Origin of the sequence: Pseudomonas sp. SbOxS1 (assembly GCF_013416725.1) — a bacterium.
Classification (GTDB): Bacteria; Pseudomonadota; Gammaproteobacteria; order Pseudomonadales; family Pseudomonadaceae; genus Aquipseudomonas.
In genome coordinates, this window is record NZ_JAAVXC010000039.1 from 1 (window position 1) to 57,020 (window position 57,020).

The 57,020-nt window shown below is 62.1% G+C and carries 53 protein-coding genes (1 of these 53 running past the window's edge); 8 read left to right on the plus strand and 45 right to left on the minus strand.

The window, feature by feature from the left end:
• Positions 1-304 precede the first annotated feature (304 nt).
• The gene (locus HFK74_RS28175) at positions 305-739 is read left to right on the plus strand and encodes a hypothetical protein (protein ID WP_180206370.1); all 435 of its coding nucleotides are present in this window, start codon (positions 305-307) and stop codon (positions 737-739) included.
• A gap of 110 nt (positions 740-849) precedes the next feature.
• Here the strand turns inward: HFK74_RS28175 and HFK74_RS28180 are convergent, their stop codons facing one another.
• The 4 genes from HFK74_RS28180 to HFK74_RS28195 form a co-directional block, all read right to left on the minus strand.
• Entirely contained in the window at positions 850-1,476 is a 627-nt protein-coding gene (locus HFK74_RS28180) for a hypothetical protein (RefSeq protein WP_180206371.1), read from the minus strand.
• Entirely contained in the window at positions 1,473-2,426 is a 954-nt protein-coding gene (locus tag HFK74_RS28185) for an MvdC/MvdD family ATP grasp protein (RefSeq protein ID WP_180206372.1), read from the minus strand. The genes HFK74_RS28180 and HFK74_RS28185 overlap by 4 nt, the downstream gene beginning before the upstream one ends.
• A complete protein-coding gene (locus HFK74_RS28190; protein WP_180206373.1) occupies positions 2,426-2,842 on the minus strand; it encodes a hypothetical protein in 417 nt (138 codons plus the stop codon). Before HFK74_RS28190 ends, HFK74_RS28185 begins: the two co-directional genes overlap by 1 nt.
• A 95-nt stretch (positions 2,843-2,937) precedes the next feature.
• Positions 2,938-3,894, minus strand: coding sequence for a threonine dehydratase (locus HFK74_RS28195; RefSeq protein WP_180206374.1), 957 nt, complete (start codon positions 3,892-3,894; stop codon positions 2,938-2,940).
• A gap of 96 nt (positions 3,895-3,990) precedes the next feature.
• Here HFK74_RS28195 and HFK74_RS28200 point away from each other — a divergent pair, with 96 nt between their 5' ends.
• Positions 3,991-4,800: a helix-turn-helix transcriptional regulator gene (locus HFK74_RS28200; RefSeq protein ID WP_180206418.1), complete on the plus strand. Its 810-nt coding sequence runs from the start codon at positions 3,991-3,993 to the stop codon at positions 4,798-4,800.
• A 12-nt stretch (positions 4,801-4,812) separates the two neighbouring features.
• Here the strand turns inward: HFK74_RS28200 and HFK74_RS28205 are convergent, their stop codons facing one another.
• On the minus strand, positions 4,813-5,508 hold the full coding sequence (locus tag HFK74_RS28205) for a tRNA (adenine(22)-N(1))-methyltransferase TrmK (RefSeq protein ID WP_306669927.1): 696 nt from the start codon (positions 5,506-5,508) through the stop codon (positions 4,813-4,815).
• A gap of 203 nt (positions 5,509-5,711) precedes the next feature.
• On the opposite strand from HFK74_RS28205, the gene HFK74_RS33320 reads away from it, so the two are divergent.
• Positions 5,712-6,008 carry a hypothetical protein gene (locus HFK74_RS33320; RefSeq protein ID WP_257230450.1) on the plus strand — a complete coding sequence of 99 codons (297 nt, stop codon included), beginning with the start codon at positions 5,712-5,714 and terminating at the stop codon, positions 6,006-6,008.
• Between the two features lie 652 nt (positions 6,009-6,660).
• Here the strand turns inward: HFK74_RS33320 and HFK74_RS28210 are convergent.
• The 8 genes from HFK74_RS28210 to HFK74_RS33460 all read right to left on the minus strand — a co-directional run bounded on the left by HFK74_RS28210 (position 6,661) and on the right by HFK74_RS33460 (position 15,886).
• Positions 6,661-8,211 (minus strand): sensor domain-containing diguanylate cyclase, encoded by a 1,551-nt coding sequence (locus HFK74_RS28210; protein ID WP_180206420.1) that lies wholly within the window; start codon positions 8,209-8,211, stop codon positions 6,661-6,663.
• A gap of 6 nt (positions 8,212-8,217) precedes the next feature.
• Positions 8,218-9,837 carry a mechanosensitive ion channel family protein gene (locus tag HFK74_RS28215; protein WP_180206375.1) on the minus strand — a complete coding sequence of 540 codons (1,620 nt, stop codon included), beginning with the start codon at positions 9,835-9,837 and terminating at the stop codon, positions 8,218-8,220.
• A gap of 111 nt (positions 9,838-9,948) precedes the next feature.
• A complete protein-coding gene (locus HFK74_RS28220) occupies positions 9,949-10,965 on the minus strand; it encodes a succinylglutamate desuccinylase/aspartoacylase family protein (RefSeq protein ID WP_180206376.1) in 1,017 nt (338 codons plus the stop codon).
• A gap of 15 nt (positions 10,966-10,980) precedes the next feature.
• Positions 10,981-11,955: a DMT family transporter gene (locus HFK74_RS28225; protein WP_180206377.1), complete on the minus strand. Its 975-nt coding sequence runs from the start codon at positions 11,953-11,955 to the stop codon at positions 10,981-10,983.
• The gene (locus tag HFK74_RS28230) at positions 11,952-12,650 is read right to left on the minus strand and encodes an ABC transporter permease (protein WP_180206378.1); all 699 of its coding nucleotides are present in this window, start codon (positions 12,648-12,650) and stop codon (positions 11,952-11,954) included. Before HFK74_RS28230 ends, HFK74_RS28225 begins: the two co-directional genes overlap by 4 nt.
• A gap of 18 nt (positions 12,651-12,668) precedes the next feature.
• Entirely contained in the window at positions 12,669-13,382 is a 714-nt protein-coding gene (locus tag HFK74_RS28235; protein WP_180206379.1) for an ABC transporter permease, read from the minus strand.
• A 141-nt stretch (positions 13,383-13,523) separates the two neighbouring features.
• Positions 13,524-14,312, minus strand: a complete 789-nt coding sequence (locus HFK74_RS28240) for a transporter substrate-binding domain-containing protein (protein ID WP_008065666.1) — start codon at positions 14,310-14,312, stop codon at positions 13,524-13,526.
• 26 nt (positions 14,313-14,338) lie between these two features.
• The gene (locus tag HFK74_RS33460) at positions 14,339-15,886 is read right to left on the minus strand and encodes an aminotransferase class I/II-fold pyridoxal phosphate-dependent enzyme (protein WP_306669928.1); all 1,548 of its coding nucleotides are present in this window, start codon (positions 15,884-15,886) and stop codon (positions 14,339-14,341) included.
• 238 nt (positions 15,887-16,124) lie between these two features.
• On the opposite strand from HFK74_RS33460, the gene HFK74_RS28250 reads away from it, so the two are divergent.
• Genes HFK74_RS28250 through HFK74_RS28260 form a run of 3 tightly spaced genes read left to right on the plus strand, consistent with a single transcriptional unit; the run spans position 16,125 to position 19,808 of the window.
• Positions 16,125-17,678 carry an efflux transporter outer membrane subunit gene (locus HFK74_RS28250; protein ID WP_180206381.1) on the plus strand — a complete coding sequence of 518 codons (1,554 nt, stop codon included), beginning with the start codon at positions 16,125-16,127 and terminating at the stop codon, positions 17,676-17,678.
• A complete protein-coding gene (locus HFK74_RS28255; RefSeq protein WP_180206382.1) occupies positions 17,675-18,796 on the plus strand; it encodes an HlyD family secretion protein in 1,122 nt (373 codons plus the stop codon). The genes HFK74_RS28250 and HFK74_RS28255 overlap by 4 nt, the downstream gene beginning before the upstream one ends.
• A complete protein-coding gene (locus HFK74_RS28260; protein ID WP_180206383.1) occupies positions 18,786-19,808 on the plus strand; it encodes a DUF2955 domain-containing protein in 1,023 nt (340 codons plus the stop codon). Before HFK74_RS28255 ends, HFK74_RS28260 begins: the two co-directional genes overlap by 11 nt.
• A 113-nt stretch (positions 19,809-19,921) precedes the next feature.
• Here HFK74_RS28260 and HFK74_RS28265 read toward each other — a convergent pair whose 3' ends face one another.
• Positions 19,922-20,374, minus strand: a complete 453-nt coding sequence (locus tag HFK74_RS28265) for a YMGG-like glycine zipper-containing protein (protein ID WP_020799502.1) — start codon at positions 20,372-20,374, stop codon at positions 19,922-19,924.
• Positions 20,375-20,678: 304 nt separating this feature from the next.
• On the opposite strand from HFK74_RS28265, the gene HFK74_RS28270 reads away from it, so the two are divergent.
• A complete protein-coding gene (locus HFK74_RS28270; RefSeq protein ID WP_180206384.1) occupies positions 20,679-21,743 on the plus strand; it encodes an RHS repeat-associated core domain-containing protein in 1,065 nt (354 codons plus the stop codon).
• 120 nt (positions 21,744-21,863) lie between these two features.
• Here HFK74_RS28270 and HFK74_RS28275 read toward each other — a convergent pair whose 3' ends face one another.
• The 31 genes from HFK74_RS28275 to HFK74_RS28425 form a co-directional block, all read right to left on the minus strand.
• Positions 21,864-22,007, minus strand: coding sequence for a hypothetical protein (locus HFK74_RS28275; protein WP_180206369.1), 144 nt, complete (start codon positions 22,005-22,007; stop codon positions 21,864-21,866).
• 43 nt (positions 22,008-22,050) lie between these two features.
• Positions 22,051-22,398: a Rieske 2Fe-2S domain-containing protein gene (locus HFK74_RS28280; protein ID WP_180206385.1), complete on the minus strand. Its 348-nt coding sequence runs from the start codon at positions 22,396-22,398 to the stop codon at positions 22,051-22,053.
• 2 nt (positions 22,399-22,400) lie between these two features.
• Positions 22,401-22,712, minus strand: a complete 312-nt coding sequence (locus tag HFK74_RS28285; protein ID WP_180206386.1) for a YciI family protein — start codon at positions 22,710-22,712, stop codon at positions 22,401-22,403.
• 3 nt (positions 22,713-22,715) lie between these two features.
• Entirely contained in the window at positions 22,716-23,588 is an 873-nt protein-coding gene (locus HFK74_RS28290; RefSeq protein WP_180206387.1) for a dioxygenase, read from the minus strand.
• A gap of 37 nt (positions 23,589-23,625) precedes the next feature.
• Positions 23,626-24,693 carry a maleylacetate reductase gene (locus tag HFK74_RS28295; protein WP_180206388.1) on the minus strand — a complete coding sequence of 356 codons (1,068 nt, stop codon included), beginning with the start codon at positions 24,691-24,693 and terminating at the stop codon, positions 23,626-23,628.
• An 8-nt stretch (positions 24,694-24,701) separates the two neighbouring features.
• Positions 24,702-26,165 (minus strand): aldehyde dehydrogenase family protein, encoded by a 1,464-nt coding sequence (locus tag HFK74_RS28300; RefSeq protein ID WP_180206389.1) that lies wholly within the window; start codon positions 26,163-26,165, stop codon positions 24,702-24,704.
• A gap of 90 nt (positions 26,166-26,255) precedes the next feature.
• Positions 26,256-27,275, minus strand: coding sequence for a hydroxyquinol 1,2-dioxygenase (locus tag HFK74_RS28305; protein WP_180206390.1), 1,020 nt, complete (start codon positions 27,273-27,275; stop codon positions 26,256-26,258).
• A 45-nt stretch (positions 27,276-27,320) separates the two neighbouring features.
• Positions 27,321-27,815 (minus strand): hydroxyquinol 1,2-dioxygenase, encoded by a 495-nt coding sequence (locus HFK74_RS28310; protein ID WP_180206391.1) that lies wholly within the window; start codon positions 27,813-27,815, stop codon positions 27,321-27,323.
• A gap of 232 nt (positions 27,816-28,047) precedes the next feature.
• Positions 28,048-28,977: a LysR family transcriptional regulator gene (locus tag HFK74_RS28315; RefSeq protein ID WP_180206392.1), complete on the minus strand. Its 930-nt coding sequence runs from the start codon at positions 28,975-28,977 to the stop codon at positions 28,048-28,050.
• A 232-nt stretch (positions 28,978-29,209) separates the two neighbouring features.
• Positions 29,210-29,671 carry a nuclear transport factor 2 family protein gene (locus tag HFK74_RS28320; protein WP_180206393.1) on the minus strand — a complete coding sequence of 154 codons (462 nt, stop codon included), beginning with the start codon at positions 29,669-29,671 and terminating at the stop codon, positions 29,210-29,212.
• A gap of 165 nt (positions 29,672-29,836) precedes the next feature.
• Positions 29,837-30,232, minus strand: a complete 396-nt coding sequence (locus HFK74_RS28325) for a c-type cytochrome (RefSeq protein ID WP_180206394.1) — start codon at positions 30,230-30,232, stop codon at positions 29,837-29,839.
• Positions 30,233-30,264: 32 nt separating this feature from the next.
• On the minus strand, positions 30,265-31,992 hold the full coding sequence (locus HFK74_RS28330; protein WP_180206395.1) for an FAD-dependent oxidoreductase: 1,728 nt from the start codon (positions 31,990-31,992) through the stop codon (positions 30,265-30,267).
• A gap of 49 nt (positions 31,993-32,041) precedes the next feature.
• On the minus strand, positions 32,042-32,953 hold the full coding sequence (locus tag HFK74_RS28335; RefSeq protein ID WP_180206396.1) for a transporter: 912 nt from the start codon (positions 32,951-32,953) through the stop codon (positions 32,042-32,044).
• A 641-nt stretch (positions 32,954-33,594) separates the two neighbouring features.
• A complete protein-coding gene (locus HFK74_RS28340; protein WP_180206397.1) occupies positions 33,595-34,317 on the minus strand; it encodes an NAD(P)H-dependent oxidoreductase in 723 nt (240 codons plus the stop codon).
• Between the two features lie 9 nt (positions 34,318-34,326).
• Positions 34,327-35,973 carry an ABC transporter ATP-binding protein gene (locus tag HFK74_RS28345; RefSeq protein WP_180206398.1) on the minus strand — a complete coding sequence of 549 codons (1,647 nt, stop codon included), beginning with the start codon at positions 35,971-35,973 and terminating at the stop codon, positions 34,327-34,329.
• 2 nt (positions 35,974-35,975) lie between these two features.
• A complete protein-coding gene (locus HFK74_RS28350) occupies positions 35,976-36,803 on the minus strand; it encodes an ABC transporter permease (RefSeq protein WP_008063712.1) in 828 nt (275 codons plus the stop codon).
• 3 nt (positions 36,804-36,806) lie between these two features.
• Positions 36,807-37,766 (minus strand): ABC transporter permease, encoded by a 960-nt coding sequence (locus HFK74_RS28355; protein ID WP_180206399.1) that lies wholly within the window; start codon positions 37,764-37,766, stop codon positions 36,807-36,809.
• 157 nt (positions 37,767-37,923) lie between these two features.
• Positions 37,924-39,525: an ABC transporter substrate-binding protein gene (locus HFK74_RS28360; protein ID WP_180206400.1), complete on the minus strand. Its 1,602-nt coding sequence runs from the start codon at positions 39,523-39,525 to the stop codon at positions 37,924-37,926.
• A 98-nt stretch (positions 39,526-39,623) separates the two neighbouring features.
• Positions 39,624-41,039 (minus strand): aldehyde dehydrogenase family protein, encoded by a 1,416-nt coding sequence (locus tag HFK74_RS28365; RefSeq protein ID WP_180206401.1) that lies wholly within the window; start codon positions 41,037-41,039, stop codon positions 39,624-39,626.
• The gene (locus HFK74_RS28370; protein WP_180206402.1) at positions 41,032-42,222 is read right to left on the minus strand and encodes a pyridoxal phosphate-dependent aminotransferase; all 1,191 of its coding nucleotides are present in this window, start codon (positions 42,220-42,222) and stop codon (positions 41,032-41,034) included. The genes HFK74_RS28365 and HFK74_RS28370 overlap by 8 nt, the downstream gene beginning before the upstream one ends.
• Positions 42,223-42,246: 24 nt before the next feature.
• Entirely contained in the window at positions 42,247-43,854 is a 1,608-nt protein-coding gene (locus HFK74_RS28375) for a 5-guanidino-2-oxopentanoate decarboxylase (RefSeq protein WP_180206403.1), read from the minus strand.
• 10 nt (positions 43,855-43,864) lie between these two features.
• Positions 43,865-45,964: an acetate--CoA ligase family protein gene (locus HFK74_RS28380; RefSeq protein WP_180206404.1), complete on the minus strand. Its 2,100-nt coding sequence runs from the start codon at positions 45,962-45,964 to the stop codon at positions 43,865-43,867.
• 17 nt (positions 45,965-45,981) lie between these two features.
• A complete protein-coding gene (locus HFK74_RS28385; RefSeq protein ID WP_180206405.1) occupies positions 45,982-47,142 on the minus strand; it encodes an acyl-CoA dehydrogenase family protein in 1,161 nt (386 codons plus the stop codon).
• A gap of 43 nt (positions 47,143-47,185) precedes the next feature.
• Complete coding sequence (locus tag HFK74_RS28390; RefSeq protein WP_180206406.1) at positions 47,186-47,977, minus strand: enoyl-CoA hydratase/isomerase family protein; 792 nt, start codon at positions 47,975-47,977, stop codon at positions 47,186-47,188.
• Between the two features lie 331 nt (positions 47,978-48,308).
• Positions 48,309-49,721 (minus strand): amino acid permease, encoded by a 1,413-nt coding sequence (locus tag HFK74_RS28395; RefSeq protein ID WP_180206407.1) that lies wholly within the window; start codon positions 49,719-49,721, stop codon positions 48,309-48,311.
• Positions 49,722-49,925: 204 nt separating this feature from the next.
• Positions 49,926-52,187 carry an ATP-binding protein gene (locus HFK74_RS28400; protein ID WP_180206408.1) on the minus strand — a complete coding sequence of 754 codons (2,262 nt, stop codon included), beginning with the start codon at positions 52,185-52,187 and terminating at the stop codon, positions 49,926-49,928.
• On the minus strand, positions 52,184-52,957 hold the full coding sequence (locus tag HFK74_RS28405) for a transporter substrate-binding domain-containing protein (RefSeq protein WP_180206409.1): 774 nt from the start codon (positions 52,955-52,957) through the stop codon (positions 52,184-52,186). Before HFK74_RS28405 ends, HFK74_RS28400 begins: the two co-directional genes overlap by 4 nt.
• A gap of 5 nt (positions 52,958-52,962) precedes the next feature.
• Positions 52,963-53,679, minus strand: coding sequence for a response regulator (locus HFK74_RS28410; RefSeq protein WP_180206410.1), 717 nt, complete (start codon positions 53,677-53,679; stop codon positions 52,963-52,965).
• A gap of 74 nt (positions 53,680-53,753) precedes the next feature.
• Positions 53,754-54,401: a TetR family transcriptional regulator C-terminal domain-containing protein gene (locus tag HFK74_RS28415; RefSeq protein WP_008059671.1), complete on the minus strand. Its 648-nt coding sequence runs from the start codon at positions 54,399-54,401 to the stop codon at positions 53,754-53,756.
• Positions 54,402-54,671: 270 nt separating this feature from the next.
• A complete protein-coding gene (locus tag HFK74_RS28420) occupies positions 54,672-55,463 on the minus strand; it encodes a class II aldolase/adducin family protein (protein WP_180206411.1) in 792 nt (263 codons plus the stop codon).
• Positions 55,464-55,540: 77 nt separating this feature from the next.
• Entirely contained in the window at positions 55,541-56,590 is a 1,050-nt protein-coding gene (locus tag HFK74_RS28425; RefSeq protein WP_180206412.1) for an ABC transporter substrate-binding protein, read from the minus strand.
• Positions 56,591-56,807: 217 nt separating this feature from the next.
• Here HFK74_RS28425 and HFK74_RS28430 point away from each other — a divergent pair, with 217 nt between their 5' ends.
• Positions 56,808-57,020: the 5' portion of an FAD-dependent oxidoreductase gene (locus HFK74_RS28430; RefSeq protein WP_180206413.1), read on the plus strand. 1,749 nt of this gene lie beyond the right edge of the window; the window shows 213 of its 1,962 coding nt (coding positions 1-213); it begins with the start codon at positions 56,808-56,810; its stop codon lies off the right edge, out of view.

The window sequence follows — 57,020 nt, forward strand, 5'->3', positions numbered from 1 at the left end:
AGTGGTGGGGCAAAGCCTTTTGCTTCCTTTTTGGCGTTTGAAAAAGGGAGTCGCTGTAACAGCGAAACCATAAGTGGCCGTTACCGCAGCAATGGATATCCCCCCAATCCAATTCTTAAATACAACCCCACGCTGCCCTCTCACCACCCTTAGGGTCCATCCGAAATATGGCAACACCAAGACCGATGAAACCCGGGATTCGTCGAGTCAAGAACACATCCCCTGTGGTTTTTTCTTCATGAAATCTATTGATTTCCAAGGATGAGCTACCATAGCTAAACCGTTTTTTTATCCGGAGAAGATTATGCATCGATTGGTTAAGCCGTCGGATTATGTTCTTCAGACTGCGCTGGACAAAATGGTCTACATGCTTCCCTGGGAACGACGACATTGCCCGGGAAACCCCACCGAAGAGCCCGAGCAAGGCGCCCTGCTCTATAACCAATACATCCTGAATTTCCTGCACGGTGTGGCACCGCGAACACCAAGTGAACGAATCGTTGAAATCGCCCAATGGTGCCTGGCGCTAGCCGGAGAGCCTGCGCGGGCGTTAGCCGATGATTTGTCTGCGGCTTACCTCAGCCGGTACAGCTTCGTGCTCGCTGACATTTCAAAATTCGACGACGAGTCGAGAGAATTTCGCGGGCACCTGGCGCTCTGGCCTGAAGAAATCAAAAAAATGCCAGCGAATCTGGTGATGGCTTTACGCGCCCGGGCTGCAGGCCTCATGTCGCGCTGACGTCCCGAATAGCCAAAAATCGGGGGCAGGCCTGTAAATGGCAAGGCGTTGGCCTGCTCCCTTCGCAAACGAGCGAAATGCGTCAGCGCTGAGCCACTTCACCCGTTTATCTACCAGGTACAACGAATCGTAGTGATCACCAGCGCTACCAACTGACAAACAGGTGTCCAGGCGACCTGGACATTCAACAAAAGGATAAAGGCCAGAAACGCCCTGAGCAGAAAGGCGTGAGTCATCTTTATGCAGGACACCTTGCGATTGGTCCCGGTGTGGTTGTACCTCACGGCAAGCAACAGCTTCTCCACCAGCTCGGGCTTGGGATCGGTCTTGCACCACGTGCTCGCCAGGTCGCTGGCGTCGACCCGACTTGAGGTTGAGACCTTGAGCGTTTCGAATGCCCAGAGGCCCGCCCGGAACAGATACAAGGTGGCCAGAAAGAAGATGGCCAGCGAGACGATGCTGTAGCTGATCGTCGATTTGTCGCTCCAGATGCCCGGAAGCAAAGAGGCTAAAACTGGTGCAAGCGCCGTGACGGCTGCCAGATAGATGCTGGCCTTGCCGTCTGCGGTTTTTCGGCGATCCGACTCGGCATCATCGAGGCGTCGCGCTTCTTCAAGCGCCGCATCGGTGTCAACGTCCCAGTTGGCCGCCCGGATACTCGTGTTGTCTTGCTGATGCCCGGCCTCTTGCTGGGTGAGCGTTTGCAACTCGGGCCAGATCAACTCTAAAAGGTTCATGGGCGGCCAATGCCTTGCAGTTCATCGACAATGGCGCTGGCAATTGGCGCGCCGGCGACGTTTTCCAGCCACGCCCACTGCCCATTGGGATTGATTTCCAGGAACCAGTACCTGTCGTCGTGATCACAGACCAGGTCGATAGCGCCAAACCGCAAACCCAATGACTGCGTCAGCTCGATGCATTGTTCCTCCAGACGTGCGGGCAGCTGGATCAGTTCATGCTTGAGGTCGGTATGAGCCCCCCGACGCCAATCCACCTGGGTCTGTGAATGCACCTGGGACCAGATCGCAACGGCAAATACACGCTGCCCCACCACCGTCACCCGCACGTCATACTTCTTGGCGATCTCCTGCTGGACGATAATCGGGGCAAGGGCTATCGCGCCTGCGTCAGTCGACGCGAGATCATTGAGCCTGGTGGTAAATATGATGCTCTCGTTCTCCCCGGTCAGCAGTGCTTCACGCAGTGGTTTGACAATGCAGGCGTGGTTGTCCGTGATCTGCCGTACCGATTGCAGGTCGTTGGTGATGCGGGCCGCAGGCACATCGAATCCCAGGCGGTGGGCGTGCAGCAGCTGCCGCGGTTTGTCCTCCGCCAGGACAATCTGGGTCGGTGAATTCAGCCAGCGTCCTTCAAGGCGCATGTACAGGCTCTTGAGCAAGCTCGCCCACTCGGACTCTGCATAACGGCGGGCCGCCTCATCGGTGATGTCGGGGCTAACCTGTGGCTTGCCGGGTCGCCTGAAATAGGCGCCCGTCACCTGCGAGCCATGGACGGTCCTGGTACCGGATACGAGCGTCCAGTCGTCGCGCACCCGGTCCGAAAACGTACACAGCATTGAAGGCAGCAGCTCGGTGTTCAGGCGGAAAAAATCGACACCGCGGCGCCGCATTTCGAGTACGACGAAATCCATGGTGATATCCCGCTGATGGGTCACCAAAAGCAGCATCAGCGCTGTCTCTGCCAGGCCATGACGTCGACGCTTTCATAGTCCAGGTTAAAATCCGTCGTATCGTCCTTTTCCGAATACGCGTGGGTTTTGGTGATCAACTCGAGTAGCGATGGGTCGTCATCGTCACGTTCAGGCGACAGGCTGGTTTTGGTTTCCAGCTCAAGGGGGTATCGGAACAGGATTTCCTTGTCGTCGTCCTCATCATCGGCCTCTTCCACCCGGGCGTGGGTCTTGGTCAAGGTTTCGGCCATCTGCCGACACTCAATGATCGGTACGACGCCTTGCTCTGTTTCGACGACCCAAACGTCCAGCTCAGCGGAGTAAGACCCGCCAATAGTGGCTTCACCGCTACGTTGAACCGCGCGTGGAACGAGAAAAGGCGTGGCATCGGAGGACGAATTCAACCTGGACATGGCTGCAGTACCGGTCAGTGTGCATAGGCCTTATTGTTCGCGGGACACCCTCAATAATAGTCGAGCACGCAGATTTCTCACCGAGATCAAACCCTTCACCCAATCACGCGCGCATACACCGATCTGTCGACATTGCCACCGGACAGAATCACCCCCACTTTTTTGCCCCGCATTGCTTCACGCTCCTGGATGAGCGCTGCCAGGGCGGCCGCGCCTGCCCCTTCGGAGAGGTTGTGGGTATCGGTGTAATACACGCACATGGCCTCGGCAATCTGCGCCTCACTGACCGACACGATCCGCTCGGCACCCGCCGCGTAGACAGCAAAGGCCTCGGCAATCGGCTTGCGCACGGCCAGGCCGTCGGCAAAGGTATTGGCCGAGGGGGTCTCACATATAACACCCACTTCAAAGGATAATTTCGCCGCTGCAGCCTCAGTGGATACCACGCCCACCACTTGGGTTTTCAGGCCCAGCGCGTCGCGGGCGGCGATCACTGCGCAAATCCCCGAGCCACAGCCAATCGGCACGTAGACGGTATCCAGGTCCGGCGCCGCCTTGAACAGTTCGAGGGCATAGGTGGCCACGCCCTTGACCAGTTCGGTGTGGAACGGCGGAACCAGATAGAGGTCGTGGGCCTGCGCCAGGCGTGCGGCCTCCTCGCGGGCCTCATCGAAATCCCGGCCATGTTCGACCACTTCGCCGCCAAAGCCGCGCATGGCGTTGTTCTTTTCCAGCGAGTTGCCCTGCGGTACGACAATCAGCGACTTCAAGCCCAGCGCGCTGGCCGCCAGCGCCAGGCTCTGACCGTGGTTGCCGCGGGTGGCGGTGACGATGCCCCGCACGCCTGGATGCGTGCGCTTGAGCCAGTGCATGAAGGTAATGCCGCCACGTACCTTGAATGCGCCTGTGGGTGTGTGGTTTTCGTGCTTGACCCACACCGTGCAACCCAGGCGCTCGGCCAGCAAGGGCCAAGGGTACTGCGCGGTGGCAGGCATCACCTGGTAAACCAGGCGAGCGGCTTGTTCGATATCGTCGCGAGTCAGTGTGTACATGAGGAGGCTCCCAAGGGTTTGGCCCAGTCTAGACACGCACGCCATTGGCCGGCTTTCAAAAAACCGACCTGACTTTTGCGCCCCTCCTTGACTACTATGGTGCCCATGAACCGTCCCAACCGCCTGCAACCGCCATTCCCGCCTGAACCGGTGCGCCGTGTCGAGGCCGGGCCGTGGGCGATCGAACTGCTACCCGGCAGCGCCTACGCGACCCGATATGTCGCAAGCCAGGCGGCGATTGGCTTTGCCTTCGACAGCCAGCGCGGCCTGCACGCCATTGGCAGCGATCGGGTGCAACCCTTCATTGCCGTGCCCAACGGCCTGGCGTTCGTCCCCGCCGGGTGTGACGTATTGTCCGAATCGCCCAAGGGCGGTGAATACCTGCGGTTGATGCGCACCGACGGTTTGGCGCTGCCGGGGGATCGGGCCTTCAACAACCGCATCGATCCCCAGGCGACTGCCCTCGCCCTGCGAATGCGCGGCGCGCTGTTGCAGGCCAGCGTGACGGATGATTGGGAGGCCTGGGCTCTCGCGTTGGCCGAACGGGCCGAGGGTAATGACGCAGTGTCGGCACCGCTGCAAGGCTCGATAACCGCCAACCGCATGCGCTTGCTCGATGAGTTCATCGACGCCGGCCTCGGCGGCCCGCTGGGCGTGCAGGCGATGGCGCAGTTGCTCGGGTTGTCCGAAGGTTATTTCCTGCGTGCATTCAAGCACGCGACCGGGCAAAGCCCGCACAGCTATCTGATCGACCGCCGCCTCGCCAAGGCGCGTGCCCTGATGCGCGATTCGACAGCGAGGCTGGCGGACATCGCCCACGCCTGCGGTTTCAACTCCCAGGCGCACATGACGACCACGTTCAAGCAGCGTCTTGGCGTGAGTCCGGCGCAGTTGCGTGGTGGCTAGCGGCCGGCGGGGTTAAGCCAGCAACTCGGTGATCCAGCGGACCTGGCGGGCGATATCCTGCACCTTCTCTTCGGGTACGGCCTGCCGCGCCCGGGCGAAATGGCTCAGGGTCTTGTGCTTGAGGCGCAGCATTCGCTGCCACTTGGCCAGGAACACCGGGCTGCGGGCTTGCATCTGCAGTGGGCCGAAGTACAGCTGCTGGGCGCAATACTGCGTAGGCCCGACGCGCTCGGCGACGATGATTTCGTAATAGAAGCGATTTTCCTGCAGCACTTCCTCGCAGAGGATGCGGTAGCCATTGTCCATCAGCCATTGGCGCAGGGGCTGTTCGCCGCCGTTGGGCTGCAGGATCAGGCGTTCCTGGCCGCTCAGGCGTGCCTTGCCGCTGTCGAGGATGTCGCGAATGGTCTCGCCACCCATGCCGCAGAGGCTGATCGCGGTGATCCGGTCTGCCGGCTCGATCGCGGCCAGGCCATTGGCCAGGCGTACCGTGATCGCCTGGTCTTGGCCGCTCTCGCGCACGGTGCGTTCAGCCGCGCGAAACGGCGTCAGCGCCACCTCGCCGGCCACCGCTGCGCTGATCGCGCCACGGCGCATCAACGCCACCGGCAGGTAGCCGTGATCCGAGCCGATATCGGCCAGGCGCGCACCCGCTGGCACATGCGCCGCCACGCGCTCCAGGCGCATGGACAATGTCTGTTCGTTCAACTGCAACCCCTTTTCACCCCGAACCTGAGGCACCTTTGGCCCAATCGAGGGGGGCGATTCTGTCGAGTAACGCCGTGCATTTCAAATTTATGCGACAAGGGCGCCATGACGGTTGATCGGCAGCACGCTCACCCAGGCCCCAGGCCGACTAGACTGAACAGGCACACCATCGGTTGCCAACCGCTTGAGCCAGGGGAAACGGGATGACCGCAATCACAGTGCGCCACTGCTCGTCATGGGTCCTGCCCTCTCTACTCGCCATCAACCTGATGCTGACAGCGGGCTGTGCAGGCAAGACCGCCACGGCTCGCAACCCGGGCTCCAGCACAGGCTCAAGCTGCTATGCCAAAGCGCTGCCCACCGCTGGCGAAGGGGGCCTCGCGTTTGGCTCCACCTTGAGCATTGCGCGGCAGAAATCGCTGAATAACTGCATACGATATGCCGGTCGCTCGGGGGGGACGCCGGGTACCTGCCAAGTGGTGTTGTCGGAGTGCAGGTGATCGGGCTGCAGCGGGGTGGGTCAGGTTTCCCGCGTTATCGTTGACGTCCATCGCGGGCAAGCCTCGCTCCTACAGGGAAATGCGCACACCCCCCGATCAGGTCGGCCGGTAGGCCGCCTCGCGTGCTTTTGATCTGGCTTTGGCTTTTGATTTTCTTGCCCCATCGGGAGGCCGAGTGGAGGTTCTGCGCAGTGGGTAAACCGGCAGGGATGCCGGTTTAGCAGCGCTGGGCCAAGGATGGCCCATCGCGGCGGGCCCACGGAGCAGGACCGGAGCGAGGGTATGCCGAGCATTAGCGAGGCACCGAACGCCAGGGGCAAGAGCCCTTGGTTACTTGGGGCTTTTCCAAGTGACTCGCCGTAAGGGCGAAACCCTAGGTGGCCGTTGCCGCAGGAATGGATATGTACACCTGAAAGACAATCATCGTCTGTCAGGACGCCTTCGCCGGCAAGCCTGGCTCCTACAGGCTCTTCCAAGTGACTCGCCGTAAGGGCGAAACCCGCCGTTGCCGCAGGAATGGATAGGTACACCTGAAGGACTACCATCGAATGTCAGGACGCCTTCGCCGGCAAGCCTGGCTCCTACAGTGGGTCGGGTACAGCCATGAGAGATGGATCGGCTGTCAGGCCGCCTTCGCCGGCAAGCCGGGCTCCTACATGGCCTTGGTCATGGCAATACCCTTTCGCCCCAGCTGCTTGACCCCATACATGGCCTGGTCAGCAGACCTGAGCAAGGTATCGAGCGTCTGCCCATGCAACGGACACAGGGCGATGCCAATACTGCACGAAAGTGAAATTTCCCCCGCGCTGGTCACGATTGACTGGCCAATCGCCTCCAGCATCTTCGAAGCCTTGAGCTGGGCGTTATCAGGATCGGCCAGGTCAGTCACCAGCACCACGAACTCATCACCCCCATAACGGGCAACGGTGTCCTCCCCACGCGTGGCGCCCAGCATGCGACTGGCCAGCGCCCGCAGGACCTGGTCGCCGACCTCGTGGCCGTAATGGTCGTTGATGTCCTTGAAATGATCCAGGTCGATCAACAGCACGGCAAACGGCACCCGCTCGAGCTGCCAATGGGACAGTGCCTGTTCGAAGCGATCGGCAAACAGGTAACGGTTGGGCAGATCGGTGAGCACATCGTGGGTGGCAAGGTAGGTAGAACGCTGGTGCTGGACTTCGGCCCGCTCCAGTGCCTTGAAGTGCCGGACCAGCAACAACGGAATCAGCACGAACGCCGCACCCAACAGCACCAGGAGCAGCAAGGTCTGCCCGCTGAGGACGTCGGCAAAACGCAACTGCCGTTCAAACAGCAACGTCATCGGCTGGGACGCACTGCGAATCTCGACCCGCTCTTCGAGCAGCGGCAGGAAAAATCGATCGACGAAACCGGTCTTCCCGGACCCCGTCGCAAACACATGGCTTTCAGTCCCGGCAGCGGTCTGCAGCACAGCGCGGATGTGCACCCGCGGGTCCAGGTTCGCATGCATCACCGCATCGAGCAGCGACCCGGTCCTGACCAACAGCAAGGCAACCATGGTGCTGCCGAAGAAATTCGGCCGGGAGCTCTCGCGCATCCGTTCAGGCCGGCTGACCGATTGCATCAGAATGAACGCCTCGCCGCCCTCGTACATGGTGAACACCGGCGATACCACAGGCTTTGGATTGTTGTAGGTGCGGGCCAGCGCATGGGACAGATAGCCGACGGTTTCCAGCCTGACGCCGTAGATCGCATTGGCCTCAGTGAGCACCGGATACATGAACAGCACCGGCCAGGTCTCGCGCAGAAAGGCCTGGTGCCGGGCCGGTTGCTGGGTAAGGGTGGGGAAATCCTTGAGCGTGAAGTCCGGTCGCCAGGTACGGCGCAACAGTGCTTCGAAGGCGGACTGCTCGGCCACGGGCACCGCGCGTGCAGCTTCGAGCATGTACAGATGCGGGTAAGCCGCCATCACCGCGGCGGCATAGCGCGCCGCCGCTTCGGTGTCGCTCTGGTCGACCGCCTGGAGAAAGGCCGAGAACCCGGCCAGCACCGCTTCGTTGGTATCGAGCTGATTGCGCACGATGCCGGAAATATTCTGCACGTATTCGGAAAAGCGCGTTTCCCGACGCTGGGTTTCGGACTTGAGCAGCAAAAGCGCAGACATGCCCATCAGGCCCAAGGCCAGGAGAATGAAGCCGGCAAAAGCACGGTGGCGTTTAGTCAGTTTCACTCAGGTCTGCTCGGTTTTCTGCGCCGGTGATGCATACCACTTGTCCCTGGGCACCCGCTTCTCGTGCTCAGGATCGCCCAGATAGTGCGGCGACATGATCTGCACCTCGTACTCGTTGAACACATCCTGGATGTTCGCGTGCAGCATGCTCAACAACAGCGCGCGCGGGCGTGGCTGACTGGGGATGGCCTGGGCCACCAGGCGATACTCGGGATAGAAATCCGACAGGGCTGTCTGGAACACCTGCGCCGGCGGCTCATCGAGCACCCCGGGGGTGCGCCGGGCGGCTTCCAGCAGCATGGCTTCGACCTGGCGCCACGGCGTGTCGTAGCCGATGGTCACCACGGTGTCGACCACATAACCCGGGCCTTGCACGGTGCGCGAATAGTTCTTGGTGACGGTGGCGGTGATCATCGAATTGGGCAGCGTCAGCACTTCCCCAAGGCCCGTGCGAATGCGCGTGGTGAACATGCCCAGCTCAGTCACCGTGCCTTCGTATTCGCCAATGCGCACGAACTCGCCGGGGCGCAAGGTGCGCGTGTAGGTGAGGATCAACCCGGATGCGGCCTGCCCGACCACGCTGGTGGCGCCCAGGGAGATCATCAGGCCGATCAGCACCGACAAACCCTTGAAGGCATCGGTGCCGGCACCCGGCAAGTAGGGATAGGCCATCGCCAGGGCGAACAGCCAGATGGCCAGGGACGTCAGGCGTTGGGTCGGTTGCAGGGTTTCCTGATTCAACCAGCTGAAGGTGCCGGGCGTGGCCATGCGCCGCAGGATCCGCCGGGCAAAGACTGTGATACCCCGGGCAATGAAGAAAATCGCCAAGGCCACGCCCAGACCGGGTATGGCGCCGACGATGCCCTGGAACAGATGACCGGCGACTTCCAACAGGTAGTTGTTGAGGCTTTCGCCCCAAGGCCGGGTGTAGGGAAACCGCGACAGGACAAAACCCAGCCATTCGTAGGTCAGCAACAGCACAACCAGCCAGCGTAGTATCCCCAGCAGGCGGCTGACAAGCGGATACAGGTAGTTGGCATCGATCACCTGCACCTGTCCGACTTTCAACGCCTGGGTGTGCCGCTGCATCAGGTCCGGCAGCTTTTTCAGCAGGCGACGGCGCAGGTACGCCATGCCCCAGAGCAACGCAAGATAGATACCGGTGGCCAGCGCTGCGACCACCAGTGACCTGAGAATCAGCCGCAGGTTGCGGGCTTCCTGGGTTTCAGCCACCACCAGGCGGAGATTGTCGGCAGCACTTTCTGCCGCCTGCCTGACCGATTCGAACTCGGTGGGATCGACATCCTTGGGGGAAACGATAAAAGCGCGTTTCGAGCCCAGCAGCACCAGGTAACTGCTCTGAATGGAGTCGAGGGTGACACGCAGATCGTCCGCTTCATCCAGGGCTTCGTTAATCACTGTTTTTGCACGTTTGACCCGGATTGGCGGCGCTTCACCGAGCACCGCACCGCGGAAAACCATGATGCTGCGATTGGCGATTTTCAGCTCCGCAGGCGCAGGTGGAGCCTCCAGCGGCTGGGTGGCGTCCTCGGCCCAAAGCAGTACCGACCAACACATCGTGACAATGACGATCAATGGGGCGAGCAACCTGCTCCGCATGCATCGGTTCCTTACGTCACAGGGTTCTGGACAGGGGTACGTATCGCAGCGTAGACCAGCGATGAGCGGTTGTCATGAACGCCGGTGATCGGCCATTGCCACGGCGTCGACTCAGTTGGGGTCCAGCAGCCCGCCACTCCAGTGACGCGACTGGCGACTACCGGTGAACTTCGCCACGCCCATGCCCCGGGCGATCAGGCGATCGCGGTAGCGTGTAACCAGGCGCCCGGTCTGCTCGGCATACAGCACCACTTCGGAGGACGTGTCGCCAGGGCGGCGCAGGATGCGGGCGAAGCGCTGCCCCTGCTCGACGAGATCGCCCAGTTCCTTCTCGAAGATCAGTACCCCGGGATGCGGCGCGAGAATGGTCTCCATGTGGCCCATCTCCACGGCCTCGACAGGCCAGTCAGCGGGCGACAGCGTATCGTCGATGACGCCATAACCGCAGAGCCAGGTGTAAAGCCCCTGGGCATCCTGCTCGGCGAAACGGTCGCTGACGTCACCCTGCCCGCGCAGCTCCAGGGTCGCGGCCATGCGGTGCCCGGTCGTGCCGTCTCGCAGCCAGGGCGCGATGATGGTTTCCTCGAACGATCCGTCGCCGCCGTCATCCCAGATGATCGCCACGTCCATCTGCAGCGCCGCCGCCAGTTCACGGCCACGGGGCCAGAAACTGCGGTGCACGTAGAGGTAGGGCAACGCTTCGTCGTCCGTGTGCAGGTCCAGCATCACATCCGCCGGTGCCGCCAGTTGCACCAGTTTCTGTTGCCACTCCTGGACATTGGTCGAAGGCTGCTCCATGGCGGCCGACTGATCGAAGCCACGGTTGAAGTTCTGCCCGCTGCCATCGTGAAAACGCCCCAGGATCCGCCCCTGGCGAAACTGGCCGATGCCCAGCGGATTGGCCTGCGGCACCACGGTCACGCTGCCTTTGAGCCGGCCCTGGGATTCGGCCACCTCAAGGCGCTGCATCAACAGGTGCAGCACCAGCATGCCGGCGATTTCATCGGCATGCACCCCGGCCTGCAAGTGCACCTTCGGCCCACCGTTGGCGCCCTCGAAGCGCCAGGCGCCGACAGGTACCGGATCACCATTGTTGTTGTGAACGTTGAACGAAACATCCTGCGCCATGGGCGTGTCCTCCTGTCATTGATCCACGACACCCGCCTGGCCGCGATCGGGCTTGCTCTCGGCCGCTTCGGGATAAAGGGGCTGCGACACCGAGCATTCGGCACCGACGACGTCCTGGGACGGGTGCCGGCCGAAAATCATCGCCAGGGTGCCGCTGACCGCGATCAACCCGGCGCCGATCATCAACGACACATCCATCAGCGTGCCCCAGATCAGGCTCGACAGCAGGAACGCCCAGATCAGCCCGGTGTACTCGAACGGCGCCAGCACGGTAGCGGTGGCACGCTGGAAACTGGCGAACAGCAGGAACTGGCCAATGCCGCCCATCAGCCCCGCACCGAGCATGCCCAGCCAGGCCGGAACCGGTGCCGGGGTGTGGGTCCAGGGCAACGCCAGCGCCATGCAAATGGCAAACACCACGTTGGTGATCAGCATCTGCTCCAGCACCGAGGTCTGCTCATCCACTTGGCGCAACTGGATGTAGGTGAACGCCCAGCACATCGCCGCCAGCAGGGTCAGGACAATCGGCAGCGGATCGCCCATGTCGCTGGGGCGACAGGCGATCACCACGCCGATGAAACCGATGATCAGGGTGAACCACTGCCAGCTGTTGACCCGTTCCTTGAGAATCGCCGTCGCCAGCACCGTGACCATGATCGGTGCCGAGAAATACAGGGTGGTCATCTCCGCCAGGGTCAGGTCGCGGGCCGCCGTGTAGTACAGCAGCCAGGCCGCGATCGACAGCAAGCCGCGCACCACCAACAGCCGCCGGCTGGACGAACGCCAGGCACGCCGCACCAGTTGCAAACGGCCTATCAGTAAACAGGCGAGCACCACCACCAGGGCGCGCCAGAACAGGATGGTGAACACCGAATAATCGGCCACCAGCCACTTGATGCCGGCATCCTGCAAGGACAGGAACGCGTAGCCCAGGGTGCACAGGCCAATGCCTTGCAAGGAGCGGTCAACCAATGGCGTATTGTTCATCATGCGGACCTGCGAACCGGGGTGCCGCGACGCTCGGCGAAGGCGAAAAGCGCCTCGATCAGGAACGTCAGGCACACGTAGACACCCGCCACCAGCAGCAACGGCTCATACACTTGCAAGGTTTGCGCACGTACCACGTTGGCCGCGCCCAACAGATCGATCACCGCGATGGTCGAGGCCAGGGCCGTGGATTTGAGCAACATCACGGTTTCCCCGGCCAGGGTCGGCAACAGCAAGCGCAGCGCCCGGGGCAAACGCACCCGCAACAGGGCCTGGCGCGGGGTCATGCCGAACGCCGACGCCGCTTCCATTTCACCTTTGGGCACCGCCAGCAGGCCGCCGCGGATCACTTCGCCGACATAGGCCCCCACCGACACCACCAGGGCGAACACGATGTACCAGTAGCCGTCCCGCAGGTACGGCCAGAGGAAACTGCCGCGTATCAGCGGAAACTGCGCAAACAGGCTGCCTAGGCCGTAATAAAAGATGTAGATCTGGATCAGCAAGGGGGTACCGCGGGTGACGCTGGTGTAGAACAGGCTGAGCTTGGCGATGACTCTGTTTTTCGAGATCCGCGCCAGCGCCACCAGCACCGCCAGGAAAAAACCGAACACACTGGCAAGCAACAGGATCGCGATGGTCGTTTGCAGCCCTCGGGCCAACAGCGATGCGTATTCAACTATCCACGCTGGAATCATTTCATTCTCTTTGCCGGTTCAGTCAACAAGAGGCATCCAGCGACGAATGCGTCGCTCGAGCCGTCCCGACAGGTAGTTGGACGCCAGCGTCACCGCGTAATACAGCGCCGCCGCCGTGAGGTAGAACAACAGGTAATGACGGGTCGAACCCGCGCCCTGCCTGGCGGTGTACAGCAGTTCATTGGTGCCGACCACGCTGATCAGGGCGCTGTCCTTGATCAGGTTGATCCACAGGTTGGCCATCCCCGCCATCGCATAGGGCGCCATGATCGGCAGCGTGACGCGGCGGAACAGGCCGAAACCGTGCAGGCCGAAGGCTTTCCCCGCTTCGATCAGGCCAAAGGGGATGGCCTGAATCGCCGCGCGGAAAATCTCCGAGGCGTAGGCGCCCTGCACCAGGCCCAGCACCACGATCGCCGCCAACGGGCCGCTGACGTTCACCGCGCCGTAACCCAGGGTTGCCATCAGTGCGTTGAGCAGCATGGAGCCGACGTAGTACAGCAACAGGATCAGCAACAGCTCCGGAACCGCGCGGAACAAGGTGGTGTAGCCACGCGCCAGCGCTGCAATCGGCCTTGGCCCGCCCAACTTGAGGCAGGCCACCACCAGGCCGATGGCCAGCCCGAGCACGAAGGCGCCAGCGGAGATCTGCAGGGTCATCCATAGCCCCCTGAGCAGCGCCGCGCCCCATCCTTGCTCGCTGAAACCGATCAAATCGAACATTGCTGGCATTTCACACCCTCAATTCACCACCGCGCCCCCGCCCACCGTTGTAGGAGCGAGGCTTGCCCGCGAAGGGGCCCTTGAGGCCGCCAAAAGCTTCGCGGGCAAGCCTCGCTCCTACAGGGAACGGTATTCCCGATGGGCTTGCGCTTAGAACGCCGGCTTCACGCTGGTCCCGAAATAACTCTGGGACAGGTCGTCGTAGTCCTTGCTCGCCAGCAGTTCCTGGATGGCCTTGTCGAGTTTGGCCTTGAGTTCGGTGTCGTCCTTGCGCAGACCGGCGCCCACGCCCTTGCCGAAGATCGGGTCGTACGGCACGGCGCCGAGGTACTCCAGATTGCTCTTGCTGGCATCCGGGGTCTTGACGAAGGCCGCCATGGCGGTGCCGTCGGCCATCATCAGGTCTAGACGACCGGCAATCAGGTCGGCGTTCACCGAGTCCTGGGTATCGTAGTACTTAACGTCGGCGATTTTTTCGTAGTAGGTCTTCAGGTAGCTGGCGCTCACCGTGGAGTTCTGCACGCCGATGGTCTTGCCCTTGAGGTCGTCCGGGTACTTTTTGACGACAGCGTCCTTCGGCCCGACGATCGCAACCACGGAGTCGTAGTAGGCCTTGCTGAAGGCGATCTGTTTTTCCCGCTCTTCGGTCACCGACATCGAGGAAAAGATCACGTCGATCTTCTTCGCCAACAGCGACGGGATGATCCCGTCCCACGCCACTTCCTTGATCTCGCACTCGGCTTTCATTTCGCTGCACAGCTTGTGGATCAGGTCCACTTCAAAGCCTTTCCATTCGCCGTTGGCCTGTTTCTCGGTGTACGGCGGATAGGGTTCGGCGGCGACCGCGAACCTGATCGGTTGAGCCTGCGCCGCGCTCATGCCAGCCAGCATTACTGCGGCCACGCCAGTCAACCAGTGTGCCAAACGTCGATTTCCCATGGTTTTTGCCCCGTCTTTTGTTGTTTTTAGCGAGTTTGATGAGCGTTGACGAATTGCCGGCAACGCTCGCTGCGTGGGTGTACGAACACTTCGTCGGGCGAACCGGTTTCCTCGATCAGCCCCTGATGCAAAAACGCGACTTTGGAAGAGACATCGCGGGCGAAGGCCATTTCATGGGTCACCAGGATCATGGTCCGGCCTTCTTCGGCGAGAGAGCGGATTACCCGCAGCACTTCCCCGACCAGTTCCGGGTCGAGTGCCGAGGTGGGTTCATCGAACAGCATGACCTTGGGCCGCATGGCCAAGGCCCGGGCGATGGCCACCCGTTGTTGCTGGCCCCCGGAGAGAAACGCCGGATACTCGTTGCGCTTGGCCGCCAGCCCCACGCGTTCCAGCAAGGCTTCGGCGCGCTCGGTCGCCTCCGCGCGGCTTTCACGCAGGACCTGGGTCGGCGCTTCGATGAGGTTTTCCAGCACCGTGCGATGGGGCCAGAGGTTGAAGTTCTGGAACACCATGCCCAGGCTGGAACGGATGCGTACCAGCTGTTTGGCGTCTGCCACCAGGGGCGCGCCGGGGCGGGTGTGGTTCAGGTGAATGCTTTCGCCGTCCACCAGGATGCGCCCCTGGTCCGGGACTTCGAGCATGTTGATGCAGCGCAGCAAGGTACTTTTGCCCGAGCCGCTGGCGCCGATCAGCGAGATCACCTCGCCTTCTCGCGCCGTCAATGAAACGCCCTTGAGCACCTCGATGTTGCCGAAGCGTTTGTGCAGGCGATCGACTTCGATCATGGTTCGCGCAGTGACCGGCTCGTTGACCGGCCCACTGGTGACGCGGCTGACCACGGGCTTGGGGGCTTGAACTTTCAGTGCCAGGACAAAATCGCGGATACGCTCGGAGGTCTTGGCCAATGCCAGTGTTTGGGCATGCGCGACCAGGGCGGAGTCAGCAACGATCCAACCCATGCACCAACCGGCCATCGGGTGGGCTGTCGACAGGCTGCCGATCACTACACAACGCTCGGCCATGCCCGGCGCTGCCGCGAGACTCAAGTGCGGGTGCTGCAGCGTCAGCTCCCCATGGACCTCCTCGACCACCACCCACAGGTCATGGGCGATGGCGAGTCCGGCGATCGTTTGCAATGCTTCGTGGTTGAGCATCCCGCCGTTCGGGCTCGACAGGAAAATCGCCCGGGTGCGCGGGGTAATCGCCTTGGCCAGCAGCGCTGCATCAATGGACGCCACCCGCACCAGCGTGGCGCCGCAAGCCTTGAGTGTCGCCTCGCAGGCCTGGTCTATCGGATCGAGGACAATCACCTCGTCCCCTGCGGCAAGCAGGCACATCGACGTGACGAACAAGGCGTCCTGCGCCCCGGCCAGCGTGATCACGTTCGCCGCTTTCAGCTCACGACCCAACAGCTTGCCATAGTGCTCGGCAATCGCTTCGCGCAAGGCCAGGCGATCGGCAAGTTGGCCGCCTTCAATAGCAGCATCGGTGATGAAATCGGGGGCGGGAAAATCCGGGTCGTCAACACTGGGCGTGATTGAGTTGTGCTCAACAAAGGGTGAAAACCGCATGCCAGTGCCTCGTTCAATATGAAGAAACGCAAGCCCGCAACCAGCCGGGAAAGAAGGTGGAACGAACATAGTTCAAGCTGAACACTCGTTCAACAGAAAACTGTCGACGGTTCGCGTTCAGCGTAAACAGGTCGTTTTCAAGACAGTCGCGACGTTTTTACCTATCGATTGCCCAGGCCATGCAGAAGGCATCCCGACGACTATGCTGCTGTGAGGTCCTTTGGCTGGAAAACACTTAATGCAATCAGGTACATCCACGCGGATGCGGCGCCACCGGCTGCTGCTGATGGGCGTAGTGGTCCTCGGCGGTTGCGTACGGCTGGGGCCGGACTTCCAGCCGCCGGGCGAAGCCTGGGTCGATCACTGGAACACCCCGGCCCTTGAACAGGCCAGCCAGCGCCAGCAGTACCCGGACATCCGCCAGTGGTGGCAGATCTTCGCCGACCCGGTGCTCGACCGCTTGATCGCCGAATCGGATGCGCACAATTCCAGCCTGAAGATCGCCGGCTTGCGCGTGATGGAGGCCCGGGCGCAATTGGGCATCGCGCAAAGCGGGCGTTACCCGCAACTGCAACAAATCGCCGCCGACAGCGCCTACATCAACCGCCATCAATCCGGCGGCAACAACCCGGTGGACAGCCATTTCTGGCAACACAGCGCCGGGTTCGACGTGGGCTGGGAACTGGATTTCTGGGGGCGCTTCAGCCGTGCCATCGAGGCCGCCGATGCCAGCTACTTCGCGGCCGAGGCCAACTATGACGACGTGCTGGTCCTGTTGCGGGCGCAGGTGGCCGACTCCTATTTTTTTCTGCGCACCACCGAGGCACGTTTGCGTGTCGCCAACGAAAACGCTCGCCAACAGCACCGCAATTTCGAAATCACCGAAAGGCTGTTCAAGAGCGGCCAGACCGCCGAACTCGACCTGCAACAAGCCAAGACCCAATACCTGGGCACGTTGAGTACCCTACCCGTCCTGGAAGATCAGCTTTATCGCACGCGCAATGCCTTGGCCGTGTTGATCGGCCAGCCACCCGGTGCGCTGCCACTGGTGGCCGACAACAGCGAGTTGATCCCGCTGGTCGATCGCGCCGTGTTGCAGGATGTCCCGGCCAACCTGCTGCTGCGCCGGCCCGATGTGCGTGCGGCCGAATTGAACGTTGCGGCACAGTCGGCGCTGATCGGCGTCGCCGAAACCGACTTCTACCCGGCCCTGACGTTGCTGGGCAGCATCGTCTGGTCGACCGATACCTTGAGCGGAACGTCGCGCAGCCTCGACCTGATTGGCGGGCCCAGCCTGCGGTGGAACGTGTTCGACTACGGCCGCATCAGCAACAACGTGCGCGTGCAGGATGCGCGCTTGCAGCAGTTGATCGAAGCCTATCGCGACAAGGTGCGCCAGGCCGCGCGCGAGGCGGATGACGCCGCCAACGGCCTGACCCGCGCCCTGCAACGCGAGCGCATCTTGCGCGAGGCGGAAAAAGCCGCGCAACGCTCGCTGGCCCTGGCCAACACGCTCTACCGCGAAGGTTACTCGGACTTCCAGCGGGTGCTGGATGCCCAGCGGGCCTTGCTCGAACTGCAGGACAGCTATCTGCTCAGCCGTGGCGATGCGGTGAGCAATGTGATTGCCCTGTACAAGGCACTGGGCGGCGGCTGGTACAGCGCCCAGCCCAAGGTTGATCGCGCCACGCGACAGCAGATGGAACAACGCACCGACTGGGGCGACTTGCTCGCCGAGCCCCCGGCAGAGCAACCCGCCTTCCCTTTGCCCAATCAGGTGAAAGAACCATGACTGAAGCCGCGCCCTCCCCCCAGCCCGCGCCGCCTGCCGCCGACCCGACGAAAAAAGGCATCAAGTGGGTCTTGCTGCTGATCGTCCTGAGCCTGGCCTGGTACCTGCTGGCGGACCGCTTCACGCCTTATACCCAGCAGGCGCGGGTGGGTGCGTTTGTGATTCCGGTGGCGGCGGAAGTCGCTGGCCGGGTGATTCGCGTCAACGTGCGCAATAACCAGGATGTGAAAGCCGGCGAGGTGATTTTCGAGATCGACCCGCAGCCCTACCAGATCGCCGTGGATCGCGCGCGCGCCGACCTTGAATCGACCCGTCGGCAGATCGGCGCCAGCACCGCCGGCATCGCCTCGGCGCAAGCCAGCCTGCGCGCGGCCCAGGCCAACGAGCTCAAGGCGCGGCAGGACAATCAGCGCCTCGAGGGCTTGTACCGTGAAGACCCCGGAACCATTTCCGTGCGCCTGCTGGAGGTGTCCCGCGCCAACCGCGAGGCGGCCGTCAGCCAGGTCGCCGCGGCCCGCGCCGAAGTGCAGCGCGCCCGTGAGCAGGAAGGCGGCAGCGAGGAAGACAACGCCCTGTTGCGCAGTGCCGCCACCGCCCTGTCGAAAGCCGAACTGGACCTTTCCAACACCCAGGTTCGCGCCCGTTCAGCCGGCTTGATCACCGACCTGCGCACCGATGTCGGCCAGTTCGCCGCGGCTGGCAACCCGGTGATGACCCTGATTGCGATCCACGATGTCTGGATCAGCGCCGACATGACCGAGAACAACCTCGCGCTGGTCAAGCCCGAAACCCCGGTGTCCATTGCCCTCGATGCGCTGCCCGGCGAAGTGTTCGAGGGCCGTGTGCGCAGCATCGGCTACGGCGTCAGCGTCGGCCAGCCGACCGCGCCCGGCAGCCTGCCCACGGTGCAGAACAGCCGTGACTGGCTGCGCCCGGCCCAACGTTTTCCGGTGGTCATCGAGTTCTCCCCCGAGTCACTGACCCTGCTCAAGGACAACCGTGCCATCCGTTCCGGTGGCCAGGCCGAAGTCATGGCCTTCCCTGCCGAAGGCAACGTGCTCAACCCGCTGGGGCACTTGTTCCTGTGGCTGATGAGCTGGCTGTCGTATGCCTACTAAGCGCTCGCCAAGGGTGCAGCGCGCATTGCGCCTGGCCTGTGGCACCGCGCTTTGCCTGGCCGCGAGTTTCGGCCTGGCTATGCCGATTCCCTTCCTGGCGCCGGTGCTGGGGGCATTGCTGCTGGTCAGCCTCAATCGCCCGTTGCCGTTCAAGGCCACCCTGGTGCTGGCGCTGACCGCGATGCTGACCACCGGCATCGGCCTGCTGCTGATCCCGCTCCTGCGTTACTACGCCTTCAGCGGCGTGCTGTTGATCGGTCTCGGCCTGCTGATGGTGTTTCGCTTTGGCCAGCGTGGCGGCAACAACCTGGTGGTGACCTTCCTGGTGATCGGCCTGACCATGATCCCGGCGGCCGGGGTCGCCGACTTCGGCCTGGCGGCGACGGTCATCAAGGCATTGACCAGCGGCTTGCTCCTGGCCGTGATGATCGGCTGGCTGAGCCACTGGCTGTTCCCCGAACCGGACAACGCCCCAACACCCCCACCCGCCCAGGCCATGTCGGCGGCAGACGTCGACCGCGTCGCATTGCGCGCCACCCTGATCGTGATCCCGACCTTCCTGCTGGCCCTGATCGACCCCGCCAGCTACCTGCCCATCGTGCTCAAGGCCGTGAGCCTGGGACAACAGAGTTCCAGCACCAACGCCCGCGACGCCGCCCGCGAGCTGATTGGCTCGACCTTGCTCGGCGGCCTGTTGGCGATTCTGTTCTGGAGCGCACTGACGGTCTTCGTGCACCTGTGGATGTTCTTCCTGTGGATGCTGCTGTTCGCCCTGATCCTGGCGCGCAAGCTCTATGGCCTGAGCCCGGGCCGTTTGAGTCCTGGCTTCTGGCTCAACAGCCTGATCACCCTGATCATCCTGTTGGGCCAGTCGGTCCAGGACAGCCAGGCCGGCAAGGACGTCTACACCGCCTTCGCCGTGCGCATGGGGCTGTTCATTGCAGTGACGTTGTATGCGTGCCTGATGGTGTATTTGCTGGATCAGCGGGAAAAAACCACGCTCAAGGTTTAGACCGCTTTTGTAGGAGCGAGGCTTGCCCGCGAAAGCGGTGTGTCAGCCAATATCAATGTTGACTGTGGCGACGCCTTCGCGGGCAAGCCTCGCTCCTACAGGTTCAACATTGATTATGGATTAACCTGATACCCCTTCCCCTGCAAGCAACTGGTATACGCCGTCGAAGTGGTCGCCGCGTTGGTTTTCTCCTGCGCCCGACGCTCCTGGCGCTGGCGCGATCCGCCGACCACGGCGCCCGCCGCCGCGGTTTCCTTGGCGCGGTTCTGCCGGTAGTCCTGCTTGGTATCGTCATCGACACGATCATAGAACTCGTCATGCTGGCGGCCGCGTACCTGGGCCCCGGCCGCACCGGCTGCCGCACCTACTGCGGCGCCCTTGAGCCGTCCGCCAGAGGGCGTGGACGTGGTTGAGGTGCTACTGGCGGCGATGCTGTTGCATTCGTTGATGTCCAGTTGAGTCTGTTGCGAGGTCTGGCCCTTCAGCGGTACTACCGTCTGGGCCCATCCCTGGGCACTGCAAAATGACAGTGCGACGCACAGGCCGATGGGTGACAACCTTTTCATGATGATCTCCTGATGGGCGTGGTTCACCCTCAAAGAGTGTAGTTCACCCCTCCTTTCCCACCTGCCTGGACTCAATCCCGAAGTCACCCTTGTAGGAGCGAGGCTTGCCCGCGAAGGCGTCAGGTCAGCCAACATCGATGTTGGATATGCTGTCCTCATCGCGGGCAAGTCGGATCGTCGCACCGCCGCTCCCACAAGGTTTCTGGTGCACACAGCTTTTCGCCTATCAGTTCTGCTAGTTCCCGACTCCGACAATCCCGTTGATACTCAAGCTCTCCCAGACCTTGAAAGCTCGGAGCGCCCAATGACAAACCCGAAGCAACCCTGGCTCATCCGCTATAGCTACGACCCGCTGGATCGACTGACCACCCACGCTCGGTCAGATACCCCGGAACGTCATCGCTTTTACTGCAAAAACCGCCTGGCCACCGAAATTCAGGGCGCAATCGGCCACTCCATCGTCCAGTACAGTGACTTTCTTCTGGCACAGCAACAGCGCCAACACGATGTGCACGACACCACCTTACTGGCGACTGACTTGCAACGTTCGGTAGTGAACACACTCAAGAAAAACACCGAGCGACAAGCCATCGCCTACTCCCCATACGGGCACCGCCTTGCCGAAAGCGGGTTGACCAGCCTGTTGGGCTTCAACGGCGAACGGCCGGATCCGGTGACTGGGCATTATTTGTTGGGTAATGGTTATCGGGCGTTTAATCCAGTGTTGATGCGGTTTAATTGCCCAGACGATTTGAGTCCGTTTGGGACGGGTGGGGTTAATTCGTATGCATACTGCAAGGGTGATCCGGTTAATTTTATTGACCCTACCGGCCACTTAAAAAAACCTATTCAATACATCCTCGACAAAATAAACAGAACAAAACTAAACAAGGAAATTGACACTATAACTTCAAAAATCCAGGCCGACCCACTTGTAACCAAACTAAACCATGAACACTTTAAAGAAACAACAAAACAGCAATCCGATTTAATTTACGAAAGACACCCAGTAGAACTTAAGGTTGATGACCCACACTCATTTCAAAGCATGACACTGAAGAAAGTTCCGGCTCACCAGCGTTCCGAAATACACAACGGCATAGCCAAACGCGATACTGTTCGAGATATTTTTCTTGAAGAGCAAAAAAAACACGGAGTAATCGGTATCGATCGTGTCACAGAAGAAATGGTCAAGCGTTTTAGGCCTGCTGATGGAGGGGCACTGGACTTCTACAATCCATCACCGTTTACCTATGGCCTTACGACTCATATGGAATTATTTAGGATCGCAAGGACCAGAAGAACTATCCCCACTCCAATCGAGTCGATCATGAAAAATGCCGAGCAGCGTAAAATTCGAAAATCTTAATCTGACACCAACAAGGTCATAAAATGGTATTCGTGCTCGGAACTGAATCTGCGTCGCGCCGCAGTCTTGCAGGCAGAGGTCGCTGTCATGCATGCCTCATCGCTGATATACAGCACATTATCAGGCCGCAGTACTACTGGCCGTGATGCTATGGCATTCGTTGATTTCCAGTTGAACTTTCATCGGCGCTACAGTTTCAGCCCCTCCTTGGGCGCTGAAAACCGACAATGCGACGCACAGGCCGATGGGTGACAACCTTTTCATGATGATCTCCTGATGGGCGTGATTCACCCTCAAAGAGTGTAGTTCAGCCCTCCTCACCCACCTCCATGACCAGACGGTTATCCACCCAGCGCACCGGCACAGGTTCCAGCCTCGCGCCCTTGCACGGCCCGTCGATGCAGTGCCCGTCTTCAAAACGAAACATCGCACTGTGATGCGCGCACATCAGCACCTGGCCGCGATAGGTGCAGAATTCCTGCGGGCGATAGTCCAGTGGCACGGAGAAATGCGGGCAGCGGTTGATGTACACCCACACCTGCTCGCCCTGGCGCACCGCGACGAGGCCGGCGGGATGCAGTTGCTGGTGCTGCGGCAGGCCGAGGGCGCCGCCGTCGGCGATGTCCTGGCGGTGACACAAGGTAATGAGGGTCATGGTCAGCCCCGCAACTCCGGGTTGCCGAGGCTCCAGTGCCAGGGGCGAATCTGGATGCTCGCAAACAGGCCGGCCCGGACATAAGGATCGTCCTGGACGAAGGCTTCCACCTCCCCCAGGCTGCCGGCTTCGATCACCAGCAGCGTGCCATTCATCGCCGAGCCTGCATCATCGAGGGTCGGGCCTCCCAGGCGTACGACCACCCGGTGCGCATCGGTTGCCCGCAAATGCGCCTGGTGACTGGGCCGCAAGCGCTGGCGCAAGGCCAGGCAATCCGGGTGGTCGGTGGCGAAAACCGCAAAAAACTGGCCCATGATTCACCCGGCCTCCATGACGAATTCGTAACAGGCACGCTTGAACGGCAATGGCATGCCCAGCCGTGCGGACAGGTCATCGTGACTGGTGCGATCCTCGTAGATCACCTGTAACGACTGTTTGACCCCGAACACCGCATCGGACGCCAGGTACGGATCATCGTGATTGAACAGGTGGGTCACCAGTTTGCGATATCCCGGTGCCTCGATCATGAAATGCAGGTGCGCCGGCCGCCATGGGTGACGGTTGGCGGCCTCGAGCATGCGCCCTACCGGGCCATCGGTCGGGATCGGGTAACACACCGGGACGATCGTGCGGATCGCAAAGCAACCGTCGGCGTCGGTGCGATAACGACCGCGCAGGTTGCCGAACGGCTGTTTGCTGTCCTGGCCCGAATACATGCCGTTTTCGGCCGTCTGCCAGACGTCCAGCACCGCGCCGACCAGGGCATTGCCGTGGGTATCGACCACCCGCCCGCGTACCAGCGCCGTCTCGCCCGGGGTGACGGCCATGTTCTCGCCGAACGCGCGCTCGGGCATGCCTTCGATGTAGAACGGCCCGAACACCGTGGTCTCGGTGGCCGTGGCGCTGTGGCGATGATTGATAGCGTCGACCAGCATCGACACGCCGAGGGTGTCGGACAGCAGGATGAATTCCTGGCGCACCAGGCCGTCGCACTTGTGGCCGGTTTCGGTCAGGAAACCAATGCCTTCGAACCATTCCTGTTCGGTCAGTTCGACCTCGCTGACAAACGAGTGCAAGTGCCGGACCAGGCTTTGCATGATCTGTTTGTAGCGGGCATTGGGCGCGTCACCGAAGCTGTTCACGGCCTGCTCGGAGATCAGTTGTTCCATGGCTTTATCTTGATCGGTCATTATTGTTGTCCCGACGAAAGTGGTAGTGGCTCGCCCATCAGGCAGGAGCCTGGCCTTGGTAGGCTCGGGTCAACAAGGCTTCAATCGGGCCTTGCTCAAAGGGTCGCGGATTGTAGTAAGGGCTGGCGCAGGCGATTTGCGCGGCTTCAGCCGGGCCGTTTGCCGGGAAGCCGATGTCCGCCAACGCCAATGGAATACCCAGTTTCTGGTTCAGCGCGTACAACAAGCCACCGACCTCGCCCGCCTCGCTTCCACCCAACGCACGCGCCGCGCGCTGCAGGGGCCCGGCCGCTGCTTCACGGTTGTAATGCGCGGCATGGGGCAGGACGATGGCGTGGGCCTGGGCATGAGGCAGGTTGAACGTACCGCCCAGGGTATGGCAGAGCTTGTGGTGCAAGGCCATGCCCACCGACCCCAGGCAAATACCCGCCAGCCACGCGCCATACAACGCCTGGCTGCGAGCCTCGGGATCGCCGGGATCCTTGACCACCCCCGGCAATGACTGCGCCAGCGAGCGAATCGATTCCTCGGCCATGAAGCCGATGATCGGGTTGGCGTCCTCGGCGTACAGCGCTTCCACCGCGTGGGCCATGGCGTTCATGCCCGAACAGGCGGAGATCTGCGCCGGCAGGGTCAGGGTCAATTGCGGATCGTAGATCACGGTTTTCGGCAGCACCCGTGGGTCGCGTCCGGTTTTCTTCAGGCGGTTCTCGGTCAGGCCGTAGATCGGCGTCATCTCCGAGCCGGCGTAGGTGGTCGGCACCGCCACAATCGGCAGCCCCGAATCCATGGCAATCGCCTTGCCCAAGCCAATGGTCGAGCCACCACCGATGGCCACGCAGCAATCGGCATCCAGACGGGCCGCCTCAGAGCGCGCCGCTTGTGCCACCTCCAGCGGTACGTGCATCACCGCGTGCGGGTACACACCCGCCGCACGATCACCGAGCAACGCCGCGACGCGTTCACCGAGACCGTGCTGTTCCGGCGTGGTGAGGATCAGCGCTCGGCGGGCACCCAGGCGCTGGATCTCTTCGGCCAGTGCCGAGAGCTTGCCCCAGCCGAACACCACGCGGGTCGGCAGGCTTTGGTAGACGAAAGGATTCATGGCCAGCCTCAGCGTTTGAAGTGTGGGGGGATTTTCGCGTCGACGTTGACCCACACCGAGCGGGCTTCGGTGTAGTCGTGGATCGCTTCAAAGCCCATTTCCCGGCCGTAACCGGACTGCCCTACGCCGCCAAACGGGCTGCCGGGGCTGACGCGCTTGTAGCAGTTGATCCAGCACATGCCGGCATGGATGGCGTCGGCCATTTTGTGTGCACGGCTGAGGTTCTGCGTCCACAGGCCGCTTCCCAGCCCATATTCGGTGCTGTTGGCGATGGCCAGCGCTTCTTCGTCGGTGCGAAAGCGCACGACAGTAACGAAGGGGCCGAAGACTTCTTCCTGGCAGACACGATCACCCGGCTTGGCCTCGACCACGGTGGGTTCGACATAGAACCCCTTGGCCAGGGCCTGGTCGTCCGGCGCCTTGCCCCCGGCGAGGATCTTGCCGCCCTGCTCGATGGCGATATCGATGTAGGCCAACACGCGGTCGCGGTGCAGTGCCGAGGTCAGCGGGCCCATTTCGGTTTCGGGGTCCATCGGGTCACCGAGACGGATCGACTTGGCCAGCGCGATGAAGCGCTCCAGGAACTGATCGGCGATGTCTTCATGCAGAATCAGCCGCGAACCGGCGATGCAGGCCTGGCCCTGGTTATGGAAGATCGCCCAGGCAGCGCCGTTCACAGCCGCTTCCAGATTGGCATCTTCGAACACAATGTTCGCACCCTTGCCGCCGAGCTCCAGCTGAATGCGCTTGAGGTTGCCCTGCGACGCTTCAACAATCCGCCGGCCGGTCGCGGTCGAGCCGGTAAAGGCAATTTTGCCGACGTCCAGGTGTTCGGCCAGTGCCTGGCCCGCGGTATGACCGTAACCCGGCACCACGTTGACCACGCCTTTGGGGAAGCCGACTTCGGTCATTAGCTCGACAATTCGCAAGGTCGACAGCGGCGTGATTTCCGAGGGCTTGATGACGATGGTGTTGCCCGCCGCCAGCGCGGGGCCCATCTTCCAACTGGTGAACATCAGCGGAAAGTTCCAGGGCACGATCTGCCCGACCACGCCGATCGGCTTGCGCTGCACGTAATTGAGGAACCCGGCTTCCACCGGAATCACTGCGCCTTCGATCTTGTCGGCCATGCCGCCGAAATAACGGAAGCACGCGGCGGTGCGCGGTACATCGAGGCCACGGGAATCGCGGATCGGGTGCCCGGTGTTCAAGGACTCCAGATGCGCCAGTTCTTCGCTGCATTCTTCGATTTTGTCCGCCAGCTTGAGCAACAGGCGTCCGCGCTCGGCAGCGGCAAGGGCCGACCAGGCTGGAAACGCACGTTTGGCGGCGGCTACTGCGAGGTCGATGTCAGCGGCTTCAGCGGCGGCAATGCGGGTGATCAACGAGCCGTCATGGGGCGACACCACGTCGATGGTGCCGCTGGCGACCGCATCGACGAAGCGGCCATCGATATAGAGCTGATTTTGCATAATGGTTTCCTCGCACCGCGCATGTGGCGCAGTGTCTGACTGGATGGCTGAGAGCGTGGCCCGGCGCGGTGCCGGGCAAGACACTTGGTCTTAGAACTCGATCGGATACGGCTTGAGTTCGCCGCTTTCATAGCGTTGCGGCAGGTTCGGCGTGGCGTTTTCCCAGACCAGCAGCATCGAGCGCTTGGTCGAATAGCCCTGGTGGCGAATGTCGGCCGGCATGGCGCAGATGTCGCCGGCGCGCATGGTGATGCGCGCGCGCGGGTTGCCGTCGTCCTTGTCGCCGACATCCCAGATGATCTCGTCCGATAGCTGCAGGAACCACTCGATCCGGTCATTGCCATGGAACACCGGCAGGATGAATTCTTCGGTGGTCGGGCAGAACAGGCTGGCCTTGCACACCGAGGTCACCGAGGGGTTCCAGGTCACGTCGGAGCGCGACAGGTACTTGTGCAGGTTGAAGGCATGCAACTGGCCTTCGAAACCTTCGGCGGCGTGAATTTCCGGTTCGTCCTGCGGTACATCGATGAACTGGCGGTTGACCGGCAGATCGTTGCGCAGCGGCGAATCATCCGGCAGGCCGGGCATGCGCCTGGTGGCGATGCGAAAGCGTTCGATGGCTTCGATGTTGTTGCCGTTCTTGCGACCGAAGGCGCTGCCGGTTTCTTCCGGTGCGGCGAACGGGTCGAAGGTGGCGTTGGTCCAGTCGCGCAGGATCGCCTTGAAGGTGGCCATGATCAGAGGCGTTTCGAAGTTTTCGGTGTAGTTGACCCCTGCCGCCTTGAGCGTGCCATTGAAGGTGCCGGCGTACAGGTCGACTTTGCCGTAGTAATTGCGGGTGCCGATGACGTGGTCGAAGTTGACCCAACCGTAGAAAAAGCCCCAGGCCACGTCGCGCATCAAGGCGCGCAGAAAGGCATCGGCCGGAATCAGGTGCGAACGGGTCTGGCCTTTGGCAGGCCAGGTGATGCGGGCGAAATACTCGTCGCGCGACAGCTCGAACGCACCGAGTTTGAAGGTGCGATAACCGGTGACGGGATGGGCGGCGCTGGCCTGGACGTCTTCGTCGGCGAACAGTGGCGTTTGGGCAGCGGTTTCAAGCATGGCCATGGCGGAATTCCTCTTGTTATTGTGGGCGGGGGGCGACTGGGCAGATCACTTGAAGCAGATGTCGGCCCACTTCTCGACCGACAACGGGCCTTTGATCGTCTGCTGCAGGATCACGCCCGGGCGACTGGCTTCGAAGCGATACGCGCTGCCCACCGGCAGCAGGCACTGATGGCCGCGCTTGAGCAGGACGTAACCCATGGGTTTGCCCGCCGGCACTTCGCCTGCCAGTTGCGTGCCCTCGCCTGCGGTCAATGGCGCATCGAGCTTGAGGAAGTCCACCCGCACTTCACCGTCCATGACGATGGCGAATTCGTCGTGCGCGGCCGTGTACCAGGGCGACTGGCCCTCGGCGCGCAGGGTTTCAATGACGTAGCCGAGGTTGAGGCCAACGACGACCTTTTCATAGGGATGGGATTTTTCCGCCACCTCGAAAACGTTGGAAAACGCGTAGTGACTGGCCTGGCCGCTGATGATTTCAACCGAGCCCTTGGTGTACTTGTCCAGCGAGCCGAAGACCGTTTCGATTGCCGCGCTACTCATGGGTTTTCACCGTTTTGTTGTTGTAGTAACAGTGAGCCAACAGTACGTCGCGCCTGGCCCTGGAACAATTAGAGGACCGGCGACAACAGTGTTTGCGAAACGCAAACACTGCAGTCACGAGCTCTTTCTTGTAGGAGCGAAGCTTGCTCGCGAAGGTGTGTCAGCTGAGGTGATATCGCCTGACACACCTTCGCGAGCAAGCTTCGCTCCTACAGAGGTGTGCGCGCGTCTCTTAACGAACCCAACCGCGCTCCAGCAAAGGCTTGTCCCAGCAGGGCTCGTCGCCGAAGTTCTCCACCAGGAAGTCAATCAACGTACGGACTTTCAAGGCCCGGCGCTGGGTCGCGGGGTACACCGCGGAAAAGTTGAAGGAGGACAAGGCATACTCGGGCAGCACCGGAATCAGCCGCCCGCTGAGCAGGTCGTCGCTGGCCACCAGCGTCGGCAGGCAGACAATACAGACGCCGGTCTGAGCGTAATCTCGCAACAGATGCACCGAGTTCGAGCGCACCTGACCGGGCAGGGTCAGCTCCACCTGCTCGTCTGCGCCGTTGAACAGCCAGCGGTTGCGCGACGGATACCCCTCGTACAGGGCGATCTTATGCTGCAGCAATTCCTGGGGATGGGTCGGCACACCGAACTCGCTGGCGTAATCGGGGGACATGCAGAACAACCGGCGAACGCTGAACAATTTGCGTTCGATCAGGGTTTCCGCCATCGGCGGGAACATCTGGAACGCCACGTCAAAACCTTCTTCGATCGGGTCCACCACCCGGTCGTTGACGATGACATCCACTTCAATGTCCGGGTACAGCCGCGTGAACTCGGCCAGCATGCGGCCGAAGTGCCCGATGGCAAACCCGGGCAGCATCTGCACCCGCAGTTTGCCGGTGGGTTTGGCGCGCAGTTCGCGCATGTGTTCGGTCAACGAGTTGAAACTCGCGACCATGTCCGCGCATTCCTTGTAATACGTCTCCCCGACCTCGGAAAGCCGCACATGACGCGTGCTGCGGTGGAACAGCGGCGCGTTGATGAACTGCTCCAGTTGTTGGATGCGATGGGTAATGACCGAGCGGGTCACGCCCAGTTGCTGGGCCGCCCTGGCGAAGTTTCCGGTTTCGGCAACCCGCACAAAGGCTTCGACACTGAGTAAACGATCCATGGGGCAGGTTCTCTGGATGTTTTTGTTCTTATAGGCCTACGAGGTTAGCCTGTCGGCACCTCGCACTCCACATCCCGGGCAAGAACCTGCCCTGAACTGAAATGGCAACCCCCTGTAGGAGCGAGCCTGCTCGCGATGGTCGTCAACGATTACGCGGGGTGCCTGATGCCCCGCGGCGCCCTCGGGTTTTTCGCGAGCATGCTCGCTCCTACAGCGGATCGGGGGGCAGCGGTTAGCGGTTGAGCCAGGGATAGCGCGCAGTGTCCTGGCTGCCATAGTCAGGGTCCAGGTAGATGAAGCAGCGCTGGATCTTGAAATCACGGATCTCGAACACGTCGGCCCAGTAGCCGGCACCGGCCGGTGAAGGAACGCCCGCACGCCAGTGGCCGTCGACGTGCTCGCCAAAACTGGTGCCTTCACAGACCAGCGTGTCGGTACCCGTGAGAATCCAGTTGAAGTGCGCGTAGTCGTGGGTGATCGATTTCAGGCGGCTGCCCAGGTCGCTGAACATCTGGCCGATCTGGTCACGGCCGGTGGCCAGTCCCCACTTTGGAAACAGGACCTGAGCATCCTCGGCGAACAGTTCGAGAATGCTGGTGCCAGTGGAGGTGATACCGCCATTGTCGAATGCCTTTAGGTATTCCAGGGCGACCGATTTGCGTTGCTCGTCGGTCATTGTCAGGGTGCTGATCATGGCTGTCTCCGAATTGCTTTTGGGATGATGGAAACCGATACATATCCCCGTAGGAGCTGCCGCAGGCTGAGATCTTTTGATCTTGATTTTTTGGCGAATTCAAGTCTGCCGAAGATCAAAGGATCGCAGCCTGCGGCAGCTCCTACAGGGGAATTGCCGTGGTTTTTATTGAAGGGATTTGATGTACGTGATGATCTTCTGCCGCTTGGCCGGGTCGTCCTGGGAATACACCATGGCACTGCCCGGGGCGACGCTCTGGGCATCGGTCAGCCAGGCGTCGAGCATCGGCTCGTCCCAGACCTTGCCGGCCATGGCTTTGGCGTAGCCGTCGCTGTAGGTGAAGTTGGTTTCGCTGGCCGCCTTGCGACCCAGCAGCCCGAACAGGTTTGGGCCCTGCCCCGGCGGTCCGCCCTTGTCAAAGGTGTGGCAGACCGCGCAGTGGTTGGTCGCCAGTTTCTGGGCCAGCGCCAGGTCATCCGCCAAAGCGCTGCCGGTCAAAGCAAAACTGGCCACCAGCGCCATCAGCGCCGGGGCTCGCAGTAAGAAGTTGAAGTGCGTCATATCGTTGATCTCATGCAGTCACGGGGCTTGATTCAGCTTCGGCTCGGTTCTTTGTGCGCCTGGTTCGCCGCGCGATAGGCAAAGGCGATGATCGGGCCCAGCGTCGAACCACCGGCCCAATAGGCGCGACCGGAGGCCGACGCCACGCAGTTGCCGACGCCGTACAGGCCAGGGATCGGCGCATTGGCGTTGTTCAATACCTGGCCGACGGAGTTGGTTTTCGGGCCGCCCTTGGTGTCGAGGTTGCCGCCCGTGATCAACGCCGCGTAGTACGGACCTTTCGCCGCCAAGGGGTACAGGGTCAGGTTGCCGGTGCGGTCGGGCTTGACCGGACCGGTGAACACGCCCTGGATCACCCGCTCGCCGCGATGGAAGTCCAGGTCCTTGCCCGTCTTCGCCAACTCGTTGAAGCGCTTGAGCGTGGCTTTCAAGTTGAGGTTGAAATCGGCACTGAGCTTCATCCCGCCAATGTCGGCGGCGTGTTTATCCAGGCGTTCGGCGATGTTCTTCGCCAGCTCTTCCAGGGTTTCGCCCTTGACCACATGGCGGTCGTTGCCGCCCTTGGGCACGATCGGCGAGCCGTATTCGTCGCTGCTGCAAAAGTCCTGGGCGCGCTGGTCCCAGATCGAGAACATCACCAGGTTCGGGTATTCGGCTTTATCGCCGTCCCACTGGAAGAAGGTCGGGACCAGTTCGTTGTAGACGGTTTTTTCGTTGACGACGCGCTTGCCGTACTTGTTCACCATCAGCATCGAATCGCCGTTCATGGTGAAGATGCCGGACATCGAACCGTCCTTGGCCAGGGCTTTTTCCAGGAGGATCGGGCATGACCATGCGTAGTTCATGTTGCGCAATTGCACACCCAGTTCGCTCGAGATACGGATGAAATCGCCTTCGTTGGTCAGGGCCGCACAGCCGCCGTAGACCGGGGCATTGAGGAAGTTGCGACGCAGTTCCGGATCGTGGGTAAAACCACCTGTGGCGAAGATCACCGCTTTGCGCGCCTTGACCCGCTGCCGCGTGCCCTCTTCGGTTTCGACTTCGACGCCGGCGGCTTCCCCCTTGGCATTGAGGATCACCTTCACCACGCGCTCGCCGGTGCGGATTTGCACGCCGTCACGCTTGGCGGCCGCAGTGAGCGTACGAATCGCCACGCGACCGCCATCCGACATGCTGGCCCGGGCCTCCTTGGGCACCAGTACGCGGCCTTTCTTTGCCTTGTCTTCGGGCAACTCTGCGAAATAATCCGGCACGTCCGGGCAATGGCGATAAGGCAGCGCGTCGCGTTCGGCCAACAGTTCGGCAGCGGGCGAGGCGCTCTCGTAGATCGCTTCGCACATCTCGTATTCCCAGTCCGACAGGCCGAGTTTGGGCAGCGAGGCGTCGTAGGATTGTGGCCGAGTCAGGCGCGCGACATAGCGCAGGTAGTCGGCTTTGTCATCGACGATGCCAGCGTCACGCATCGGCTTGTTGTTCGGCACCCAGTACCAGAACGCCGCTTTCGCTGCGGTGCCACCGGGGCTGCCGGCTTTTTCCAGGATGACCACGTCATTGCCCAGCCAACGGGAAAACAACGCAGTGGGCAAACCGCTGCCGCCACCGCCGACCACGACAATGTCGTGCTCTCGGTCAAAGGGCAGTTCGTCGCTGGCCATCGCCCGTGCGGCCACCCCCGACAAGGCGGCGACAGCCGTACCGGCGGCGCCGGCCTTGATGAAGTTGCGACGTGACAGGGCAAGTTTCTGGTTTTCTTCGTTCACTTTTTATTCTCCGGAATGAGTAGCGGCGACACAGGCAGGCGTCGTTGATTCACCAGTAATGCCAGAGCTGCACAAATAAGCCGTCGGTGACGGTGGTGTTGCGCCCTTCCACGCCTTTGGAATAGTGGATGGACACCTGGTCCCACATTTTCTGGGCGAAGACCTTTTGCACGCCGGGCTTGAGCTGGAACAGCACGCCGGCGCCGAGCGCGGTTTCGTTGGATTCAGAGAATTCGATGGTGTTGTTGTTGCGGTCATCGGAGCCGAAGGTTTTCTGGTAATCGGCGCTGAGGAAGGGCGTGACCTGGTAGGTCGGGCGATCGACGATGTTGTAGCCCAGGCGCAGGTTGGCGTGGCCCGTGTCGCCAGGTTCGGTGTGGTGCGGGCCATCGCCGCGAAGGATCGCGCCGACCAGCAGGTCGATGTTCACCTTGCCCAGCCATTCGTTGTAGAACAGCGAAGGCCACAAGGCGTAGGTGTCGCTGCTAACCGAGTCCGCGCCGGTCGGCAGTTGCACATAGGCTTGTGCACCGATCGTGCGCAGCGGCGTCGGGTTGTACCAGACCAGGCCACCGACCAACGGATCGCCCAGCCCGCTGACCCGCGTGCCGTTGCCGCGCACCGCGATCTCCGGGAGGGTGATACTGGCGATGAAGCCGGTGTTGGGCAGGCCGTCCATCTTCCAGTAGTGCAACAACGACGTCAGGCCGACGTAGGTCTCGGTGTTGCTGCCGGCGACCTTGTTGCCGTGATCGTCAAAGCGCTTGCGGTCGTCGTTGTATTCAAACTCCTGACCCACCGAGTTGTAGGGCTCGGTGAAGTCGGAACTGAACTGAAAGCTTTGGGGCCGGTTGCTGGCGTAAGGGATGCCCGATGCTTGCGCCATCGTGGGAAACAAAATGCCAGCCCCCAGAACGGGAGCGAACAGGGTCGCTGCACAACCCCATGCACGAATACTCATACCTGCCTTCCTTATTTTTATTAGGCGCCAGACCCCCGAAGGGGCGTAAGGCCGAAAGCAAGGCAGGACGTCTTGATGAGCCCTGGCTGGAGCTCCACCGGATCGTTGGCCGATCCCGGTGTTCGGCGTGATGGAGGCTACAAGCCGGCCACTGCACCAACAATTCCATTCTCGGCGACATCAGTGTTTGCGTAATCAGAACAATGGGGCGGGGATTTGAGCAGGAGGTCATCAAAACTGTGGTGACTGCAGGACTTGCGTGCGCTGAAGATCAACTGTGGGAGCTAGCCTGCTGGCGATGGCGTCGGGCCAGCCAACTTGGTTGTTGAAGCTGATGGCCCCATCGCGAGCAGGCTCGCTCCTACAGGGGAGTTGTGGTGGCCGCGGGATTTGCGTGCGCTGAAGATCAACTGTGGGAGCTAGCCTGCTGGCGATGGCGTCGGGCCAGCCAACTTGGTTGTTGAAGCTGATGGCCTCATCGCGAGCAGGCTCGCTCCTACAGGGGAGCTGTGGTGGCCGCAGGATTTGCGTGCGCTGAAGATCAAACTGTGGGAGCTAGCCTGCTGGCGATGGCGATGGGTCAGCCAACGTGGATGTTGAAGCTGATGGCCCCATCGCGAGCAGGCTCACTCCTACAGGGGTCAAGCATTTACAGCGTCGGTTCGGTGCAGTGGATAGAGCTGTTCGTCGAACTGCGACAGCTTCGGAAAATCCAAGGGCTGGTCGTCGCTCAGGTGTTGCAGGCGCTGGGTATAGTCCACCAGGAATTGCTGCCGCGCCTCATCACTGATGTACGGCACATGCCAGGCCACAAACGGCTCCAGCACATCAAACCCGACATACGCCAACGTGCCGCGCAGGATCGGCCGCAGCATGTCCTGCAACGGACCGTGGATCGCCTCTTCACCAAACATGTGTTCACGCCCACCCAAGGTCACAGTGACCAGGGCCTTTTTACCGGCCAGGCCGCCCTGATCGTAGAAGCGCTTGCCGCCGTAGCAGATGCCCGACACCAGCACCCGGTCGATCCAGCCCTTGAGCATGGCCGGGGCTGAGAACCAGAAGATCGGGAAGTTGAGGATCAGCAGGTCGGCCCACAGCAGTTTGTCCAGCTCGGCTTGGATGTCCGCCGCCAGCGACTGGCTTTTAACGCCGAGGCGTTGTTCCAGCGCATAGACCAGGTACTCGGGATTTTCCCGCGACGAGAAATCATCGGCGCTGGCCACCGGGTTCCAGTTCATTTTGTACAGGTCGCTGACCTGCACTTCGTGGCCCTGGGCTTCCAGAGTCGCGACGGCCTGGTCGCGCAAGGCGGCGGTGAAGGATTGTGGCTCTGGATGGGCGTGGACGATCAGTACTTTCATGGGTATTCCTTAGACTTTTTCCAGCATAGGGTTTGAATTCGGGGTGGCGCGGCTGGCCAGCAAACGGTCGAGCCAGTCCGGGTCCATCTGCGGCTCGGAAGAAAACAGCAGGCCGGTGTAGTCCTGGTGCGGTGGCGTAAAAATAGCACTGCGCGAGCCATGATCCACCACCCTGCCCCGTTGCATCACCAGCACTTCGTCGGCAATCGCGCGCACGGTGGCCACGTCATGGGTGATGAACAGGTACGCAACACCGAGCTGTTGCTGAATGCGGTTGAGCAGCTTGAGCACGCCTTCGGCCACCAGTTGATCGAGAGCCGAGGTGACTTCGTCGCAGATGATCAGTTGCGGATCGGCAGCCAGGGCCCGGGCAATGCAGATCCGTTGTTTCTGCCCACCGGACAACTCCCGGGGCTGACGTTCCATGAAGGTCGCGGGGTCCAGTTCGATCATTTCCAGCAATTCGGCCACCCGCGCGCGCATGGCCTTGCCCCTGAGCCCCAGGTAGAAGGTCAACGGCCGGCCGATGATGTCGACGATGCGCTGGCGCGGGTTCAGTGCCGTGTCCGGGATCTGATAAATCATCTGCACACGGCGCAGCTGCTCCTTGCTGCGCTGGCGAAAGTCCGCGGGCAGCGGCTCGCCGTCATACAGCACTTGCCCGTAAGTCGGTGGCAACAAACCGGTGATCAGCCGCGCCGTGGAGCTTTTACCGCTGCCGGATTCACCGATGACCGCCAGGGTCTGGCCGCGATACAGCTTCAAGGACACGTCATGCAGCACCGGTTGCTGCCCGTAGCTGGCGCAACTGTTGCGCAGTTCCAGCAACGGTTTTTCCTGTTGCGGGCAGGGTTTGGGTTCGGTGCGGAAACTGCGCACCGCCCACAACGACTTGGTGTAGTCCTCCTGCGGATCGCCGAGCATCTTGCGGGTCTCGGCCTCCTCCACCAGTTTGCCGTGGCGCAGCACCATGATGCGGTCGGCCATCTGCGCCACCACCGCCAGGTCGTGGCTGATGTAGATCGCTGCGCTGCCGTAGGTCTTCACCGCATCGCGAATCGCCGCCAGCACTTCGATCTGGGTGGTGACGTCCAGCGCGGTGGTCGGTTCGTCGAAGATGATCAGGTCCGGGTGGCAGGCCATCGCCATGGCGGTCATGACCCGTTGCAGCTGACCGCCGGAGACCTGGTGCGGGTAACGCTGGCCGATCTGTTCGGGGTTGGGCAGGCGCAGCACGCGATACAACTCCACCGCCTCGCGCATGGCCTGTTCACGACTGATGCCGCCGTTCTTCACCGCCGATTCCACGTGCTGATCGATCAAGCGATGGGCCGGGTTGAACGAGGCTGCCGCACTCTGCGCGACGTAGGCGATGCGCAGGCCGCGCAATTTGCGCAAGTCTTCGGGTTTGGCCTTGAGCAGGTCGATGCCGTCGAAATGCACCGTGCCGCCGGTGATCTTGCAGCCGTCGCGGGTGTAGCCCATGGCCGACAAGCCCAGTGTCGACTTCCCTGCTCCGGACTCACCGATCAGCCCCAGCACTTCACCGCGCTGCAGGGTCAGGTCGATGCCCTTGATCAGCGGATGCCAGGCGTCCTCGTAATGGCCTTCGATGTGCAGGTTGCGGATTTCCAGCAAAGGATTGGATGTCGTCATGTTCAGCATTCCTTGAGGCCGCTGGATTTGTGCAGCATCCAGTCGACGACGAAGTTGACGCTGACCGTGATCAGGGCCACGGCCAGGGCGGGCAGTAATGGACTGATGTCGCCGAAGGTGATCAGCACCGCGTTGTCGCGCACCATGCTGCCCCAGTCGGCAGTCGGCGGCTGGATGCCCAGGCCGAGGAACGACAGCGCACTGATGAACAGGAACACGAAGCAGAAGCGCAGGCCGAATTCGGCAATCAGCGGCGCCGCTGCGTTGGGCAGTACCTCGCGGGTCACCAGCCAGCACAGGCCTTCACCGCGCAGGCGCGCGGCCTCGACGAAGTCCTGCACCACCACGTTCATTGCCACGGCGCGCGACAGGCGAAACACCCGGGTCGCATCCAGCAGCGCGATCACCAGCACCAGCGAGGTGGCCGTGGTGCCGACCACACTGAGAATCAGCAAGGCAAAGATCAATTGCGGAATGGCCATCAGGATGTCCACCACGCGCGACAGGCCCTGATCGACCCAACCGCCCTTGATCGCCGCGATCAGGCCGCAGGTGCCACCGAGCAGGAACGCCAGCACCGTGGTCAGGAAGGCGATGCCCAGTGTGTTGCGCGCGCCATAGACCAGGCGGCTGAACATGTCGCGCCCCAGGTTATCGGTGCCCAACAGGAACTGCCCGCCCCACGGCGCGAAGCCCTCGCCCACCACCTGGGTTTCGCCAAACGGCGCCAAAACCTCGGCGAACAACGCCACCAGAATGTACACAACGATCACCAGCAATCCGAACTTCGCACTCAGCGGCGCCCGGAGCAATTGTTTAAGCAGGCTCATGGTCTATCCCTTTGGATGCATCAGGCGTGGGTTGCTGGCAATCGACAGCACGTCGGCGCTGGTATTGAGCAGGATGTAGGTCGCGGCGAAGATCAGGCTGCAGGCCTGGACCACCGGGATATCGCGCTTGGCCACCGAGTCCACCAGCAACTGGCCGAGGCCCGGATAGACGAACACCACCTCGACCACCACCACGCCGACCACCAGGTACGCCAGGTTCAGCGCCACCACGTTGACGATCGGCGCCAGGGCATTGGGCAAGGCGTGGCGGAAGATGATCCGCGATTGGCTGATGCCCTTGAGCCGGGCCATTTCGATGTACGGGCTGGCCAGCAGGTTGATCAAGGATGCGCGGGTCATGCGCATCATCTGCGCGATCACCACCAGGCTGAGGGTCGCCACCGGCAATACCGAGCGCTCCAGTACCTCACCCAGGCTGGCGTTGGGCGAGAGATTGGAAATGCTCGGGAACCAGTTGAGCTTCACCGCGAACACCAAAATCAGGATGTAGGCGACGAAAAACTCGGGGAACGACACCGCGCTCAGGGCCGAGGTGTTGAGCAGGCGGTCGAACCAGCTGTTGCGATACAACGCCGCGAGCATGCCCAGTAACAACGCCAAAGGCACCGACACCAGCGCCGCCAGCAGCGCCAGGCTGAAGGTGTTGCCCAGGCGGGTGCCAACCAGCTCGGCGATCGGCCGCTGGTTGGCCAGCGACACGCCGAGGTCACCGTGCAGCAATTGCCAGATCCAGTGCCCGAAACGGGTCAGGGGCGGCAGGTCCAGGCCCAGTTGCGCACGGTAGGCCGCCACGGTTTCCAGGGTGGCGGACTGACCGAGCATGGCCTGGGCGATATCGCCGGGGAGCAGGCCGACGGCGAGGAAGATGATGACTGATACCGCGAATAGCGAAAGCAGGCCTAACGCGAGGCGCTGCCCTAACAGCTTGAAAATACTTCTCATCGTGCAGTTCCTTGAATTGGGCACGCTTGCAAAAACTGCAAATCTCTAACTGTAGGAGCCGGCTTGCCGGCGAAGGCGTCTTCAATGTCGGTGCAAGGCTGAAGGCCGCCTTCGCCGGCAAGCCAGCTCCTACAGGGGATCTCCATCGTTCCCGGCGTTACGCCTGCCACCAGCGCTCGATTACGCGCAAGCCGTCGAGTTCGCCATAGGGCGCGGTCTGCCCGCCGTGCACCACGCGGTTGGAACGCGCCGCCACCGAACTGGCGAACAGCGGGACGATCGCCCCGCCGTCATCCCGGCACAGGGCCTGCATTTCGTTGTACATCTCGCGGCGCAGCGGGTCGTTCATCTCGCCCCGGGCGGCGTTGAGCAATTGGTTGAAACGAGGGTTGTCCCAGTGGGTTTCGTTCCACGCCGCGCCCTTGGCGTAGCCGATGCTGAACATGCGGTCGGCGGTCAGGCTGCTGTACCAGAACGAGGTGGTGAAGGGTTGCTTCATCCAGACATTGGAGAAGAAACCGTCGGCGGGCTCGCGCACCACGTCGATGTCGATCCCCGCCGCACGGGCCTGTTCCTTGAACAGCACCGAGGCATCCACCGCACCGGTGTACGCCGCGTCGGAGGCCTGCAGGCGGACCTTGAGCGACTCCAGGCCGGCTTTTTTCAGATGGAAGCGTGCCTTGTCCGGGTCATAGCTGCGCTGTTCCAGCGCGGTGTTGATGAAGCGACTGCCGGGCTGGATCGGGTGATCGTTGCCCACCAGGCCATAGCCGTGCAGCACCGACGCCAGCAGGGTTTCGCGATTGATCGCGTGCTTCATCGCCAGGCGCACGTCGTTGTTCTGGAACACCTGGCTGTCGGTGAGCATCGGGAAGGTGTAGTGCTGGGCGCCCTTGGTTTCCTCGATGATCAGGTTCGGGTTGCGCTTGAGCAGCGCCACGGTCTTGAGGTCGACCTTGTTGATCACGTCCACTTGCCCGGTGACCAGCGCGTTGACCCGCGCGGCGCCGTCGGCGATGGCGATCAACTCGGCACTGGCGAAGTGTGCCCGCCCGGCTTTCCAGTAATCGGGGCTGCGTTCCAGGGTCATGCGCACGCCCGGCTCGAAGTCCTTGAGGCGATAGCCGCCGGTACCGACGCCGGCCTGCCAGTCCGGGGTGCCGTCCTTGCTCGGCATGATCACCAGGTGGTAATCGGCGACCACATAGGAGAAATCGGCGTTGCCCGAGTGCAGCTCGAACACCACGCTGTCGCTGCCATTGGCGCTGACCTTGGCCACGTCGCCCAGCACGGTCTTGGCCGCCGAGGTGGATTTCTCGCCGAGGTGATGCTGGATCGACGCCACCACGTCATCGGCGGTCAGGCTCTTGCCATTGTGGAAGGTCACGCCCTGGCGCAGCTTGAAGGTCCAGACGCGGGCATCGGGGGTCGAGGTCCAGCTTTCCGCCAATTCCGGGATCGCCGTGCCGTCCACGGCAATTTCAGTCAGGGTGTTATAGACCGCCGAGAAGCCGACGAAAGTGAAGGTATCGCTCCAGGAACCGGGGTCCTTCGAGTCGGTGGTGCTGCCGCCAGCCAGGCCCAAACGCAGCACGCCGCCGGCTTTTGGCGTCGATTCCGCCGCCATGGCGCCAAACGGCAGGCCCATGGAGAATGCCCCGGCCACCGCCGCAGCTGCCGCGCTGTACTTTAAAAAGTCCCGGCGCGGAAAACTGAATTCGTGGTTCGCTTGAGTAATCTTGTTTTTGTTATCGCTCATTGCATTGCCCCTGATCAAAAACTAATGGAATACCGGTTCAAAACCACGCAAGACACCGGGCCAGGGCCCGGTGCGCAAAACCTTTGAATCGCCAACAGTCACACCTGGATCGCCTTCACTTCGACGAATTCGTTGAGCCCCTCTTCCCCCCATTCACGCCCGTTACCGGATTGTTTGTAGCCGCCGAACGGCGCCTGATAGTTGAACGCCGCGCCGTTGAGGAAACACTGACCGGCGCGCAGCTGCCGTCCCAGTTGCAGGGCACGCTCGGTGCTGCCGGCCCAGACACCACTGGACAGGCCGAAGGGCGAGTCGTTGGCGATCTGGATCGCCTGCGCCTCGTCGTCATAAGGAATCAGGCACAGCACCGGGCCGAAGATTTCTTCCTGGGCGATACGCATGCTGTTGTCGACATCGGCAAACAGCGTCGGGCTGACGAAGTAGCCGCGCTCGAAGTCAGACGCCGCATTGCCACCGCACAGCAGGCGTGCGCCCTCTTCCTGGCCGATCCTGATGTAGTCGAGCACCGTGCGGCGCTGCCCCGCCGAACACATTGGGCCGAGGAAGCTCTGCGAATCCAGCGGATCGCCCATCTTCAGGTTCAAGGTTTCCTCCAGCGCAATCTCCAGCGCCTCGGCATAACGACTGGCCGGCAGCAGCATGCGGGTCAACGCGGTGCAGGTCTGCCCGGAGTTGATCATTACGTCCTGCACGCCATAGCGCACGGCGGCGGCCAGATCGGCATCTTCGGCAATTAGCAGCGCTGACTTGCCACCCAGTTCCAGGCACACCCGTTTCACCGAAGGCGCCGCCGCTTGCGCAACCCGCACCCCGGCGCCGGTGGAACCGGTGAACGACACCATGTCCACGTCCGGGTGCTTGGCCAAGGCCTCACCCACCTTCGAACCCGGTCCGCTGACCAGGTTGAACACCCCGGCCGGCAGGCCGATGTCCTCGATCATCTGCGCCAGCAAAAACGCGTGCAACGGCGTTTCCTGGCTTGGCTTGACCACCACCGTGCAACCCGCCGCGAGTGCCGGAGCGAGCTTGCCGATCAACTGGTGCAGCGGGTAGTTCCACGGGTTGATGAACGCACAGACACCCACCGCTTCTCGAATCACCAGCGAGTTGCCGACTTCGCGCACTTCGTCCATCAGTCCGGCAAGTTCGACGTATTGCTCAAGCCCCACGATCGGTCCGTCCACTTGCACCGAACGACACCATTGCACCGGCATCCCGAGTTCAGTGGTGATCACCGAGGCCATTTCATCGGCGCGGGCCTTCAGTTGATCTGCCAAGGCACGGATGTAGCCGGCCCGCACGCTCGACGGTGTGCGCGACCATGGACCAAAAGCCCGGCGCGCCGCTGCAACGGCATTATCAACATCGCGCTCATCGCCCAACGGCACGCTGCCGGCGACTTCTTCGGTGGCTGGGTTGATCACCTCGGCGATGCCCTGGCCCGACGGGGTTTGCCAGCGGCCATCGATAAACAGTGCCTTGTGGTTAAGCATGTGGCTGAGCCTCCATCAGTTCCTGGGCACAACGGGCGATGCGCTGGCAGGCATCGCGCAACGGTTCAGGGCCAACCACCAGGCCGAGGCGAATGTGCCCAGCCGCACTCGGGCCGAAGGCTTCACCGGCCAGTGTCGAAACGCCGTGGCGATCCAGCAGACGATCAGCGAACGCCTGGGCGCTGAGCCCGGTTTCACGGATATCGAGCATCACGAACATCCCGCCGTCGGGCTTCAAGGCGCGCACGCCCGGGCAATCCGCCAGGTGCTCACACACCAGGTCGCGACGCTGGCGATAGGCTTCGCGCATGGCGTCCAGTTCCGGCAGGTCGCTTTCCAGCGCCACCACCGCGGCATCCTGAACGAAGTCCGGGGAACCGTAGAGCATGCACAGCGCGAGGTTTTCCAGGTGCGCGGACAAGGACGGTGGCGCCACCACCCAACCGACCCGCCAGCCGGTCATGGCGTGGGATTTCGACAGGCTGTTGAGGGTGGCGGTGCGCTCGGCCATGCCCGGCAGGCTCGCCGGGCTGACGTGTTCGCCTTCGAACAGCAGCTCGCTGTAGACCTCGTCGGAAATCAGCCACAGGTCGTGGGCGATGCACAACTCGGCCAGCGCTTCCCAAGTGCTGCGCGGCAGGCTTGCACCGGACGGGTTGTGCGGGCTGTTCAGCGCCAGTGCACGGGTACGTGGGGTGATGCGCGCGGCGACGTCTTCAGGCAGCACGCGGAAACCGTTTTCCGAACGCACCGGCACCGGCACGACCTTGGCGCCGCAAGCGCCAAACACGGCTTCGTAGGTCACGTACATCGGCTCGGCAACGATCACCTCATCGCCCGGATTGAGCACGCACTGGGCCACGCTGAACAGCGCGCACTGGGCGCCGGCCAGTACCGTGACTTCGTCGGCTGTCACCGACTGCCCGCTGCGTTGGCGGTGGCGCTTGGCGATGGCCTCACGCAAGGCGCGTTTGCCGCGAACCTCGGCGTAATGGGTGTTGCCGGCCAACAGGCTGTCGATGGCGCCCTGGACGATGGGTTGTGGCGTGTCGAAATCCGGGTCGCCCACCGACAGCAGCAGTATGTCCTTGCCCTGCTCCAGCAGGGTCAGCGCGCGGTAATGGATATCCCAGGCGGCAGCGCCGTCTCCGGCGATACGTTGAGTCAGATCGGAAAAGCGCATGGCTTCATCCCCTTAAAATACAGATCAGTGCGCGCAGGCATGCTTGAGTTCGATCAGGGTCACGCCGTTACGCTTGAAGCCGTGGCGCAGGTCCGTTTGTAACTCGGCCAGGCTTTGCGGTTGGTTCACGGTGCAACCGAACGCGCGACCGAGGGCGGCGAAATCCGGGTTGCGTGGCAATACGCCGATGGGCTCGATGTCCAGGCCGAGCATGTCGTCTCGGATCTGCCCCAGCGCGTCGTTGTTCCACAGCAACACCACCAGCGGGCTGTCCAGTTCCTCGACGGCCGTCGCCAGTTCCTGCGCGGTGTAGAGGAAACCGCCGTCGCCGACCAGCACCAGGCCTGGACGTTGCGGTGCGCCGAACTTGGCGCCGATGCCGGCCGGCAGGCCGTAACCCAAGGTGCCGTAGCCGGTCGGGTGCAACCAGCTGCGTGTTGCGGCGCTGTCAAAGGCGTAGTTGCCGGTATAGGCCAGTTGGGTCATGTCGGTGCTGATGAAGGCGTTTTCCGGCAGCTCCGCAGCAATGCGGTCGAGAATCGATTGATGGATGGACTGCAAAGGACCGTGGCTGGCCTTGACCGCTTCACGCAGTGCGCTGACCGAAGCAATCGCAGCGCTGGCATCACGCTTGTCGGATGGCAAGCGCTCCAGCAAGCCACAGAGGGTTTGTTGCGCATCGCCATGCAAGGCCACGGCGCACGGGTAGAAGTCGTTGAATTTGCGCGGGTCGATGTCCACTCGCAGCAGTTCGGCGTTGAGCGGCAGACGCTCGCGCCAGAAGTCGGTGTCGGCCATTTCGGTGCCGACCGCCAGTACCACGTCGGCTTCGGCGATCAGGTTCCAGCCCGGTTCCACACATAGCGAGGAGCCAGCGTTGAGCGGCGCATTCGGTGGTAGCAAGCCCTTGCCCGCGACGCTGGTGAACAGCGGCGCAGCGAGTCGGGTGCTGATCTCTTGCAGCTGCGAAGTGGCATTGAGTGCACCACCACCGGCGATGATCATCGGTCGTTTCGCGCCGTTGAGCTTGGCCACGGCTTGATCGATTGCAGTCGCGGATGCCGGACCACGCCCCGGACGGCGCACCACCTCGTTGCTCCAGTCACGTGCCACGGGTGCCGACAGCACGTCCAGTGGCACCGAAATGTGCACCGGGCGCGGACGCTCGCTGTCGAACACCGCATAGGCACGGGCGACCAGCTCCGGCAGGTCTTCGGTGGTCAAGGCCACCGCCGAGAACGCGGTGATCGGCGCCGTCATCGCGCGTTGATCCTGGCATTCGTGCAGGATGCCCCAACCCTTGCCCAGGCTGGCCGTGTGGTTGACGCTGGAAATCACCAGCATCGGAATCGAATCGGCGTAGGCCTGGCCGATGCCGGTGGCGGCGTTGGTCACACCGGGGCCGGTAATGACGAAGCACACACCGGGCTTGCCACAGACACGGGCATAGCCGTCGGCCATGAAACTGGCGCCTTGTTCGTGGCGGGTCAGCACGTGGCGAATGCCGCTGCCGGGCAGGCCGCGATACAGCTCCAAGGTGTGGACGCCGGGAATGCCGAACACCGTATCGACGCCGTAGTTGGCCAGCAGGCGCACCAGCGCCTGGCCACCGGTCAAGGTTTTGCTTTGCATGTTCAGGTCCTCACGCATGAGCGATGCGAATCAACGCATCGACCGCGGTCGTGCCATCGGCACCGACCAACAATGGGTTCACATCGAGTTCCAGCAGCTGCGCGGCGTTTTCGCAGGCGTAGTCAGCCACGGCGCGAATCGCCGCCACCAGGGCGTCGAGATCCGCCGCTTCACGACCGCGGAAACCTTGCAGCAACGGGGCGCTGCGCAGGCTCAGCAAGGCCTGGCGAATCGCGCCGTCGGTGGTCGGTAGCAACAGGCTGCGACTGTCCTTGAGCAACTCCACCAGAATCCCCCCGGCGCCAATCACCAGGGCCAGGCCGAAATCGTTTTCACGCTTGATGCCGACGATCAGTTCGGCCAATGGCGGCTTGGCCATTGGCTCCAGCAGCAGCTGATCGAAAGCCACCTGCGGCGCGTACGCCTTGATGCTGGCGCGCATCTTGTCCAGCGCGGCGCTCAAGGCCGTGTCGTCCTTGAGGTTCAATGCCACGCCACCGGCTTCGGTCTTGTGTGGCAGTTGCGCGCTGACGGCTTTGACCACCAGCGGATAACCCAACGCCGCGGCGTCCTTCAGCGCTTTTTCTGGTGTGCTCAACACACCGTTGGGCGTTGGCAGGCCAAAGGCACGCAAGGCCTGCTTGGAATCCCATTCGTTGAGCAATTGCCCTTCGCCTTCCAGCGCTTGCGGGCACAGCGGCACCAATGCCGACTCGCCCAAAGCCAGCAATGCCTGGCGCTTGCGTTGGTAACCGGCGACGCGCCCCCACGCCGCCAGGCCGTCTTCGACGCCCTGCAATGCCGCCACGCCCTGGGCATGCAAACGCTCGCGGGCGTGAGGTGGCAGCAGTTCCGGGAACGCCGAGGTGACGAAACCGGTCTTGCCGTGGCGCTCCAGCGCCTTGCAGTAAAGGTCCAGCAGCAGGTCGCATTCCTTGCGCTCGCCGGTAAATTCCGCCGGATAGTCGAGTACCAGCATCGCCGCATCCGCTTCGGTGCGCAGGGCGCTGTCGAGCATGCGGTTCAAGGCTTCACCGTCGCCCCAGATGGCGGTGGTGAAATCCAGCGGGTTGACCAGGTTGGCGTAGGTCGGCAGGACTTGGGCGAGCTCGTCGACCTGACCTTGGTCGAGTTTCGGCAGCGCCAGCTCATTGCGTTCGGCGTAGTCGGCGATCAGCCCGGCGTCACCACCGGAACAGGCCAGCGCGATCAAGCTGTTGCCCTCCGGCAGGTTGCCGCAGGCCGCGGCTTTGAGGGTTTCAACGAAACTCACCGGGCCGCTGACGCGGATCACCCCGAGGCGATCGAACAGCGCGTCATACAGTGCATCGGAACCGGACAGCGAACTGGTGTGACTGAGGGCCAGTTCGGCACCGATCTGCGACACGCCGGTTTTCAAGGCGATGACGGGGATGCCCTTCTCCAGCGCCTTGTGCGCGGCGCGGGCGAAGCCCGGAACATTCTTCAGGCCTTCCAGATGCAGGCCGATGGCGGTGACACGCGGCTCGTCGAGCAGCACGTCCATCAGTTCCGCCACGCCCAGTTGCGCCTGATTGCCGACCGAAGCCATGTAGGCCACCGGCAGCGAGCGGTCGCTCATGGACAGGTTGTAGGCGAAGTTGCCGCTCTGGGTCAGCACCGCCACGCCCTTCTCCACCGCTTTGCCGCCATGGGCCACCGGCCACAGCGCGCTGCTGTGCAGGTAGTCGAGCAGGCCGTAGCAGTTGGGGCCGAGCAAGGCCATGTCGCCCGCCGCTTCCAGCAGTTGCTGTTGCAGAGCCTGGCCTTCGGCGCCGGTTTCGGCAAAACCCGAGGCATAGCAGATTGCGCCGCCGGTGCCGATGGCAGCCAGTTCGGCGACACAGGTCAGGGTCAGGTCGCGGTTGGTCGCAATGAACACCGCGTCCGGCCCGCACGGCAGGTCGGCAATGTTGCGCACGCAAGGCACGCCTTCAAGGTTGTCGTGCTGCGGGTTGACCAGCCACATCTGGCCTGGGTAGCCGCCCTCGGCGCAGCGCTTGAGGGCGCGGGCCATGCTGCGCCCGCCGACAAAGGCCACATGCCGTGGCGCGAGCATGCGCTTGAGGTTGTCACGAATGGTCTGGGACATGGGAATTCTCCGGGCGATCAGCGCAGCAGCGGCCGCAGCAGTTCGCGGGAAATGATGTGACGCTGGATTTCCGAGGTGCCTTCCCAGATCCGCTCGATGCGCGCGTTACGCCAGATGCGTTCCACCGGACCTTCGTCCATCAGGCCCATGCCGCCAAAGATCTGCACTGCCTCATCAGCGGCGCGACCCAGCACTTCGCTGGCAAACAGCTTGGCCATGCCGGCCTCGCCATCGGTCATGGTGCCCTGGTCCATTTTCCAGGCGGTGTGCAGGGTCAGCAGTTCGGCGGCGCGGATTTGCGTGGCCATGTCGGCCAGCTTGAACGACACGCCCTGGTAGGTGCCGATCGGCTGGCCAAATTGCTTGCGATCCGCGGCCCACTGCAGCGACACGTCCAATGCCCGCTGCGCCTGGCCGACGCAGTTGGCGGCGACCATTACCCGGCCTGCGGTGAGCCAGGCGTTGGCCACGTCCCAACCCTTGCCGACTTCGCCCAGCACTTTGCTGGCCGGTACACGGCAGTCGTCGAAGAACATTTCGAAGGTGTGATAACCACGGTTGCTCACGCATTTCGGCCCACGGCGGATGGTCATGCCCGGGGTGTTGCGGTCGACCAGGAACGAGGTCACGGCGTTGCGTTTCTTGCCGTTGTGCTCGTAGGTGTCGGTGACGGCGAAGACGATGGCGAAATCGGCGTGGCCGGCGTGGCTGATGAAGTGCTTACTGCCGTTGAGGATGAAGTCGTCGCCCTCACGCACCGCGCGGGTCTTGATCGCGTTGGCATCGGAGCCGGCACCCGGTTCGGTCAGGGCGAAGCAGTCGATTTTCTCGCCCTGGATGCACGGCAGCAGGTAGTCGTTGATCTGCTCGCCTTTGCAGGCCATGAGGATCTTCGAAGGTCGTGCGACGAAGACGTGCAGCGCCCAGGAGACTTTGGACAGCTCACGTTCGATCAGTGCCTGGGACAGGTAATCGAGGCCACCACCGCCCACCTCTTCGGGCATGTTGAAGGCATAGAAGCCGGCGGCGATCGCCTTGCCGCGGATCTGCGCGGCCAGTTCCGGGGAGACTTCGTCGGCGCGGTCGACCTCGGTTTCATAGGGCAGCAGTTCCTTCTCGACGAAGCTGCGTACCGAGTCCACCAACATTTCTTGTTCTTGGGTCAGTTGGAAATTCATGCTGCTACCTGTTGTTCGTATGCTGTTAGAGGTTTGCCGAGGCTTAGCGACCGATAAAGCGTGCCGGGCGTTTTTCCGTGGCGGCACGCAAGGCTTCGTTGCCGTCTTCGCTGCGACCGCACAACAGGCCGGCGGCCAGTTCCGCTTGCAGTTGCTCGGCCAGGCTGCGGTCGGCGCCTTCGCGCATGAGCTTTTTGGTCTGGGCGAAGGCAAAGGTCGGCCCGGCGGCCAGGCGTGCGGCCAGTTCGCTGGTGACTGTCAGCAGTTGATCGTCGGCGCAAACTTCGCCGACCAAGCCGGCGGCCAGGGCACGGTCAGCGCCCCACAGTTCGTCAAGGAACAGCAGGCGCTTGGCCTGCTCGCTGCCGATCAGGCGCGGCAGGTGCCAACTGGCGCCCGCATCCGGCGAATAGGCCATGCTGGTGTAGCCGGCCTTGAACCGAGCCGATTGCCCGGCGATGCGCAGGTCGCAGCACAGGGTCAGGTCCATCCCGGCACCGACGGCGGTGCCGTTGATGGCGGCGATGGTCGGTTTATCCAGGCTGTGCAGGCAGGTCATCAGGGCGTGGGCGGTTTCGGTCCAGCCGTAGGTTTCCAGGGCGCCACGCGCCTCGGCTTCGGCCCATTCAGCCAGGTCGGCACCGGCGCAGAAGCTGCGACCGCTGCCCGTCAATACCACCACGCGCACCGCAGGATCAGCGTTGAAGGCATCGAGCAAGGCGTGCAGGTTTTTCAGGGTCGGGATGTCCAGCGCATTGCGCTGGGCGGTGCGATTGAGGGTGATCCAGGCAACGCCGGCTTCGACCTGACTGAGCAGAGAATCGTGGGTAGTCATGCGAGTCCTCGAATTATTGTGTTTGGTCTGAGGTGATGCGACTTGAGGCCATACTAAACGAGTGTTCAGTAAGGCGGCAATCGGGGATGAGCTGAGCTGTAACAAGCTCATTTATTGCCTAAGCCATTGTTTTATTAGGCTATTAATAAATTAGGCAATCTTCGGTCGCTTTCGCTGTTACAACTTCGAACAACTGCCCACAGAACGCCGCAAAACAACTGTAGGAGTGAGCCTGCTCGCGATGACGGCATCACATTCAACATCTCTGTTGACTGATACACCGCTATCGCGAGCAGGCTCGCTCCTACAGGGGATGTGTTGAATCAGGGATTTATGCGCTCGGCAGAATCGGCGCCAGCACCTCTTCACGCTTGCGATGGAACAGGAAGTACGCGCCATAACACAGCGCAATGAATCCAAAGCCCCAATACAGCGATGGCCGCTGGGTTTCATCCAGTGCCAGGAACACGAACAGCGAGCAGCACAGCGTGATGCACATCAGCGGCAGCACCGGGAACCACGGCGCGCGGTATTTCAGGTCGCTGAGTTTGCCGCCGTCGCGCAGGTAGGCCTTGCGGAACTTGTATTGCGCCAGGGCGATGACAATCCATGTCACCGTGCCGGACATCCCGCTCACCGCCATCAACACCATGAACAAGGTGTCGGCGGCAATGAAACTGGTCATCAGCGACACCAGGGCGAAACACAAGGTGATGCTCAACGCGCGCAATGGCACGCCACGCTTGCTCAACGGCGCCAGGCTCTTGGGTGCCATGCCGGTTTTCGACATGGCCCACAGGATGCGCGTCGAGGCGTACAGGCCGGAGTTGCCCACGGACAGGATCGCCGTGAGGATCACGAAGTTCATCAGGTCGGCGGCGTAGGGAATGCCGACCATGTCGAACACCTGCACGAACGGACTTTCCATCAGCCCCGCCTGCTGCCACGGCACGATGGCCGAGAGTACGACGATTGCCAGCACGTAGAAGATCAGCACGCGAAACACCACGTTGCGCACGGCGCGGGGAATGCTTTTTTCCGGCTGGTCGGTTTCGCCCGCCGCCACGCCCATGATCTCGCAGCCCTGGAAGGCGTAGACCACGGTCATCATCACCGCGAACACGGCGGACATGCCGTTGGGGAACAGCGAGTCGCCGATCAGGTTGGTCATCATCGGCGCAGGTGCGCCACTGGTCAGCGGGATTGCGCCGAAGATCACCAGCACACCGACCACGATAAAACCGAGAATCGCCGCCACCTTGATCCCGGAGAACCAGTATTCCGCCTCACCGAAGGCACGGGTTGCCATCGCGTTGATGCCGAACAGCACCACCACAAACAGCGCCGACCAGTACCAGATCGGCACCGCCGGGAACCAGCGCGTCATCAACATGCCGGCGGCGGTGAATTCCAGGCCCACGGTGGTGGCCCAGCTCATCCAGTACACCCAGCCGATCATGAAGCCGGTGGCCGGGCCGATGAATTTGGTGGCGTGGGTCTGGAACGAGCCGGACACCGGCATCTGCACCGACAGTTCGCCCAGGCAGACCATCACCAGGTACATCAGGAAACCGGCGACCAGATAGGCCAGGATCGCCCCTACCGGCCCACCCTGGTTGATGGTCACGCCGGAGCCCATGAACAACCCGGTACCGATCACGCCGCCCAGGGACAACATGAAAATGTGCCGACTCTTCAGGGCCCGAGTCAGCTGGATGCCTTTACGATCGGTGTTTTCGTTCATGCCCGGCACCCCGACTCGGTGAGGCGGGCAACGTATGACGGGAGGTCAGTCAGGGAGGAAGCAGCTTTACGGCAATTCATTATTATTATCTCCAATAAGCTTCGAAGACCGCGCTGCGGCGGTTGCGTCGATTATTGGAAAGCCATGTAAGGCCCTGTTGTACGTAAAGATCAAAGTTGTAGAAAGTCGTAACAATCTTGTACGTCAGCTCTGCAACAGGCCTTTTAGGGTGTGCAACGAACCTTGCAGTTGCGCTTCGACCAAGGGCGCCAGCGATCGAATCGCGGGTTGGTCATTGCCCAGCGCCGCGATTTCCAGGCTGCGTAATACCGCAGCCAATGCTCGAAACCCCAGGGAATCGCTGCTGCCGGCCAGGCGGTGGGCCAGTTGTGCCACTTCGGTGCAATCGTCGGCCTCGATGGCTTCGCTCAATGCCTCACGGTGTTGCAGGATCGAATCGCGCAGCACGGCCAGCAGGCCCTGGACTTTCTGTTCGCCAAGCAGACTGCGATGGGTCTGCAGCAACGGCCAGTCCATCGCTGCGTCGTCTACCTCGGCCTGGGCAGTGGTTGCCTGCCCCGCCAGCACCTGTCGCAGGTTTTCCAGCTTCAAGGGTTTGGCCAGGATGCCGTCCATGCCGGCATCCAGATAACCGCGCACCAACGCCGGTTGCACGCTGGCGGTCAAGGCGAAGATGCGGGTGTGACGGTTCGGTCCGTCGTTGCTGCGGATCTGTTCGCACAACTGCACGCCGCTCATCCCCGGCAGATGCACATCCAGCAAGATCAGATCGAAGCTGCGCGCCGCGCATTGCTCCCACGCCTGTTCTGCATCGATGGCCAGCCAGACTCGATGCCCGTCCCGTTGCAGCAGGCCCTCGGCCACTTCGCGGTTGAGCGCCACGTCCTCGACCACCAGGATGTCCAGCGCCGGGCCCACGGCATGAGTGGGCGTCGGGGCAATGGCTTCGATGGCCGGCTGCAACGTCAACTCGAACCAGAAACAACTGCCGCGCCCGACTTCGCTGCTGACGCCGATGCCGCCACCCATCTTCTCCACCAGGTGTTTACAGATGGCCAACCCCAATCCCGTGCCGCCATAACGCTGCGCGACTTCTTCGCTGGCCTGGGTGAAACGCTCGAAAATCTTCGCCTGCATCGCCGGGGCGATACCGATGCCGTTGTCGGTGACACTCACCCGCAGACGTTGCCCGTCCTGCTCTTGCGCAAGCGCGAGCAACGCCACTTCAACACTGACGTCGCCGCCTTCGGTGAACTTGATCGCGTTGGCCAACAGGTTACTCAGCACCTGGCGCAGGTATTGCTCGGCGCCGTGGTGAAGTTCGGCCACCCGTTGATCGACCCGGCAATGCAGGATCGTGTCGTTGTCCAGCGCCTTGGGCTCCAGCAGCGTGAGGACTTCGTCGAGCAACTGGCGTATGGAGAAATTCACCGGCTCCGGAAGGCTGGTGCCCTCCTCCAGCTTGGCGAAGTACAACACTTCATTGAGGATGGTCAGCAGCCCCTCGCCGGCCTTGTGCAACGCATCCAGGCGCCGGCTGTCCTGCGGATCGAGGCTGGCACCACGCAGTAATTCGGCCATGCCCAGGATGCCATTGAGCGGCGTGCGCAATTCGTGGCTCATGGTGGCCAGGAACCGCGATTTGGCGAGGTTGGCCGCTTCCGCTTCGTCCTTGGCGCGCATCAGGCTGGCCGTGCGCCGCTCGACCATTCGCAGCAATTCGTCGCGGTTGTCCTGCAGGGCCAGGCGATCGGTTTCCCGGCGATCGATGTCACTGAGAATCGCCCGGCGCATGTCGTCGAGAGCATGGGCCACGGTGTCGATTTCGTCGTTTTGCGCACCAGGCCGCTTGTCCAGGCGCAGCGGCTCATGCCATTGCCCTGCGGCAATGCGCCGGGCAAATTCGGCCATGATTTTCAGGTGGCGGGTCACCAGGCGATAAAACAGCCCCGACAGCGCCACCGCCAGGCCGCAAAAAAACACCGCCATCCACAACAGGTTGGTCAAGCCGGTGGCATACAGGCGTTGATACACCGCCCCCAGGTCGGTGCTGACTTCCAGTTCGCCGAGATGGCGCAACGGACCTGAGGGTGGTTGGTAATCCAGGGCAAAGCGCTCGATGCGCAACGGCCCTGCCGGCGCGGGATTGCCTTGCACCAGGTCGAAATCCGGACCGGTCAAATGCACCCTGGCGACGTCGGAGAAATCCACCAGGCCGCGTAGCTGCACATTCAACTGCTCCTGGTTCAAATCCCAGAGACTGCGCTTCAGGCTGGCCAGGTAACCGGCGCGGATCAGCTCCATGCGCGAGTCGATCTCACGCATTTCCCGGCGATACTCGATGTACAGCTGCACGCTGCTGGCAAGCACGGTAAAACACAGGCTGAACAGCAGGATGAACCACAGCAGGCGCCGCAGCAGTCCACCACGACGCGCGCGAATCATTGCGCGTTCGCCGGCAGATTGATCATGTCGCGGTAGATGACTTCGCTTTCATCGAGAAGGCGCTGCACATCACCGGCATCCACCATGCGCTGCAACTGCGCATCGATCTGCGGCATCTGGGCGGCCAACGGCGAACGGCGGGAAACGGCAACCCGCAAATAGTCCACGCTCAGGGCCTTGGGCAAGGCCACGATGTCCTGGGCGCCGGGGAGATTTTGCACGTACAGCTCGCCGGTGCGGCGCTCCTGGGTGATGAAATCGATGCGCCCGCGAATCAGCTTGCCGAAATTCTGGCGGCTGCTGGCGACCCATTCGATGTTGTTGTGTTGCGCGACCATGTGATCGAACGCCACGCCGTAGCTTTCACCGAACAGCAAGCCGCCACGGTACTGGGCCAGGTCCTGCAGTTGTTCGAACGTCACCGGATGCTGGCGATTGATGAACAGCGCCACCTCTTCGCGCAACACCGGCACGCTGGAAAACAGCATGCTCTGTTGCCGTTGCGCGGTGCTGTAGGCCAGCACCACATCGACCCGGCCCTCGGCAGCGTCCAGCAGGCAGCGTTTCCAGTTATCCAGCACCACGATCTCGACCTCGTAGCCGAGCTGGCCGAACAACTGCCGGACCACGCTGGGCGCCAGGCCGCGCACCTGTTTACCGTCGCTCCAGGAAATCGGTGGGTACACCGGGTAGTCGCAATAGCGGATCTTGTCCGCCGCCTGCACATTGCTCGCCAACAGCATCAGTAGCACCCCGAGCAACCGTCCCACCGCCGTCACGCCGCCAGGCTGGCAGTGAACAGGTAACCGGCGCCGTGGATGGTGATGATCAGTTGCGGTTCGGCGGGATCGTCGTGCAGCTTGCGGCGCAAGCGCCCGACCAGCACGTCGATCGAGCGGTCGTTGGGCACCCACTCGCGATTGCGAATCTGGTCCATCAATTGGTCGCGGCTGAGGGTGTGGCCGCTGTTGCGCAAAAACACGCTGAGCAACTGGTACTCGCCGTGGGTCAGCAACGTCTCGCTGCCGGCCGAGTCGATCAGGCGTCGGCGGTCGGTGTCCAGCGCCCAGCCGGCGAACTGCTTGATCGGTTTGGTGACAACGGCAACCGGCTGTGGCGCCTGCGCATGGCGTACCCGACGGATCAGGTTTTTTGCCCGCGACACCAGTTCTCGCGGATTGAGGGGTTTGATCACGTAGTCATCGGCGCCGCATTCGAGGCCGACAATGCGGTCGATTTCATCATTGCGCCCGGTGATCAGGATGATCCCGACTTCCGATCGCACCCGCAGTTCGCGGGTCAGGGTCAGGCCGTCCTTGCCCGGCAGGCGGATATCGAGCATGACCAGGTCGACGGCCTGGCTGGCCAGGAAGGTTTCGGCCAGTTCCGCCGTGGCGGCGCAATGCACGTCGTAGCCTTCCTGGGACAGGTAGGCGTGCAACAGTTCGCGAATCAGCGGATCGTCATCGACGATCAGTACCCGAGGAGTCATTGCTGGGTGTCCTGCTTGTTTCTTATTAGAGGGCTTGCATCAGCGCCAGAGAGTAGCCACTGCTGAACGGGCGATCAACAGCTACTCGTCTGTACGCAAAACCGCTGTCGGCCGCCGGCCTGCAAACCGTCGACCCAGGCTTCGCAAATCTGGATGCCCTGCTCGGGGGTAAAGGTCCCGGGATTGAGCCCGGACTCCAGCCACAGGCCATCGAGCAACGCGCTGAGGCTGATCGCGGCCAGGTCGGCATCGAAGTGTTCCCACCCCTCCTCCTGCGCCAGTTCCCTGAGCACCTTGCCCAGGATCGCGCGGTACTCGCCATAGGAATGCTCGTGGGCCTGGTTGATCGCCTCGGCGGTTTTCACCGCGCCCCAGAAGGCTAGCCAGGCATCGATCAGTTGCGGGTCGAGCAATTCGGCGCAGAACGAAGCACGGAAAAACGCCGACAAACGCTCCCGGCCAGTGGGTGCCGCTTGCTCCATGGCGTCGCGCAGCAGCGTCATGACGCGCCCGGTGATCGCCATGTAGGCCTCGGCCACCAGTTCGTCCTTGCCCGAATAGTGATGGCTGATCAGCCCCACCGAAACACCCGCCTCGGCGGAAATCTTGCGGATCGACGCCCCCTGGAAACCATGGCGCTTGAGGCACACCAGCGTCGCCTCGATCAGATTGGCCTTGCGCAACTCCGGTTCCATGCGGGAAAAACGGGCTTCCTGATTCATGGCGACATGCTCCTGCGTTCTCGATCGTTGGGGCTCGCGTGATAGCCTGCGAGTTGAACGACTGTACAGCAAGAGCGGGCCAGTTCTCCAGCCCTGCCCCCTGTAGGAGCGGGCTTGCCCGCGAAGAGGCCATCGGATTCAGCATGGGTATCGCCTGACACACCGCCTTCGCTGGCAAGCCAGCTCCTACAGTGGATTTGCGACACACGCCCCCCCTGTAGGAGCGGGCTTGCCCGCGAAGAGGACGGCCCAAACAACCGAGAATATGGATCAGTCCCGATACCCCGGCGCCACCCGCTCCAACAACCGCAACAGCGCCGCCCAGGCCAATTGCATGGCATCAGGATCGCTCAACTCGCCGTCATCCAACGGCCGCCCCGGATCATTGAACTGGCGCTCGGTGTGCGCGCAAACCTCCGCCGGCGGCATCACCAACTCCCCGGCCGCCTGCGCGGCCAGCTGGATTTCGCAGGCTTTTTCCAGGTAATACATGCGCAAAAATGCCTGGCTCACGGTTTCGCCGACAGTCAGCAGGCCATGGTTGCGCAGCATCATCACCGGCTTGTCGCCCATGTCCGCCACCAGCCGTTGCTGCTCGCTCATGTCCAGCGCCACGCCTTCGTAGTCGTGGTAGGCAACGCGGTTGTAGAACTCCATGGAAATCTGGTTCACCGGCAACAGCCCGCACTTCAACGCCGCCACCGCGCTCCCGGATTTGGTGTGGGTGTGCAGCACACATTGCGCGTCTTCGCGGGCACCGTGGATGGCGCTGTGAATCACGAACCCGGCCGGGTTGACCGGGTACGGCGACGACTCCACCGCATGACCATCGAGGTTGATCTTGACCAGGTTGGACGCGGTGATTTCATCGAACATCAGCCCGTAGGGGTTGATCAGGAAGTGATGCTCCGGCCCCGGAATACGCACCGAGATGTGGGTGAAGATCAGGTCGGTCATGCGGAAATGCGCAATCAGGCGATAACAGGCCGCCAGTTCTTCACGCAGGCGCTGTTCGGTGGCGCTGCGCTCAGGGGCGGTCTGGGCAGTGACAAGGTTATTCATTATTCGGGTTCTCCAGGCTGTTCGGCTGCGCAGACAGTAAGGCTGGACGCTTAGGCAGGTCCAGCCATCCACTGAACTTATTTGCTGGCCCAGGCGTTGAAGCGTTCTTCCAGTTCTTCGCCATGGTCGACCCAGAACCCAACGTTCATCGACAGCGCGCCCTTGAGATTCTGCGGCGCCGTCGGCACCCATTGCGCCAGTTTGTCATCGAGCCTTGCGGCGGCCTGGATGTTGGTCGGGCCATAGGGGATCTGCTCGACGTATTTCACCTGTGCATCCGGCTGGTTGGCGAAGGCAATGAAACGTTTGGCCTGGTCGACGTGCCTGGAGCCCTTGATGATCGCCCAGTAGTCCATGCCGTACAGGCTGCCGGGCCAGACCAGCGCCAGGTGGCTGCCTTTCTGCGCAGCGTCGGCAATGCGCCCGCTGTAGGTCGAGGTCATCACCACGTCGCCAGCGGTCAGCCACTGTGGCGGTTGCGCGCCGGCTTCCCACCACTGGATGTAAGGCTTGAGCTCAGTGAGTTTGGCGAATGCCCGGTCCACGCCTTGCGGGGTGCCGAGTACCTTGTAGACCTCTTCGGTTTTCACGCCGTCCGCCAGCAAGGCGAATTCCAGGTTGTACACCGCGCGCTTGCGCAGCCCGCGCTTGCCGGGGATTTTCTGCACATCCCAGAAGTCCGCCCATGACGTCGGGGCCTGGGCCAGTTTGTCGGTGTCGTAGGCAATCGCCACGCTCCACACCAGCGCGGCGGACCCGCATTCCTGCGCGGCCTCGGGAATCAACTGTTCGCTGCGGCCCAGGCGAGTCCAGTCCAGGCGTTCATACATGCCCTCCTCGCAGCCGCGCATCAGGTCCGGGCCTTCGATCTGCACCACGTCCCAGTCGACGTTGCCGGTGTCGACCATCACTTTGATCTTGGCCATTTCGCCGTTGTATTCGCTCTGGATCACCTTGCTTTGATCCACGGCGGCAAAAGGCTGGAAGAACGCCACGTCCTGGGCTTTTTGTCCGGCTCCGCCGTAACCGACCACCACCATGTCCGATGCTGCCTGTGCGCTGCCCAGGCTCATCGCCAGGGTCAGCGCCAAGGGATAAAAACCGTGCTTGAGCGTTTTCGATTTCATCAGTGGTTCCTCGTGCAGGTGCCACTCGACCCAAGGTCAACATGGCCCTTTTTTATTGTTGGTGAGGTTCGCCCCAGGAGCGGGCTCGACACGAAACTACTCAAGGCCAAGTAAAAAAACAAGTTGATTTTTTACTGAAGGTAAATTTCTATAGATCAATAATAAAAACGCCGAAAACCCGGTTTTTCGGCTTCAGCCTGCCTGGAGTGCCCGTACCATGCCGACCCCGACACCTGCCTTCGCGCACCTGTTCGAGCCCTTGCAAATCCGTGGCAAGCGCCTGAAAAACCGCATCATGTCCAGCGGTCACGACACCTCCATGCCCACCGACAACCTGGTCAACGAGCAGCTGATTGCCTATCACCGGGCACGGGCCGAAGGCGGTGTCGGGCTGATCGTGCTGCAGGTGGCCGGGGTGCATGACAGTGCG

Bases quoted from the DNA above. Each gene is read 5' to 3' on its own strand.
- HFK74_RS28175 (WP_180206370.1), top strand. From the start codon at position 305: ATGCATCGATTGGTTAAGCCGTCGGATTATGTTCTTCAGACTGCGCTG.
- HFK74_RS28180 (WP_180206371.1), bottom strand. From the start codon at position 1,476: ATGAACCTTTTAGAGTTGATCTGGCCCGAGTTGCAAACGCTCACCCAG.
- HFK74_RS28185 (WP_180206372.1), bottom strand. From the start codon at position 2,426: ATGCTGCTTTTGGTGACCCATCAGCGGGATATCACCATGGATTTCGTC.
- HFK74_RS28190 (WP_180206373.1), bottom strand. From the start codon at position 2,842: ATGTCCAGGTTGAATTCGTCCTCCGATGCCACGCCTTTTCTCGTTCCA.
- HFK74_RS28195 (WP_180206374.1), bottom strand. From the start codon at position 3,894: ATGTACACACTGACTCGCGACGATATCGAACAAGCCGCTCGCCTGGTT.
- HFK74_RS28200 (WP_180206418.1), top strand. From the start codon at position 3,991: ATGGTGCCCATGAACCGTCCCAACCGCCTGCAACCGCCATTCCCGCCT.
- HFK74_RS33320 (WP_257230450.1), top strand. From the start codon at position 5,712: ATGACCGCAATCACAGTGCGCCACTGCTCGTCATGGGTCCTGCCCTCT.
- HFK74_RS28215 (WP_180206375.1), bottom strand. From the start codon at position 9,837: ATGCGGAGCAGGTTGCTCGCCCCATTGATCGTCATTGTCACGATGTGT.
- HFK74_RS28220 (WP_180206376.1), bottom strand. From the start codon at position 10,965: ATGGCGCAGGATGTTTCGTTCAACGTTCACAACAACAATGGTGATCCG.
- HFK74_RS28225 (WP_180206377.1), bottom strand. From the start codon at position 11,955: ATGATGAACAATACGCCATTGGTTGACCGCTCCTTGCAAGGCATTGGC.
- HFK74_RS28230 (WP_180206378.1), bottom strand. From the start codon at position 12,650: ATGATTCCAGCGTGGATAGTTGAATACGCATCGCTGTTGGCCCGAGGG.
- HFK74_RS28235 (WP_180206379.1), bottom strand. From the start codon at position 13,382: ATGCCAGCAATGTTCGATTTGATCGGTTTCAGCGAGCAAGGATGGGGC.
- HFK74_RS28240 (WP_008065666.1), bottom strand. From the start codon at position 14,312: ATGGGAAATCGACGTTTGGCACACTGGTTGACTGGCGTGGCCGCAGTA.
- HFK74_RS33460 (WP_306669928.1), bottom strand. From the start codon at position 15,886: ATGCGGTTTTCACCCTTTGTTGAGCACAACTCAATCACGCCCAGTGTT.
- HFK74_RS28250 (WP_180206381.1), top strand. From the start codon at position 16,125: ATGCAATCAGGTACATCCACGCGGATGCGGCGCCACCGGCTGCTGCTG.
- HFK74_RS28255 (WP_180206382.1), top strand. From the start codon at position 17,675: ATGACTGAAGCCGCGCCCTCCCCCCAGCCCGCGCCGCCTGCCGCCGAC.
- HFK74_RS28260 (WP_180206383.1), top strand. From the start codon at position 18,786: ATGCCTACTAAGCGCTCGCCAAGGGTGCAGCGCGCATTGCGCCTGGCC.
- HFK74_RS28265 (WP_020799502.1), bottom strand. From the start codon at position 20,374: ATGAAAAGGTTGTCACCCATCGGCCTGTGCGTCGCACTGTCATTTTGC.
- HFK74_RS28270 (WP_180206384.1), top strand. From the start codon at position 20,679: ATGACAAACCCGAAGCAACCCTGGCTCATCCGCTATAGCTACGACCCG.
- HFK74_RS28275 (WP_180206369.1), bottom strand. From the start codon at position 22,007: ATGAAAAGGTTGTCACCCATCGGCCTGTGCGTCGCATTGTCGGTTTTC.
- HFK74_RS28280 (WP_180206385.1), bottom strand. From the start codon at position 22,398: ATGACCCTCATTACCTTGTGTCACCGCCAGGACATCGCCGACGGCGGC.
- HFK74_RS28285 (WP_180206386.1), bottom strand. From the start codon at position 22,712: ATGGGCCAGTTTTTTGCGGTTTTCGCCACCGACCACCCGGATTGCCTG.
- HFK74_RS28290 (WP_180206387.1), bottom strand. From the start codon at position 23,588: ATGACCGATCAAGATAAAGCCATGGAACAACTGATCTCCGAGCAGGCC.
- HFK74_RS28295 (WP_180206388.1), bottom strand. From the start codon at position 24,693: ATGAATCCTTTCGTCTACCAAAGCCTGCCGACCCGCGTGGTGTTCGGC.
- HFK74_RS28300 (WP_180206389.1), bottom strand. From the start codon at position 26,165: ATGCAAAATCAGCTCTATATCGATGGCCGCTTCGTCGATGCGGTCGCC.
- HFK74_RS28305 (WP_180206390.1), bottom strand. From the start codon at position 27,275: ATGGCCATGCTTGAAACCGCTGCCCAAACGCCACTGTTCGCCGACGAA.
- HFK74_RS28310 (WP_180206391.1), bottom strand. From the start codon at position 27,815: ATGAGTAGCGCGGCAATCGAAACGGTCTTCGGCTCGCTGGACAAGTAC.
- HFK74_RS28315 (WP_180206392.1), bottom strand. From the start codon at position 28,977: ATGGATCGTTTACTCAGTGTCGAAGCCTTTGTGCGGGTTGCCGAAACC.
- HFK74_RS28320 (WP_180206393.1), bottom strand. From the start codon at position 29,671: ATGATCAGCACCCTGACAATGACCGACGAGCAACGCAAATCGGTCGCC.
- HFK74_RS28325 (WP_180206394.1), bottom strand. From the start codon at position 30,232: ATGACGCACTTCAACTTCTTACTGCGAGCCCCGGCGCTGATGGCGCTG.
- HFK74_RS28335 (WP_180206396.1), bottom strand. From the start codon at position 32,953: ATGAGTATTCGTGCATGGGGTTGTGCAGCGACCCTGTTCGCTCCCGTT.
- HFK74_RS28340 (WP_180206397.1), bottom strand. From the start codon at position 34,317: ATGAAAGTACTGATCGTCCACGCCCATCCAGAGCCACAATCCTTCACC.
- HFK74_RS28345 (WP_180206398.1), bottom strand. From the start codon at position 35,973: ATGACGACATCCAATCCTTTGCTGGAAATCCGCAACCTGCACATCGAA.
- HFK74_RS28350 (WP_008063712.1), bottom strand. From the start codon at position 36,803: ATGAGCCTGCTTAAACAATTGCTCCGGGCGCCGCTGAGTGCGAAGTTC.
- HFK74_RS28355 (WP_180206399.1), bottom strand. From the start codon at position 37,766: ATGAGAAGTATTTTCAAGCTGTTAGGGCAGCGCCTCGCGTTAGGCCTG.
- HFK74_RS28360 (WP_180206400.1), bottom strand. From the start codon at position 39,525: ATGAGCGATAACAAAAACAAGATTACTCAAGCGAACCACGAATTCAGT.
- HFK74_RS28365 (WP_180206401.1), bottom strand. From the start codon at position 41,039: ATGCTTAACCACAAGGCACTGTTTATCGATGGCCGCTGGCAAACCCCG.
- HFK74_RS28370 (WP_180206402.1), bottom strand. From the start codon at position 42,222: ATGCGCTTTTCCGATCTGACTCAACGTATCGCCGGAGACGGCGCTGCC.
- HFK74_RS28375 (WP_180206403.1), bottom strand. From the start codon at position 43,854: ATGCAAAGCAAAACCTTGACCGGTGGCCAGGCGCTGGTGCGCCTGCTG.
- HFK74_RS28380 (WP_180206404.1), bottom strand. From the start codon at position 45,964: ATGTCCCAGACCATTCGTGACAACCTCAAGCGCATGCTCGCGCCACGG.
- HFK74_RS28385 (WP_180206405.1), bottom strand. From the start codon at position 47,142: ATGAATTTCCAACTGACCCAAGAACAAGAAATGTTGGTGGACTCGGTA.
- HFK74_RS28390 (WP_180206406.1), bottom strand. From the start codon at position 47,977: ATGACTACCCACGATTCTCTGCTCAGTCAGGTCGAAGCCGGCGTTGCC.
- HFK74_RS28395 (WP_180206407.1), bottom strand. From the start codon at position 49,721: ATGAACGAAAACACCGATCGTAAAGGCATCCAGCTGACTCGGGCCCTG.
- HFK74_RS28400 (WP_180206408.1), bottom strand. From the start codon at position 52,187: ATGATTCGCGCGCGTCGTGGTGGACTGCTGCGGCGCCTGCTGTGGTTC.
- HFK74_RS28410 (WP_180206410.1), bottom strand. From the start codon at position 53,679: ATGACTCCTCGGGTACTGATCGTCGATGACGATCCGCTGATTCGCGAA.
- HFK74_RS28415 (WP_008059671.1), bottom strand. From the start codon at position 54,401: ATGAATCAGGAAGCCCGTTTTTCCCGCATGGAACCGGAGTTGCGCAAG.
- HFK74_RS28420 (WP_180206411.1), bottom strand. From the start codon at position 55,463: ATGAATAACCTTGTCACTGCCCAGACCGCCCCTGAGCGCAGCGCCACC.
- HFK74_RS28425 (WP_180206412.1), bottom strand. From the start codon at position 56,590: ATGAAATCGAAAACGCTCAAGCACGGTTTTTATCCCTTGGCGCTGACC.